Below are 57,671 nucleotides of genomic sequence, written 5' to 3' on the forward strand. Positions count from 1 at the left end.
TCGCCGCCCAGGCGGAGCTCGCCCTCGCCAACCTGCGCACCGCGCTCGCCGGGGTCGGCCTCGGCTTCGAGCACGTGGTCCGGCTCGGCTCGTACATCGTCGACCACGACCCGCAGAAGCTGGCCGTCCTCGGCAAGGCCCTGGCCGGGGCCTGGGGCGACCGGCTGCCCGCGCAGACGCTCAGCGGGGTCGCCTCGCTCGCCCTGCCGGGGATGCTCTTCGAGATCGATGCGGTCGCCGTCCGGCCGACGGCGGGGGCAGCGGGCTGACCCACCCACGCGCAGGGGTCCCACCGGCCGGTGGGACCCCTCGCCGTACCGCCGCCGTCCGAGCCGGCGCGGACCGCTCACACGGCCCGGGCCGCCGCGCACAGCCGTCGTTCCACGGTGTCGGGGCCGCGGCTTGAGGAACAGCACCCGCAGGAACGGGCCCTCGTCGGTGGCGGCCGTGTCGAGGATCCGGAGCAGGGTCGGATGCCGAGCCAACCGCGGTAGCCCACGCGGGTTCGAGTGCGATCTCGTCCAGGAATCTCGGAACCTGCGCGCTTCGGCCCGTACGGACAGCAAGGGATGGCGCGGCGCGTCCGCCAGAGGCCATTAGTCCGTTTGACGTAGCATTCCGTTCGACGGACTATTGGGGTCTGCGCGAGAGGATGCTCATGCCGTTCACCCTGGCCCACCCCGCGGCTGTACTGCCGTTGCTGCGGAGGCCCTTCAGCCGGGCCGCGCTGGTCGCCGGAGCCGTCGCACCGGACCTGCCCTACTTCGTCGTCACCACGGGACTGCCCGTCAGCGCGCAGTCCTGGTACGAACCCTTCGTCAACGCCACGACCTCGCACAGCGCCCCGGGCGCCGTCACCGTCGCCCTGCCGTACGCCCTCGCCCTGTGGGCGCTGCTCCGCGCAGGCCATCGCCCGCTGGCGTCCCTGCTGCCGGTGCCGACGCCCGTCACTTCGTCGCGGCGGCTCCGCACTGCCGGCGCGCCGGCGCGGCGAGCCGGGTGGATCGTGCTGTCCGCCCTGATCGGCATCGCCACGCACCTGGTCTGGGACGCCTTCACCCACTTCGACGGCTTCGTGGTCACCCGTACGCCCTGGCTCAACTCCACGCTGGTGGGCAGCCTCACCTGGGCGCGGGCGTTGCAGCACGCGAGCACGATCGGCGGGCTGGCCACCATCGCGGTGTACGGGTGGCCGAGGCGGGCCCGCCTCCTCGCCGGTGAGGGCCGCACGAAGCCCGGCAGCGCGCTCCGGCGCCCCGTCCTCCTCGCCATGGCCCTGGTCGCGGTCGTCGGAGCCGTCGCCCACGCCTGGCGGTGGCTCGCCGGCCCGGAGGCGGCGACCGACGGGCTCCCGCTGGGCGCCGTGATCGAAGGGGTGCTGTCCGACGCGGCGAAGGGCGTGGGCGCCGGCCTGATCGGCAGCCTGACCCTGTACGTCCTCATGTGGTGGAGTCGGCGCGCCCTCACGGCAACCCGCCTTTGCAGGGTCAGAGTTGACACAGTATGCCTGGGCCCGCAGGGAGAACGCGGGTCCGTTCACCGACAATCGGAACACCAGGCAGAGGCTGATGGCCGGTTCGGCACCCGGCCAACCGGATGAGGGGAACACGTGCGTCCAGATCATGATCAGGATTCGCTGAGCTTCGCGTTGCTCGGCACGCTGCGGGTCCGGCGCGCCGGCACGGACCTGCACCTCGGCGGCCCGCAGCAGCGGTCGGTGCTGGCCGCCCTGCTGCTGCGCCCGAACACGGTCGTGACGGTCGACGAGCTGATCGCCGACCTCTGGGGAGACCAGCCGCCCGGTGCGCCCGACACCACCTTGCGCACCTACGTGTGGCAGCTGCGGAATCTGCTAGAGCCCTTGCGCACGGCGCCCACGGTGCTGATCTCCCGAACGGGCGGCTACCGTCTGGCCGTCGAGCCGGACCGCGTGGATGTGTGGCAGGTCAAGCGCTTGCAGGAGCTGGCCGGAACGTGCGCCGCCGAGCGGCCGCAGGACGCCCGGAACGCACTGGGAGAAGCCCTGACCCAGTGGCGCGGGGAGCCGCTCGCCGGCCTGCCGGGGCCGCTCATGTGCCGCGAGCGGGAAAGGCTTTCGAGGCTGCGCCTCACCCTCTTGGAGGAGCGCCTCGCCCTCGACGTAGCCCTTGACGTAGCCCTCGACGTAGCCCCTGACGTAGCCCTCGACGCGGCGCTCGACGTTCCCTCCGGCTACCTGCCGGAGCTGGAGCAGCTGGCCGGTGACCACCCGCTCCACGAGCGCCTACAGGAACTGCTCATCCGCGCGCTGCACCGGCAAGGCCGCACGTCCGAGGCGCGCGCGGTCTACGACGCGCTCCGATTACGGCTGGTGGAGCAGCTGGGGATCGAACCGGCGCCCGTGCTCACGGAGTTGTGTCACGATCTCGGTGTGGATGCCGCCATGCGATCGAGGACCGGTGCACCCGGTCCGGACTTACGCCCAGACGTACCGTTACCGCCCGAGTCGGCCGACCGCCGGGCCGGCAGCGCGGTCGACCGAGACGCCGACTGTGGCGCCGACAGTGCGGCCGATCGCGAAAACCTGGACCAACTTCCGCCGGTGTTACCACAGTTCATCGGACGTCAGGAGCACGTCGCCCGGATCGGGCAAGCGCTGACCGGGCGAGCACTGACCGGGCGAGCACTGACCGGGCAAGCACCGACCGGACGGACCAGCCCCGCACTGCGACTGGTGACCGTGACCGGGATGGCCGGGGTGGGGAAGACGACCCTCGCGGTGCGAGCCGCCCACACCGTGCGCCCGGACTTCCCGGACGGCCGGCTGTACGCGGATCTGCGCGGCGCCGACCTGGTGCCCGCGAACGCGTCCGACATCCTGGCGGACTTCCTGACAACGCTTGGCGTGCGGGCGGCAGTTGTGCCCAAGGACCTCGAAAGCAGGGCGGCACTGTTCCGGACCGCCAGCGCGGGACGACGGCTGCTCATCCTCCTGGACAACGCACGCGACGAGGCCCAGATCCAGCCGTTGCTGCCCGGCTCGTCGGACTGCGCGGTCATCGTCACCAGCCGCACGGTGCTCACCAGCGTGCCGTCGGTCCTGCACGTCGCGCTGGACGTGTTCAGCGAGCCCGAGGCGATCGGCCTGCTCGACTCGGTCATCGGTGCGGCACGCCGGTCCGAACAGGGCCCCCAGGCCAGGATGCTGGTCGATGCCTGTGGCCGGCTCCCGCTGGCCGTACGGATCGCCGCGGCCCGGCTCGCCGCCACCCCGGACCAGCCGATCGCCGAGCTCGTCCGGAGCCTGGCCGACGACCGCGAGGGCATCGACGCCCTCCGCACGGGCGACCTGGCGATCGAGCAGGTCTTCGAGCTCAGCTACCGGCTGCTCCCACCACCCCTGGCCACGGCGTTCCGGATGCTCTCCTGGGCGGAGCCCGACCTCGGTCTGGCATCGGCAGCCGCAGTCCTGGGCCTGGCGGAGTACCAGGCGGAGCGGCTCGCGGAGTCGCTGGTGGACCAGGCGCTGCTGGAGTCGATGGGCGCCGGGCGCTACCGCTACCACGACCTGGTGCGCGCCTTCGCCCGCCGGGCGTCGCTGCGGACCGGCGACCACGAACGGGCCGGCGCCCAGCAGCGGCTGCTGACCCATCTGCTCGGCTGCGCCCGCACGGCCTTCACCCTCGCCGTACCCGGCGACCCGGTCGCCGACGTCTTCGGCGAGCCGCTCCAGCAGCCGGCCGCCCGTCCTGGCCGCCCCCCGGCCGCCCCGGCTTCCTTGCGCGCTAAGATCGCCCCGGTCTTTCAGGTCTCCCCGGTCTCCCCGGTCTTCGCGGATCTGGCGGACGCCCGCCGGTGGGCCCGGACCGAGACACCCGGCGCCGTGGCGCTCGCGGCCGCCGTCGCGACGGACACCCTGCGCGTCATCGCCGACGGTCGGCCCTCGGCGGGGACCGACCTGCGCGCGGCCGTCAACCTGCTGATCGCCCTCAGCCCGCTCGGCCTCGGCGCCGTGGGCGGCCGGGCGGAAGACGCCACCCGCACGCTGATCGCCGCCGCCGTCGCGGCCGGCGACCGTTGCGCGGAGGGCCGGTCGCGGTTCCTCCTCGGCACGGTCCTGCTGGCCCGGGCCCGGCTCGGCGAGGCCGGCGCACAGGCCCGGCAGGCCGCCGAAGCCTGCCGGGAGGCGGAGGACCCGGCCGTTCTCCGGCAAGCCCTCAACGACCTGGGCCTCATCGCCCAGGCAGAGGGCCGGCACGAGGAGGCGATCGCCGCCTTCGACGAGGCGGTGGTGCTCGCCCGGCAGCTCGGCCACCGGTCCGGCGAGGTGGCGAGCACCGCGAACGCGGCCCTGTCCCGCATCCGCACCGGTCACGCGGCCACGGCGGTGCAGACCTGTCAGCGGATCCTCGCCGAGCCCGGGGGGACCGCCGACGTCGCGATGACCGCGTACGTGCACTACGTCCTCGGCCTCGCCTACCAGGAGCTGGGCCGACTCGACGACGCCGCGGCGCAGTTGCAGTCCTGTATCTGCTGCGCGGGCGTCACCGGCGATCTCAACCGGGAGTCGGCCGCCCGAAGCCGCCTGGCCGACGTCCTGCGCCTGCTCGGACGGCTCGACGAGGCCGTGCAGCAGGCGGAGCGGGCACTGGACCTCGCAGAAGAAGGTGGGCGACAGCGCGAACGCGCCCTCGCCCACCTGGTGTTGGCCCACGCGATGACCGCCCGGGGCGACCACCACGCCGCCCGGCATCAGGAGGCGAAGGCGCGTCTACTGCTCAGCCGCCTCAGCGCCCCGGAGGCCGCCGACGTGACGTCGATGCTGGCCGCCCTGGCGACCGCCGACCGGACTCCTCACCCCCGGTAGCGGATGACGAGACCGGTCCCGTTCCACGTGATGTGCCCCGAGAGGCAGTGCACGTCGGCCGACCCGCCGCAGGCCTGTGCCGACGGCTCGGTCGGCGAGCCCTGCCGCACGGGGGCCCCCGCGCCCACGGCAACAGCGCCCACCACCGGCGCCAGCACGGCCGCACCGGCAACAGCCGTACGGACAACTATCGTTCGAAACACGTTGACGCTCCCTACGTACCTATGGCAAGACGTCCGAACGCTCGCAGGGGTCGGTAGACATCAGATCAACGCAACCGTCACTCCTGTCACTTCCGTCACTCCCGCACACGCACACGCACACGGACACCACACCGCGCCACACCAGCAGGAGGTTGGGAACCATGGCCCAGCAGTTCGGTGACTACCAGAACGAGATCTACTTCGACGGCCTGCGCGGGGTGCTGCCCGCCCTGCCGATGACGTACGCCGGGCTGGAGGCCGGGGCGCAGGCCGCCCTCCCCCCGTCGATCTGGTCGTACGTGGCCGGCGGCGCGGGGGACGAGCACACCCAGCGCGCCAACGTCCGGGCCTTCGAGCGGTGGGGCCTCTACCCCAGGATGATGGTCGGCGCCGCCCGTCGCGACCTGACCGTCGACCTGTTCGGCCACACCCTGCCCTCGCCGCTGTTCCTGGCGCCGGTCGGTGTGATCGGCCTCTGCGCCCAGGACGGCCACGGAGACCTCGCCGCGGCCAGGGCCGCCACCCGCACCGGTGTGCCGATGGTGGCCTCCACCCTCACCGTCGACCCGCTGGAGCAGGTCGCGGCCGAGTTCGGCGACACGCCCGGCTTCTTCCAGCTCTACACCCCGACCGACCGCGACCTCGCCGCCAGCCTGGTGCACCGCGCGGAGGCGGCCGGCTTCCAGGGCATCGTGGTCACCCTGGACACCTGGATCACCGGCTGGCGTCCGCGCGACCTCGCGACGTCCAACTTCCCCCAGCTGCGCGGCCACTGCCTGGCGAACTACTTCACCGACCCGGTCTTCCGGGCCCGCCTGGCCAAGGCCCCCGAGGAGGATCCGGGTGCGGCGATCCTGGAGTGGGCCGGTATCTTCGGCAACCCGCTGACCTGGGACGACCTGCCGTGGCTGCGCTCGCTCACCGACCTGCCGATCATCCTCAAGGGCGTCTGTCACCCCGAGGACGTCCGCCGGGCCCGGGACGGCGGCGTCGACGGCCTCTACTGCTCCAACCACGGCGGCCGCCAGGCCAACGGAGGCCTGCCCGCCCTGGACGCGCTGCCCGCCGTGGTCGAGGCGGCGGGCAGTCTGCCGGTGCTCTTCGACTCCGGGGTGCGCAGCGGCGCCGACGTGGTCAAGGCGCTCGCCCTCGGCGCCACCGCGGTCGGCGTCGGCCGCCCGTACGCGTACGGGCTGGCGCTCGGCGGCGAGGACGGCATCGTGCACGTGCTGCGCTCGCTGCTGGCGGAGGCCGACCTGCTCATGGCGGTCGACGGCTACCCGACCCTGGCCGATCTGACCCGCGAGGCGCTGGTACGCCTCTGAGGCGGACGGCGTCCGAAATTCACGACACGTATTCGGTGGCGATGCGGTCCGTACTTCCCCGAACTACTTGAACCCGGTTGGGGTGAAAGCGGTCCTGGCCGGATCCCTGCGGTCGGCCTTGACCGTCAGGAAGTCATATGGATGACTGATCGTCACTTGACTGTGATCTACGGGTTCGTGGAACAGTCAAGACCTTGAATCAGCCATGTCGCGCACGTAGATCTATCGTTGACTGATCATTGATCAGCGGCCCATAGGTTTTTCTCGTCGGAGGCGATCGGTTCCACCCCGGGCGGACGTCGCCAATGACACGAGAGGTCCCGCGGGGAGTCGTCCCCTGAACCGAAACGGAGTATCCATCTTATGAACACCAACGACTTCGACCAGGTCATAGCCGAGTTGACCCGGATCAAGAAGGAGTACGTCGAGCAGCGTTCGGCCTTCGTCCCCGGAGAGCGCATGGCCGACTTGCTGAAGGGGCTCGGCGCCACCGACGCCGACCTGGCCCAGCTCCAGCGGGTGAGTGACGACCTGCCGGACGATCCCACCCTCCCCTTCCGCCAGTCGAAGAACGGACGCTTCCACTTCGACGTGAAGAACGGGACGGTCGACCGGGGCGAGTTCCAGCCGTTCGCGCTGTCGGCCGACGAGGACTTCGTACGGCATGACTCCGGAAAGAAGCGTGAGTTCGCGGAGGTCGGTGACGACCTCCAGCTGAACCGGGCCTTCCAGGGGCTGCTCCTGTTCAAGGCGTTCATGGTCCAGGACGTGGAGATCGCGCACCGCCCGAAGCTGGACTACGACTACCCCGGCTGGGTGTGCACCCTGTTCAACCTGCGGACCGTCACCACGCCCGAACTCGTCGGCGAGCCCGCCCTCGAAGGGGTGCACAGCGACGGCGTGGACCACACCATGACCACCCTGCTCGGCAGTGAGAACATGACCGCCGACAGCGCGATCACCTTCCTCCACGACATGCGGCAGATCAACGCGGTCCGCTGGGACGAGGTCGAACCGGAGCTCGTCGTGGGCCAGTACCAGCACCGCCACTTCCTCGACACCATGCTGGTCGTCGACCACGAGCGGAAGCACAGCCTCTCCCCGGTGGTCGCCGCCGACCCGCAGCAGACCTCCACCAGGGACATGCTGATCTTCTTCACGCGGAAGCCCGCCATGGAGGGTCACATCTCCCACACGCACGACTCCCTCGCCTGCCATTCCGCCCTGCCGATGTCGGTCGAACTGCTTCCCTCGGTGGCGGTCTGATGGCGGCGGACGAGATCACGATCACCGACTTCCTGAACGTCGACATCCGTGCGGGCCGGATCGTCCGCGCCGAGGCGTTCCCGCGCGCCCGCCGACCCGCGTACAAGCTGTGGATCGACTTCGGTGATCTGGGCGTTCGGAAGTCCAGCGCCCAGATCACCGACCTGTACGCGCTCGACGACCTCGAAGGCCGCCTGGTGATGGCCGTGGTGAACCTCCCGCCCCGGCAGGTCGCGGACTTCATGTCCGAGGTCCTCGTCCTCGGGGTGCCGGGCGAGGGTGGCGGCGACGTGGTCCTGATCGCCCCGGACCGGGAGGTCAAGCCGGGAGCGCGGCTGCTCTGACGCGAATCGGCAGGTGACCGGCCGGACAACCGGGCCGGGGACGCTGCGGAGGATCGGCCTGACGTCACTCTGCGGGAGCCCGGGGGTGAGATTCCCCCGGGCCTCCCGACCGGCTGGCTCGGTCCCGTTCGTGGAGGGTGAAGAACCTCTTCCTGCGCACCTCTGCCGGCCGGGTCCTGCACCGATCGTTCAAAACTCCGTCCGCGCATGCCACGCACGTGTTGCTGACGTGTGTCAGACGGCGGGCTGTTGCTGGGTGACGCAGTGGATGCCGCCGCCGCCGGCGCCGAGGGAGTCGATGTTGAGCTGCTCGACGGTGCGTCCGGGGAAGAGCCGGGCCAGGGTCGCCCGGGCGGCGGCGTCGGCCGTGCTGTCACCGAACTGGGCGGAGATCACGGCGCCGTTGCACGCGTAGTAGTTGGCGTAGGAGGCGACGAAGTTCTGGTTGGTGGAGCGGATCTTGTAGTAGTCCGGGCCCTGGAGTTTGGTCACCGCGGTCGGACCGCCTGCGGCCGTCGTGGCGGCGGACAGGATCTGGTACTGCTCGCGCGCGTCGTTCGCCCACGCGTCGTTGTCGGTCGCCAGCGGCATCTGGACCAGCCCGGCGCCGGGTGCGAGGAAGCGCGAGGTGGCGTCGACGTGGTCGTCGGTGATGTCCTGGTTCCTGATGCCGGTGAACCAGATGACCTTGGACGCACCGTAGGCCTGGCACATCGCGGCCTCGATCTGCGCCTGGCTCATCCCGGGGTTGCGGTTGTCGTTGACGATGCTGCTGCGGGTGGCCATCAGGGTGCCGGCGCCGTCCTGTTCGATGGCGCCGCCTTCGGTGATCAGACCGGCAGCCGTGAACGGCACCCCGACGTAGGCGGCGATGCGCTGGGCGACCAGCGCGTCGTTGGCGTGGGTCTGCCGGTTTCCCCAGCCGTTGAAGTTGAGGCCGACGGCGTCGAGTGCTCCCGGGCCGTTGGTGCGGAAGACCGGGCCGGTGTCGCGCATCCAGCAGTCGTCGACGGGGATCGTGGTGATCACGGTGACCGACGAGCCGCACAGGGAGCGGGCCTTGGCGGCGCTCGCGGGGTTGGCGCACATGACGACCGGCTCGTACTTGGCGATGGTCTTGGCGATCAGCGCGATGTTCGACTGGACGCCGCTGAGCTGGCTGCGCCAGATCGCGGTGCTGTCGGGCCAGGCCATCCAGGTCCGGGTGTGCCGAGCGCCGTCGATCGGGACGGCGAACGCACCCGACAGCGCGGTGCCCTCGCTGCGGGAGTCGCGGGAGTTGCGGAGGCCGGCCGCGGCGGCGGTGGAGCCTGCCGCTGACGTCACGGCCAGGCCGGCTGCGGTGAGGCCGGCCGCGGTGAGGAACTGTCGTCTGTCCAGGCCGGGTCTGCCCAGGCCGGACTCGCTCGGGACGTGATCGTTCATCGGGTCCTCCGGTCAACTGCCCGTCTCAGCAACGGGATTGACTCGAAAGGTAGAACTAACCAAGCGCTCGGTCAATTATTTGCGCAGGATCGGACGAAGATTCCTGGAGCGGGGGCCTGGCCGGAGACGTCCTAGAGTTGCGCCATGGCGACAGGCGAGAAGGAACAGGTGCAGGCGGCCCCCGTGGTACCGCAGGGGCGCACGCGCTCGTCGGCCAAGGGGGAGCAGACCCGGTCACGGCTCGTCTCCGCCGCCCGGACCCTGCTGGCCGGCGAGAGCGCCGGGCGCTTCACCACGCGCAACGTCGCCGCGCTGTCCGGCGTTTCGCACGGGATGTGCCACTACCACTTCCGCGACCGCACCGATCTGATCGTCGCGGTGATCGAGGACATCCGGCCGGAGTGGATCTCCCCGCTGGAGGAAGCGGTGGACGGCCCCGGCGACTTCGCCGAGCGGGCCGAGCGCGTGATCGGCCTGCTGACCCGGGGCGAGAGCCCGGACCTGTCGCACCTGCACGCGGCCCTGCACTGGCACGCCCTCAACGACGAACGCGTCCGGGGGAGTCTGGAGCAGGAGTACCTGCGCTGGCGGTCGTGCTTCGTCCGGCTCTTCCAGGTGCTCGCCGACGAGCGGGGCGGCGGCATCGACCCGCGACCCCTGGGCGAGGCGGTCGCGGCGGCGGTGGACGGCCTCGCGGCCATCCAGTCCCTCGACTCGAACGTGGACGCGGCAACGGTGCTGGGGACGCTGGTGCGCGCGCTCGCCGGAGCACCAGCCGGGACGGCGTAGCACGCCCTGCGCCCCGGCGTCGTCCGCCCGTCGTCCGCCCGTCGTCCGCCCGCGGGCCGAACGACACCGGGGCCCCGTGGAGTCCGCCGACCCCGCGGGACCCCGGCAGTCCGGAGGGTCCGACAGTCCGGAGGGCCCGGCTACAGGGCCCGGCGGGCGTCCGCGATGGACCGCGGGTCCCAGCCCGGCCTGGGCACGGAGTCGAGCAGCAGCCGGGTGTAGGCGTGCCGGGGGCGGGCGAGGACCTCGGCGGTGGGGCCGGACTCGACGATCCGGCCGTGCCGCATCACGACCACCTCGTCCGTGACGCACCGCGCGACGCCCAGGTCGTGGGTGATGAACAGGTAGCCGATGCCGGTCTGTTCGCGGATGTCGGCGAGCAGGTTGAGGATCTGCGCCTGCACCGAGACGTCGAGGGCGGCCACCGCCTCGTCGAGGACGAGGACGGCGGGCTCGACGGCCAGCGCGCGGGCGATGGCGACGCGCTGGCGCTGGCCGCCGGAGAGCTGGCGGGGCAGGGCCTCGGCCTCGCGCTCGCCGAGGCCGACCTGGTCGAGGAGTTCGGCGATCCGGCGGGGGTGGTCCGCGTCGGGGAAGTGCAGCCTGAGCGTTTCGCGCAGCGCGGCGCCGACACTGGTGCGGGGGTCGAGGGACAGGTACGGGTCCTGGAAGACCATCTGGACCTCGCGGGCGCGGGCCAGCCGGTGGGCCCGGCCGCGCCGGTGCTCGGTGCGGTCCCGGCCGTGCACCAGGACCCGCCCGGTGTCCGCCCGTTCGAGCCCGACGACGATCCGGGCGGTGGTGGTCTTGCCCGACCCGGACTCGCCGACGATGCCCAGCGATCCGCCTTCGGCCAGGGTGAAGGAGACGTTGTCGACCGCCTGGACGCTCCCGTAGGCGCGGTGCAGACCGACGGCCTCCAGGACGGTCTTCGGCATCGCTGGTTCTCCTCCGGGGCTCGTCGTGACGGGGCTGGTTGTGGCGGGGCTGGTCGTGGCGGGGCCGGGCGTGCTGGGGCCGGGCGTGGCGGGGCCGTCGGCAGTGCTCCTAGGCATCGGCGGTCACCTCCGCGACGCGGTCGCCGTGGTGGCAGGCGGCCCGTCGGGCCGGCTCGTCGGCGAGCGGCAGCAGGGCCGGCGCCCGCTCGGTGCACACCTCGGTCGCGAGCGGGCAGCGGGCGGCGAAGGGGCAGCCCGTCAGGTCCTCGCGCAGGCTCGGTGGCCTGCCGCCGATGGCGGCCAGCCTGCCCCGGGGGGAGTCCAGGCGGGGGGTGGAGGCGAGCAGCGCGGCCGTGTACGGGTGGCGCGGCCGCTCGAACAGGGCCGCGGCCGGCCCGGTTTCGGCGATCCGCCCCGCGTACATGACGTAGACGCGGTCGCTGATGGCGGCGGCGAGTCCGAGGTCGTGGGTGACGAAGACCAGTGCGGTGCCGAAGCGTTCGCGCAGGTCGCCGAGGAGGGCGACGACCTCGGCCTGGGTGGTGACGTCCAGCGCGGTGGTGGCCTCGTCGGCGAGGATCAGGGCGGGGTCGCCCATCAGCGCGCCCGCGATCATGACGCGTTGCAGCATGCCGCCGGACAGCTGCCCCGGGTACTTGCCGAGCGTGGCCTCCGGGAGCCCGACGGCGGCCAGCATCTCCGCGGCCCGTCCGGCGGCGGCGTCGGCCCCGCCGGGGCCCCGGCGGCTGGTCTCGGTGAGGAAGTCGCCGATGCGCCGGAGCGGGTTGATGGAGGCGCGCGGGTCCTGGAAGACCATGGCCGCGGTGTCGGTGCGCAGGCGGCGCAGCTGTTCCGGGCTCATGGTGAGGACGTCGTCGCCGTTGACGCGCACGACGCCCTCGGTGGTGGCGCCGCGCGGCAGCAGCCCGAGGACGCTGCGGGAGGTGAGGCTCTTGCCGGAGCCGGATTCGCCGACGAGGGCGACGGTCTCGCGGGCGTCGACGGTGAGGTCGACGCCGTCGAGGACGGGCCGGGCGGTGCCGGGCAGGCGCAGCCGCAGGCCCTGGATGTCGAGGACGTTCAACGGTCCCTCCTTGCGACCTGGTCGGCCCAGCGTTCGCCGACGACGTTGAAGGCGACGACGGTCAGCACGATGGCGACGCAGGGCAGGATCGCCGACAGGGGGTAGCCGTGCTGGATGGCGGTCTGGCCGTCGAAGACCATGCGGCCCCAGTCGGGGGTGAGCGCCGGGACGCCGAGTCCGAGGAAGGAGAGGCCGGCGAGGTCGATCAGGGCGTAGCCGAAGTTGATGGTGGACTGGGCGAGGACGACGGGGGCGATGCCGGGGATGATGTGGCGCAGGCAGATCTGGAGCCCGGAATGGCCCTGGACGCGGTAGGCCTCGACGTAGGGGCGGGAGCGTTCGGCGAGGACGAGTGAGCGGCTGAGGCGGCTGACGTAGGGCAGGTAGGCGATGGCGAGGGCGATCACCGGGGCGATCAGCCCCTCGCCGTAGACCGCGACGATCAGGATCGCCAGCAGCATGCCGGGGAAGGCGAAGACCAGTTCGGTGGAGCGGGACAGGACGGAGTCGAGCCAGCCGCCCCGCCAGGCCGCGGTGACGCCGATGGCGACGCCGGCCAGGGTGGAGAAGGCGACCACCCCGAGCGGGCCGAGCAGCGAGGTGCGGGCGCCGAGCATCAGCCGGGACAGGGTGTCGCGGCCGGCGGCGTCGACGCCGAGCAGGTGGTCGCCGGAGGGGCCGGCGAGGGCGTTGCCCAGGTCGACGGCGTTCGGGTCGTACGGGGCGAGCCAGGAGGCGAGCACGGCGACCAGGACGACCACGGCGACGAGGCCGAGGCAGAGGTGGTACAGGGGTGCTCGGGCGGTGCGCAGGCGGGCGAGGCCGGGGCGGCGCAGGACGGTGGTGCTCATGCGGCGGACCTCTTCGGCGCGAGGGTGACCCTGGGGTCGACCAGCGGGTGCAGCAGGTCGACGACGAGGTTGACCGCCATGAACAGCCCCACCATGAGCAGGGAGATGGCCTGCACGGTGGGGAAGTCCTTGGTGGTGGTGGACAGTTCGAGGAGCTGGCCGATGCCGCCGACGCTGAACGCGGACTCGACCAGGACGGTGCACACCAGCAGGGTGGAGACGATCAGGCCTCCTGTGGTCAGGACGGTGCCCAGGGCGTTGCGGAACACGTGCCGGCGGATCACCTCGTGCTCGGCGACGCCCCGGCTGCGGGCCACGGTGACGTGCTCCTGGCCGAGGACCTCCTGCATCGCGGCGCGGGTGACCCGGGCGAGCATGCCGATCAGGTAGAGCGCCAGCGCGACGGCGGGCAGGGCCAGGTGCCAGAGCATCTGGCCGAGTCCGTCGCCGGTGCCGCCGGTCGGGAACCAGCCGAGCTTCACCGCGAACAGGCCCTGCAGCAGGACGGCCGCGACGAAGGACGGGGTGCCGACGGCCACGGTGGTGGCGACCAGGATGGTCGAGTCCACGGCGCCGCCTCGGACGGCCCCGATCCAGCCGAGGAGCACGCCGATGGCGACGACCAGGAGCAGGGCCATGGTGACGAGCAGGAGGGTGGCGGGCAGCCGGTCGGCCAGCAGCCGCGACACGTCGGTGCGGTAGGTGATGGAGCGGCCGAAGTCGCCGTGGACGATCTGGCCGAGCCAGCGCAGGTACTGCAGCAGGAACGGTTCGTCCAGGTGGTACTGGTCGTTGATCGCCTTGAGTGCCTCGGGGGAGGCGGAGCGGCCCGAGAGCAGGAAGCTGGCCGGGTTGCCCGGCGCCAGGTACATCGCGCCGAAGATCACGAAGGAGGCGCCGAGGAGGGTGGCCGCCATCTCGGCCAGCCGTCGTGCGGTGAAGCGCAGGAAACTCACGTGGAAGCCCTCACGTCCGGGGGCGGGGCGGCGGCCGGGAGGACCGGCCGCCGCACGGTGGATCCGGGAGACGTCACTGGGCCGAACCCACGTCGGCCGCCCACGGGTAGTACATGTAGGAGATGGTGGTCGGGGCGCCGGTGATCCTCTTGTTGAGGAACATGGCGGTGGGCCACTCGGCGACCGGGATCCACAGCAGCTGGTCGGACGCGGTCCTCTGGAGCTGCGCTTCGAGGGTGAAGCGCTCCGCCGGGTCGGCGGCGGCGGTCGCCTTGTCGACCAGGTCGTCGTAGGCCTGGTCGCTGTAGCCGGCGAAGTTCTGGTAGGCGCCGGTCTTGAAGTTGGCCAGCAGGTCCAGCGGGTCGGTGATGGAGTCGTAGTACGTCTCCGGGAACATGTCGATGCCCTCGCGCGCCTTCGCGTCCGTGAACAGCGCGGTGAAGGCGTTGGGCGCGATCGTCTTGAGCTGGACGTCGAGACCGATCCTGGCGCCGGCCGACTGGACGGCGGTGGCCAGCAGCGAGACGTCCTGGCCGATGGAGCTGGTCGCGACCGTGACGGTCTTTCCGGTGGCGCCGGCCTCCTTGACCAGGGCCTTGGCCCGGTCGATGTCCGGGGCGGTCGGGGTGAGCCCCTCGAACGCCTCCTTCTTGACGTCCGGCGGCGCCGCGGCCCAGGCCGCGCGGGAGGTGAGGGAGCCGGTGGCGCTGCCGGCGCCGGCGAGCCCGGTGCGCACGAAGCCGGAGCGGTCGAGGGCCAGCGACAGCGCCTTGCGGACGCGGACGTCGCCGAGCACGCCCTTCATGTTGGTGACGTTGACGTTGACCGTGCTGAGGCCCTCGCCGAAGTAGAGGGTGCCCACGCCGCTCTTGCTCAGGCGGTCGTAGCTCTCGGTCGGGATCAGGTAGCCGCCGTCCGCCTCACCGCTGATCATGGCGTTGACGCGTGCCGAGGGGTCGGTCAGGAAGCGGAAGTCGACCTTCGCGGACTTGGCCTTGGTGCCCCAGTAGCCGTCGAAGCGCCGCAGCTGGATGGACTGGCCCTTGTTCCAGGAGCCGAGCTGGTAGGGGCCGGTGCAGTCCAGGCTGCCGGAGGTGCCGTAGTCCTTGCCGGCCGCCTCGATGCCGGCCTTGGAGGCGACGACGCCCGCGGCCGTGGCCATGTACTGGTTGAACTGCGAGTCGGGCTGCTTGAGTTTGACGGTGACCTGGAGCGGGCCGCTCTTGGTGACGGTGCTGACGTTCTGGAACTGCTGGGCCCAGGCCGCCGCGTTGTCGGGGTTCATCTGCCGGCCGAGGCTGTACACCACGTCGTCGGCGGTCAGCACGCCGCCGTCGTGGAAGTGCACGTCGGGCCGCAGGTCGTAGACCCAGGTGGTGGGGTCGGGGCTGGTGGTCTTCGCCGCGAGCCCGGGAGCCAGGGTCAGCTGCGGGGTCCACCGCATCAGGCTCTCGCACACGTTGGACAGGATGGTGTTCTGCGGGTAGTCGAACGCCGAGATGTAGTCGAGGGTCGGCGGCTCGGCGTACAGGGCCCAACTGAACGAGTCGAGCTGGCCCTTGGCGGCGGGGGTGTCGGCGGACAGCTTGTACGCCTGGTCGCCGCTGCCTCCGTCACCGGTCTTCGGCGGCCCGGCGCAGGCGGCGACCAGGGCGAAGGCTGCCAGGGCGGCGGCCGGCAGGGCGTAGCGGCGGTGCGGGGATCTGTGCTCCGGGCGCTGGCTTCGTGGCATCGAGGGTTCTTTCTTCCGGGCTCAACGGGGGTCCGGCGGGCGGGGGCGGGGGCGGCCCTGGCAGCGGGGGTTCGCTGCCCGGGCCGCGGCGACGGGTGGGTGGTTGTGCGTGCGGGCGGCTCAGGCGGTGGGCACCTGCTGGGTGATGCAGTGGACACCGCCGCCGCCGTAGGCGATCACCCGGGAGCGGACCCCGACGACCTTGCGGCCGGGCAGGGCGGCCGCGATGGCGGCGAGGGCCCCCTCGTCCTCCGGGACGTCGGCGACCGGGACGACGACGCCGCCGTTGGCGATGTAGAAGTTGAGGTAGCCGACCTCGACGTCGGTGCCGTTGACCTCGACGAAGGCGCTCTGCGGGACTTCGAGGATCTCCAGCCTGCGGCCCCGGGCGTCGGTGGCGGCCGCCAGGACGGCGTGGTTGGCGCGCATGCGCTCGTAGTCGGGGTGCTCGGGGTCGGCGGGCAGCTGGACGATCACCTTGCCGGGGGCGACGAACGCGCAGACGCCGTCCACGTGGCCGTCGGTCTCGGTGTCCAGCAGCCCGCCGTACGGCAGCCAGATGATCGTGCTGACGCCGAGCTTCGCGATCAGCTCGGCCTCGATCTCCTCCTTGCTCATCCCCGGGTTGCGGTTCGGGTTCAGCAGGCACTGCTCGGTGGTGATCAGCGTGCCCTCGCCGTCGACCGTGATCGCCCCGCCTTCGAGGATCATCCGGGAGTCGATGCGCTCGACGCCCAGGCGCTCCAGCAGCCGCCCGGCGATCAGGTCGTCGGTGTCGTACGGGTGGTGCTTGCCGCCCCAGGCGTTGAAGCGGAAGTCCACACCGGCCCGCCGGCCGTCCTCGCCGAGTACGAAGATCGGCCCGGAGTCGCGGAACCACGAGTCGTCGATGGGGAGTTCCACGACCTCGACGCCCTCCCCGCACAGCTCCTGCGCCTCGGCGCCCCGGTCCGGCAGCGCGACCATCGTGACCGGCTCGAACTCGGAGATCGCCCGGGCGACCTGGGCGTACTCCCGCTTGGCCTCCTCGAAGGTCTCCCCCCAGAGGTCCGACCTGGTCGGCCAGGCCATCAGGCACCCGTCGTGGGGGGTCCACTCGGCCGGCATCTGGAACGTCATGACGGATCCTTCTCTCTTGTTCTAATTTTCAGTCAGGATGGGGTCGAGAGTGGCCGACCGAGGTGGTCGGCGGGGGGCTCGGCCGCGCTCAGCCGCGCTCAGCCGGCGGGCGGTACGGCGGGCTGCGACTGGGTGGAGCAGTGGATGCCGCCGCCGCCGCTCGCGATGTTGTCGATGTCGAGCTGGACGACGGTGCGGTCGGGGTACTTGGCCTGGAGGATCGCGTAGGCGACCCCGTCCGCGTAGCCGTCGCCGAACTGCGGGACGAGGACGGCGCCGTTGGCCGTGTAGTAGTTGGTGTAGCTGGACAGGAAGTCCTTGCCCGTCCCCCGGATGGAGTTGCGGTCGGGGCCGGGCAGCTCCGTGATGGTCAGGCGGCGGCCCTGGGCGTCGGTGGCGCTCTGCAGGGCCTGCCTGGTCTGCTGGTAGACCTCGACCCACCGGGGGTCGGTGCCCGGGCCGGGCTGGTCCAGCATGACCTGGCCGGGGGAGATGAAGCGGGCCAGGCAGTCGATGTGGCAGTCGGTGATGTCCTGGCCGGCCAGGCCCGGGACCCAGATGACCTTGTCCAGGCCGAGCGTCGACCTCAGCGCCTGCTCGACCTGGTCCCGGGTCATGCCCGGGTTGCGGTTGGGGTTCACCAGCGAGCTCTCGGTGGCCAGCAGGGTGCCCTGCCCGTCGGTCTCCAGCGAGCCGCCCTCGCCCACGAACGGGGCCTGGACGCGGGCGATCCCGTACTGGGACAGGAGCGTGCCCGCGGCCGCGGCGTCGTTGGCGTACGGCTGGTAGTAGGAGGTGCCGCGCTTGCCCCAGCCGTTGAAGTTGGTGTCCACCCCGGCGATGGTGCCGGGTGCGACGACGAAGGTCGGGCCGAAGTCCCGGATCCACAGGTCGTCGTTCGGGATCTCCAGGACCTCGATGCCGTAGTACGCGCCGGAGCCGCAGTAGTACCGGGCGTCGGCGGCCTGCCCGGGGCGGGCCAGCACCGCGACCGGCTCGTAGCGCGAGAGCTCGTACGCGACGTTCGCGATGTCCCGGCGGACGCCCGACAGCTGGCTGCGCCAGACCGAGGACAGGGCGGGCCAGGCCATGAAGGTGCGGGTGTGCCGGTCGGTCTCCGCGGGCATCCGCAGCGTGGCGCCGGACGGCGTCGTGGCTGTGTCTGCGGCCGCGTCCGTGGCTGTGGCTGTGGCTGTGTCCGTGGCTGTTTCTGCGGCCGCGGCGACCGAGGTGCCGAGGCCGGTGGCGAACGCGGCGCCGAGGGCCGCTGCGGGCAGGGCGGCAGCGCCGAATCTGAGCAGGCTGCGGCGGGTGGGAACGGGCGTGTCCAAGAGGACTCCCTCGGGGGCGGGGAGGTGTGGGGTGACGCACATCTTGGCTGCAACTAAAAATTCAGTCAATACCCGATACGTACGGTATCGCGGTTTTCCTTGTCGCACCGGCCTGGCCCGAGCCTGCCGTGAACCTGCCGTGAGCCCCGATCCGAGGTCGCCCGCCTGGTCGCAGGGTCATTGAGCCCTGAAACTTTGATCAGGAATTCCTCCACGAGAGGCCCCGGCCGGGTAGGGTGATCGCTTGTGTCGGATCGTCGAACAGAGATACTCATCGCCGCCACCCGCGTCATCGCGCGGCGTGGCGTGCGCGGGCTGCGCGTGGGTGAACTGGCCGCCGAGGCGGGGGTGTCCACCTCGCTGCTGTACTACCACTTCACCGACCGGGCCGGGCTGCTCCGCAAGACCCTGGAGTTCATCAGCGACCGGGCGGACCGCTACACCGCCGAGGGGGACTCGGCCGGGTACTCGGACGATCCCCGACGCGACCTCGAACAGGTCCTGCTCCTGGAACTCCAGGACACCCCGGACGTGCGCGAGAACAGCACCGCCTGGGGGGAGTTGAGGGCCAGCGCGGTCTTCGAGCCCGATCTCCGGGAGGAGCTGGCACGGGCCACCCACGCCTGGGTGCACGACGTCGCGGACCTGCTCGGCCGCGCCCGCCCCGAGGCCACGGCGCCGGCCCACACGGCCTCCGCCGAACGCCTCACCGTCCTGATCGAGGGCCTCAGCGCCCGCTGGCTGACCGGCTCGATGCCGCTGGAGCACGCACGACGCCTGCTCCGGGAGGCGATCGAGGTCGAGCTGGAGGCGCTGCCGGCCGTCGTACGGTGCCGCTGCTGACCGACCTTCCACCTGCCCGGGGTTCGGTGCGGGCCGCCGCGGCCCAGTTCTTCACCCGACACCTGAGGTGAGGCCGGGCCGTCGGACCGGCGGCAGACGGTAGCCGATGTCGGCCGGCCTGCCACTGGTCGACGGCAGGTCCCGGCCGTCTACAGGTCTCTGCACCGTGGGCCCCTGCCGAACTCTCGGCAGGGGCCCGTGCTGCCCGAAGTCAGAACTGTTCGATTTCTGCAGAGCTTCGAGGAGGCCGCACGCCCCGGCGGGTGTCAGTCGAACCGCGCGTTCACCCGACGGCCGGGATGTCGTGGGTGGCGCAGTGGATGCCGCCACCTCCGGCGGCGATGTTGTCGATCTTGACGGGGACGATCTCGCGGTCGGGGAAGTGCTGCTTGAGGATCTGCTGGGCGCGGTCGTCGGCGCGGTCGTCGCCGAACTTCGGGAGGTAGACGCCCTTGGAGCCGACGTAGAAGTTCATGTAGGAGGAGACGAAGGCGTCGCCGCGGCCGGTGATCTTGTCGGGGTCGGGCTGCTGGAGTTCGATGACGTCGAGCTTCTTGCCGCGGGCGTCGACGGCGTCCTTGAAGACGCCGCGGGCCTGGTCGGCGGAGCGGGACCAGACGTCGGCGGGCGAACCGGGGAAGGCCTGGTCGAGCAGGACGACGCCGGGGGCGGCGAAGCGGGTGAGGCAGTCGACGTGGGCGTCGGTGATGTCCTTGCCCTTGACGCCGGCCAGCCAGATCACGGTGGTGACGCCGAGGGCCTTCTTGAGCTCGGCCTCGACCTGGTCGCGGGACATGCCGGGGTTGCGGTTGCCGTTGACGACGGAGCTCTCGGTGACCAGCAGGGTGCCCTGGCCGTCGGTCTCGAAGGAGCCGCCTTCGGCGACCAGCTTCGTCTCGATGCGTTCGACGCCGTACTTGGCCAGGACGGTGCGGGCGATCTTGCCGTCGTTGGCGTGCTGCTGCTTGTTGCCCCAGCCGTTGAAGTTGAAGTCGACGCCCTTGACCTTGCCGCCCTCCTCGACGAACACCGGCAGGGTGTCGCGGGCCCACAGGTCGTCGACGGCGATGGGGACGACCTCGACGGCGGAGCCGCACGCGCTCTGCGCGGCGTCCCTCTGCTCGGGGCGGGCCATCAGGACGACCGGTTCGCGGGCGGCGATGGCCCGCGCCAGGCCGGCGATGTCCTTCCGGACGTCGGGGAGCTGGTCGCCCCAGACGTTCTCCGAGGCGGGCCAGGACATCACGGTGCGGACGTGCTTCTCCCATTCGGCGCCGAAGCGGCGTCCGCCGGGCGCCGCCGGGGCCCCGGACGGCTGCGGCGCCCCGGACGGCTGCGGGGCCTGCGTGGCGTCCTCGACGGGTTCGTCGAGGTCCGAACAGGCGGTCAGGCCGAGGGCGAGGACGCCCGCGCCGCCGAGGGAGCGCAGGATGGTGCGGCGGGACAGATCAGGGTGGGGCACGGGATTCTCCGGTCATGGGGTAGCGCTGGTTGTCGCGGCTGCCGGCGTCGAGGCGGCGGTCGCCGAACGAGGCGTTGCCGAACGAAGCGGTTGCCGAGCGGGACGGTGCCGAACGAAGCGGCGACGACGGCGCCGTTGGCGACGTGGATGCCGAGGCGGGAGCCGGTGAACTTCGAGCTCGCCGTCAACACTTTCATTGACTGAAAAATCGGTCAAGCCTGTGAGCCGGCCCGTCCGCTGATGAAGGGCGCGGGGACGTGCGACGGCCGCCCCATCGGACCCGTACTCCAGCTGGACCCTGCTCGCACTCGTGGCCCCTCGTCGCCAGGGCCTCATCGGCGGTGTGCGGCGCCCGGCCTCGACGCCGTGTGCGCCGCAGCTCACCGCTCTCTCTGGATTTGACTGAATTTTCAGTCTAGTAAAAGATGCGGGGGCACCCCCGGTCCCAGGACCAGCCCGCCGCAGCGCGGGCTCCGTGCCCCCTGGCGGCCCGTCCACCCCCCACGGAGGCGGGCCGCCAGGGCCTCCGCCGCGCACGCGTCGGCCGCCGCCCCGACTCCACAGCTTCAGGAAGGACGACCGTGCAGGTCACCACCGATGACACCAGCGCGACCAGCCCGGTTGCGCGCCGCGCTCCTCGCCACCGCTGGCGGTTCGCCGTCGTCCTGGCGATGGTCGTCGCCCTGTGCGGGAGCGGGATCGGGCTGTACCTCAACGAGCGCAACACCCGGGAGCAGACCCGCGAACTGGCGATCCCCTCGGCCCAGGACTGGATCGAACTCGACGTCACCGCCCAGGACGTGGACCCGGCGGCCCAGCAGCTGACGCTCTACATCACACCCGTACCGCACGGCAGGCTCGCCGCCGGCGCCGACGGCCAGGCCTTCAGCCGACCCGTCGAGATCACCGTCACCGGCACACCCAGGACGACCATCCGGGCAGCCGAGGGCGAGAGCGCGGCGCCCCAGCTCGTCCACATCGGGATGTACGACGGCACCATCACCGACTACCCCTTCGACCGCTACCGCATGGAGGCCGGCTTCACGGCCACCAGCGGCGCCACCCCCGTGCCGGTCGGCCTGGTCCTCACCGACACCGACCCGTTCTTCGTCGTGCGCCCGCAGGCCACGGCCGGGGCCACCGGCGCCGTGGCCCTGGACGCGAAGATCACCCGCTCCCGCAGCACCTTCATCCTCGCCTGGTTCATGATCGCGGCGATGTGGGCCATCGCCCTGGCCGTCCTCGGCGCCGCCGAGGTGCTCTACCGCAAGCGCGAGGGCCTGGTCTGGCCCTCCCTGGGCTGGATGGCGGCCAGCCTGTTCGCCCTGATCGGCATGCGCAACGCCGCCCCCGGCTCACCGCCGATCGGATCGCTGATCGACTACCTCGCGTTCTTCTGGGCCGAAGGAATCATCGCCGCCAGCCTGGCCTGCACCGCCTGGTGCGGCATCCGCACCGAGCACCGGCAGCGCCGCGAACGCGAGGCCGCCGCCGACCAGCCGTGAGGCCCGGCGGCGGCACCCCGTGGGCGGGCGCGGCCGGAGAATGGCCGGAAAGTGCTGCAACTACCTTGTGCAGCAGGATTGTTGGGTGTCCCTGACGCGCCCATGCTGAATTCGCCCGGCCTGTGCCGGGCCGCCGGGTGGCCGGATGGCTCAGGTACCCCACGCCCCGACGCTCGCGCGCCCCACCCTCACCCCCCCACTTCAGGCTTCGCGGGAGAACCCTCATGGGAATGACCTCTGCTCTGCGACGTGCCTCGGTCGTGCTCGCCGGCGGCGTGGCCGCGGTCGGGCTGTTCGCGCCGACCGCCGCGGCCGCGGACACCCCGGTCGTCCTGGCCTGCCAGGCGACTCCGCCGATCGGGTCGGCACAGACCTTCAACCTCAACGCCGGTGTCAACGCCGCCGCGCCCGCCACCGTCGCGGCCGGCAGCCAGTTCACCGTCACCCTGGCCCCCGACGCGCTCACCGTGCCCACCACGGTGGGCGGTTACAGCATCCAGTCGATCAGCAACATCGTGCTCACCGTGCCGGTCCCCGCGAACGCCACGCTGACCGGCGAGTCGCTGACCGGCGGCTCCGGCTACTCGGGCAGCGCGAGCGTCGCGGTGAACAACGGCAACGTCGTGCTCACCGTGAACGGGTCGGTCGACGGCGGCGGCACCTTCACGCTCCCCGCGCTGACCCTGAACCTGGCCGCCGGGGCCTCCGGCAGCGTCATCAGCACCTCGGTGGCCGGTACGAGCTACGCGAACCCGGGGCTCACCTTCACGGCGACCGTGCCCGTCTCGTTCTTCACCGTCGACGTGCCCACCGCCTGCTACCCCGCCACCGCGCAGGCGCTCAGCACCACGACGGTGAGCTGACCGGGGAGAACAGCACTGGGGCCGACGCACAGTGTGCGTCGGCCCCAGTGGCAGAAGTAGCGGGGACAGGATTTGAACCTGCGACCTCTGGGTTATGAGCCCAGCGAGCTACCGAGCTGCTCCACCCCGCGTCGGTAGTACCGACCTTACGGCACCGGCCGGCGATCACCTAATCGGTTACCCGGCGGCCGGGTGCGTGCGGCCGCCCGAGATGCGGGTTGCCGTCCCCAGCCGAAAGTCAGGCGTAGACGGTGGCCCGGACCCGGTCCAGGTCCGTGAGCAGGGTGTCCAGCTGCGAAGGGTCGTTGGCGTAGGCGAGCACGGCTCGGTAGAACGCGCTCTGCATCGCGTCCGGCATCAGGTCGGAGGCGTCGAACCGTACCGCCCGGGCGTCGACCAGCAGTTGGCCCAGGCGCCGGGACAGGGCGTCCGGGTAGACGGTGGTGGGCACCTGGCGGTTGGGGCTCAGTGCACCGCCGCGGGCCACCCAGATCTGCTGCGCCTCGGGCGTCGTGAGGTAGGCGACGAGCTGCTGGGCGGCCGGGGTGGCGTGGAACATGCCGAGCAGGTCGCCCGCCACCTCCTCGGTGCCCTTGAACCCTTCGTCGATGGTCGGGAACCGGGCGAAGTCGTAGTCCTCGCCGGCCTTGAGCTGCGGGTCGCCCTGCTGGTAGTAGTCCGTGATGAAGGACGCCGCGTGCTCGAAGTAGCAGCCCGGCTGCCGGCCGAACAGCGAGTTGCCCGAGCCGGCGAAGTCGGTGAGCAGCATGCCGCGGGAGTCACCGCGGACCAGGCCCTTGGCGGCGACCACGTCTCCCCAGGTCTGCCAGGCCCGTTTGATCGCAGGAGAGTTCCAGGCGAGCACGCCGCTCGCCCACTGGTCGTAGACGTCCGGCCCGGACTGGGCGAGGACGATGTCCTCCAGCCAGTCGGTGCCCGGCCAGCCGGAGGCGGAGCTGGACTCCAGCCCGACACACCACGGGGGGACACCCGCCCCGGCGATCTGCCGGTCCAGGGTGTTCAGCTGGTCCCAGCTGCCGGGTGGCGTCCAGCCGTGTGCGGCAAGGGCCTTGGGGGAGTACCAGATGAGGCTCTTCACCGAGGCCTTGACGAACACGGCGTACTGCTTGCCGTCCACGGCGCCCAACCGCACCCAGCTCGCTCCGTACTGCGCGGCCATGCCCGGCAGGTCGAGCGCACCGTCGAGCGGGGCCAACCGGCCGGCCCGGGCGTACTGCACCAGCTTTCCGGGGCTGGAGAGGACGGCGAGATCGGGCGGCGTCCCGTTGTCGACCCGGTCGGCCAGCACGGTGTCGGAGTCCCGGGAGCCCTGGTAGTCCACCCTGATCCCGGTCCGCTGCTCGAACGGCGCGACCATGGCCAGGAACGAGTCCCGCTCGCTGCCGGTCCAGGTGCCGAGCACATGGACCACAGGTCCCGACCCGCCGCTGCTGCAGGCCGTGGGGCCGAAGAGGGCGACCAGCAGCAGGGCGAGACAGGCCCGGGCCCAGCGGTCCGCCCTGCTCATCGCGCGGCCCGGTACTCGTCGATCCGTGGCCAGAGGCCGCCCAGGCAGAGCACCGCGATGGCGGCGCACAGCACCGGGAGCGCGCGGCCCAGGCCCAGGTCGGAGCGGGCCGCCGATTCGGCATCGGCCAGCCGTTGCCGGTCCAGCTCCGTGAGGCGGGCCAGGTCGGCGTCGAACGCCGCGCCGGCGCCGCCCAGTTGGGCGGCGCCGGGGCCGACAGCCGTGGCCGCCACGGTGGGGTCGGCCGCGGCTGCCGTGGCGGGGCCGCGCGTGGCGGCCTGCCGGCGCAGCTCGGCATCGGCCGCGGTGAACTGCTGGAAGTCCCGGAGGGTGTGCAAGGCGGCGTCCCGTTTCGCTGGGGAGGAGTCGGGGCGGAGGTCGGCATCGAACAGGTCGGCGAGGATGCCGTGGAACGCGGGCTGCTGGTTCTCGGCCGCCGCGACCGCTCCCGGCGTGACCGGACGGTCCGCCAGTGGGCCGGTGTAGGTGGCGAAGTCGTCGGAAAGGTCCTGTCCGGGGACGATCTGGACCACCGCCAGCGCATCACCGCCTGCCGCTTCGGCGGCGAGCGCGCGAGCCTGCCAGGTGGCGGTCAGCCGGGGCAGCACCTCGTCGGTGGCGGTGCCGAAGGCTCGGTCGGTGTGCAGGGTCGCCACCACCGTCCAGCCGGCCAGCGCGAGCAGCAGGACGGACGCGGTGAGCAGGTACGGGTTGAGCCGCCGGTTGAAGTGGCGGCTCAGAAAGCGCTGCGTACCGACCAGCAGGACCAGGGCGAGCACCGCGGGGGCGAGCACGCCGAGCAGCACGACCGGGGCGAGCCATCCGCTCTGCTGTTGCCGGCCCAGTTCCTGCTGCTCGGCGGCCCGCAGTTGCTGGACCTGGGCGAGGACTCCGTCACCGGGTTTGTGCATCAGGCTTGAGGCGTAGCTCAAGTAGGCGGCGCCGAGGGCACCCTGGCTCTCGGTGGCATGCGCCTGTTCGACCAGGCTGGTGTACTCGACGAGCAGTCCCTCGACGGCCTGCAGTCGCCCGCTCCCGGCCGGCCCGGTCGCGTCGTGCTCGGCGGCCCGGGCCAACGCCTGGTGGGCCGACTTCAGATCGTCCTGGTAGCGCTGCCCCGGTCCGCTCAGGCGCACCGTCCCCGAGGCGAAGCTCCCGGCCGCGACCCGGTCCGCGTCGGCGAGCAGGTAGGACAGCTGCGCGATGTCGACAAGGGCCGGGTCGGCGTGGGCTTCGGCGGCGGACACCGCCGTGTGCGCGCCGGCGAGCGCCGCTTCCAACGTCCCCCACAGCGCCGCCGTGCACAGGACCAGCGCGACCACAACCCGGCGCAGCCGGCCCGGAGTGGTGGGTGGCGCGGCGGGCCTGCGGCCGAAGCGGTGCGACCGTGACCCCACGCCGGCAATGGCCGCCATCCGCATCCCGCCCCCCGGCTCGGCCCGTCAGGAGCCCGACGGATCGTCGCCCACCCTAGCCACGCGACTATGGAGTGGCTACCGGGAAGCGGAATATGACGGAGTATCAGTTTCGACTCCGGCGGCCCGGGTGGCGCACTCTGACGCATCGTCAGCTGGGCGGTCACCCTACGCGGCCCCGGTAGGTGTTCTCCAGGCCCGGGTCGGCGGGGTTTCCGGTGAGGTTGGCGGAGAGCAGCTCGAAGGTCCCGTCGGGCGCGGTCATGGCCGGGTCGACCTGGGGGATCTGCGAGTAGTCCCGCTGAAGGGGCGCGGCGTCCTTGGGTGTGGGCATGGTGACCTTGAGGCGGCTCAGCCGCTTCGCCCCGTCGCCGATCTGCTGCCGGTCCGCGGCGGTCAGCGCCCGGCCGTCGGTCCGCGCGACCAGGACGGTCACCGGATTGGCGTCGGGCTTCGTCCCGAAGCGGTCCTGGGCGATCTTCATGGCGGCGGCCGAGTCGTAGCTCTTCGGCAGGAAGTCGGCCGTCTGCGTCTGGGTCACCCGGTAGATCAATGTCTGGCTCAGGACGGTCAGGAGCATTCCCAGGACCGCCCATACGGCGATCACCTTCCACGGATTCCTGGTGGAGAATCCGGTCAGGGCGCGGATCGCGATGTCCTCCGGCGGTGGTGCTGTCGCCGGGGATTTCCGGCACGTCTCCAGACCATCACGGCGTACCGGGCGTTCTCGTCCGAGCGCGGGAGGAGAACGCCGTCAGGACCTGGGCCCGCCACCAGGCCCGGACCAGGACCAGGGGCCTGGTCCGGGATCGGTCCCGGGTGCCGGCCCGGGGCCGGGAGCCACAGGGAGAATGGACCGCGGACGCCCCCCCCGAGGGCCTCCGCGGGAACGGCGTACGGCTCACAGCGCACAGCACACGGCTCACGGCTCACGGACGACGGCACACGGCCGGCCGGCCACGGAAAGGACCATCACCAGCATGTCGACGCACCACCGGCCCCTGCCGCTGCCGCTGCCGCTGCCGCAGCTGCAGTCGCCGCAGTCGCCGCCGAGAGCCGACGGCCTGCCCTGGACGGCCAGTGACGCGCTGGTGGCCGTCGGGTCGGCCGCCCTGGACCTCCTCGGCTACTCGATCGGCGGCCCGGACGGAAGCCAGCCGATCGCCCTCACGGCGCTGGTCCTGCTCGTACTGGCGGCCATGCCGCTGCTCACCAGGCGCCGCTACCCGCTGGCGTCACTGGCGGGTGTGCTGGTCCTCGGCCTGGCACTGAACCTGAGCGGGCCGGTGCCGCACCACTTCAACTGCACGCTCTGCGTCGCGCTGTTCGCCGTGGCCCGCTCCCGTGGCATCGCGGTGGCGGCGCCGGCCGCCCTCGTGGCGGCCGTCGTACCGCTGCTGGGCCGGGGGCATCCGCTGCCGCCCCCGCTCTCGCGAGCGGCGTCCAACGTGCTCGCCGCGGTGCTGGTCATCGCCGCGGCCGAGGCGCTGAAGCGCTGGCAGCACGCGGTGGAGGTCAGGCGCAGGCTGCTGGCCGACCGCGCGGTGGCGCAGGAACGGCGCCGCATCGCACGGGAGTTGCACGACATCGTCGCCCACCACATCACCACCATGCAGCTGATGGCCGGCGGTGCCAGAGCGAACCTCGGGGGTGACACCGAGGTGGTGCGCGACGCCCTGGTCACGCTGGAGGGCTCCGGGCGGATGGCGCTGCGCGAGATGCGTCAACTGCTCGACGTGCTCCGGGCCGGCGACGAGCCGGAGGAGTCGCCGTCCGAGCCGCAGCCCGGTGTCGGGCACCTCGGACGGCTCGTCGAGGAGTCCCGCAGGGCCGGTCTTCCCACCGAGTTCGCCGTCCTGGGGGAGGAGCGCCCGCTGCCGCCGAGCACCGGCCTGGCGGTGTTCCGGATCGTCCAGGAGTCCCTCACCAACACCCGCAAGCACGCCGGCCGGGCCCGGGCGCGGGTCCGGCTGACGTACCACCCGGACCGGATCACCGTCGAGGTGTCCGACAACGGCACCGCCGCGCCGGCCGACACCCTGGTGGGCGCCCTGGCGGGAGCGGGCGGTGCGGCCGGACCGAGGGCGGGCCGCACCGGATACGGTCTGATCGGCATGCGCGAACGCGTCGCGCTGCAGGGCGGCAGCATGGTGGCCGGCGCCGTGGACGGTGGTGGCTTCCGGGTGATGGCCAGCCTGCCGGTGGCGCCGGCCGACGGAGAGGAACGGCTCGGATGACGGGAACCCCGGAGCGGATCAGGGTGCTGATCGCCGACGACCAGCCGCTGGTACGGCGGGGCCTGGCCCTGATCCTGGCACCCGACCCGGCGTTCGAGGTGGTGGCCGAGGCGGACAACGGCCAGCAGGCGGTCGACCTCGCGCACCGGCACCGGCCCCACGTCGTGGTGATGGACATCCGGATGCCGGTTCTCGACGGCGTCCAGGCCACCGAGCGGCTCACACGGGAACTACCGGCCTGCCGGGTCCTGGCGCTGAGCACCTTCGACATGGACGAGTACGTCGTCGCCGCCCTGCGCGCCGGCGCCTCCGGGTTCCTGCCCAAGGACGTCTCCCCGGAGGAGCTCTCGGCGGCCGTGCGCACCGTGCACACCGGGGAGGCGGCGGTGGCACCGCGCCTGCTCACCCGGCTGATCTCCACGTACGTCACCGCGCCCCGCCTGCCGCCGGCACCGGTGCCGTTGCCGGCCTCCAGCCTGGGTGAACTGACGCCCCGCGAGATCGAGGTGTGGCACCTGCTGGCCACCGGCCTGGACAACGCCGAGATCGCGTCGGCGATGGGCATCAGCGTCTCCACGGTCAAGAACTACATCACCAGCATCTTCGCCAAGCTGAGCGTCCGCGACCGCGCCCAGGCGGTGATCGCGGCCTACGAGTCCGGCCTGGTCGAAGCCCGCCCCGCGAACCCGCCGGGCTGAGCCGGGCGGAGCGGGGCCAGTTGCTCCGAGTCGCCCCGAGCCGGACGGCCTCGCGGCTCCCGTCCACGGGAGCCGCGAGGCCGTCCGGTGTCCGGCCCCCGCGCGCGGGAGCCGGACCGAGGGGTGGAGCGGTCAGAGGCAGAGGGCCGCGTCCAGTGCGTCCGCCATGTGCTGCGCGCCGGCCCCGCCCGGGACGGTGGTGACGGTGATGGTGGCGGCGCGGCCGTCGTCGGTGACGCCGCCGCGGGAGCGGTAGCCGGGGGAGGTGCCGCCATGGCCCCAGGACAGGCCGCCGCAGGAGAGCGGCCTGCTCTGCAGGCCCAGCCCGTAGCGGACCCCCGGGCCCAGGAGTTCGGCGGGGACGGTGGTCCGCATCTCGGCGAGCTGCGCCGCGGGCAGGAGCCGGCCGCCGAGGAGCGCGGTGAAGAACGCGTTGAGGTCGGTGTTGGTGGAGACGATCGCCCCGGCCGCCCAGGCCATCGAGGCGTCCATCTCGGTGTAGTCGATCGGGGGCGCGTCCGGCGAGCTGCGGAAGTAGCCCTGGGGGTGGGCCTCGTGGATGCTGGTGTCCCCGGGGGTGGGGAAGTAGGTGTGGCGCAGGCCGATGCGGTCGATGACGCGCTTGGTGATCTCCTCGCCGACGGGCCGTCCGGTGACCTTCTGGACGAGGAGTCCGGCGACGATGTAGTTGGTGTTGCTGTACTCCCAACTGGTGCCCGCGGGGAAGCGGGCCTGCTGGGCGAGGGCGCCGTCGAGGAGGTCGCGGGGTTCGAAGTAGCGGTACTGCACGGTGGTGAAGTCCGCGAGGGCGGGGGCGTCCATGTAGTCGGGCAGGCCGCTGGTGTGCTGGAGCAACTGCCGGACGGTGATGTGGCGTCCGTCGATGCCGTCGCCGCGCAGCAGGCCGGGAAGGTAGGTGTCGACGGGCGCGTCGAGGCCGATCTTGCCTTCGGCGACGAGTTGGAGGACGACGACGGCGGTGAAGGTCTTGGTGTTGCTGCCGGCGCGTATCTGCCCGTCGACGGGGGGCTTAGCCCCGGTGGCGATGTCGCCGACGCCGGCGGTGTAGGTGCGGGTGCGGCCGTCACGGCCCTTCACGGAGGCCAGCGCGGCGGGCAGGCCGTCGTCCTTGACCAGCGCGTTCAGGCTCTGTTGGACGCTGTCCGGCTTGGCGCCGGCGAACGCCGCGGTCGGTGCCAGCACTCCGGCCGCCACGACGCCGGCGGCCACGGCTGCCGCCACCATGTGCCTGCCGCGGCGGCTCCGGTGGGCCCGGGGGGACCGGGGGGACCGGCTGTGCGGGACGTGCTCGTTCACGGAAGAACTCCTCTACGGGAAGGGGGAATTGGCGGGGTGCGCGGGTGCGCGGGTTCCGCGCGCGCCGAGGCGCGCAGAACCCGCGGGTCGTACCGGTGCGGACGCTCAGGCCGGATCGGGGAGGGTCAGCGGCACAGGGCCGCGTCCACCGTGGCCTCAACGTGCTGTCCGGCGGCGCCACTTGGGATCATGGTCACCGCGATGCTGGTGGCGCGGCCGTCATCGGTGGCGCCCCCGGCGGTGTCGTAGCCCGGAATGGTCCCGCCGTGGCCCCAGTAGAGGCCGCCGCACGACAGCGGCCGGCTCACCAGGCCCAACCCGTAGCGGGCGCCGGGGCCCACCTCGTCGGCGGGGACGGTGGTGCGCATCTGGGCGAGCTGCGCCGCGGGCAGGAGCCGGCCGCCGAGGAGCGCGGTGTAGAAGCGGGTGATGTCGCTGTTGGTGGAGACGACGGCGCCTGCCGCCCAGCCCCAGGAGGGGTCCAGTTCGGTGTAGTCGCGGAGCGAGCCGTCGGCGTCCCGGTTGTAGCCCTTGGGGTGGGCCTCGCGGATGCCCGTGTCCCCGGGGGCGGGGAAGTAGGTGTGGCGCAGGCCGATGCGGTCGACGATGCGCCGGTTGATCTCCTCGCCGAGCGGCCGCCCGGTGACCTTCTGGATGATCAGGCCGGCCAGCAGGTAGTTGGTGTTGTTGTACTCCCAGCTCGTGCCCGGGGCGAAGTGGGCCTTCTGGGCCAGGGCCGCGTCGAGGAGTTCGCGCGGTTCGTAGTAGCGCGTCGGGCTGGTGAGGATCGAGTCCTTGTCCACGTACTCGGGCAGGCCGCTGGTGTGCTGGAGCAGTTGGCGGACGGTGATGCGGTGTCCGTCGATGCCGTCGCCGCGCAGCAGGCCGGGCAGGTAGGTCTCGACGGGGGAGTCCAGGCCGACCTTTCCCTCGGCGACGAGCTGGAGCACGACGACGGCGGTGAAGGTCTTGGTGTTGCTGCCGATCCGCACCTGCCCGTCCGTGGGCACCTTGGCTCCGGTGGCGATGTCGCCGACGCCGGCGGTGTAGGTGCGGGTGCGGCCGTCGCGGCCCTTGACGGCGGCCAGCGCGGCGGGCAGACCGTCGTCCTTGACCAGCGCGTTCAGGCTCGACTGGACGTTGTCCGGCTTGCCGCCCGCGAACGCCGCGGTCGGTGCCAGCGCTCCGACCGTCATCACGCCGGCGGCCACGGCGGTCACGACCGCCACCGCCCGGTGCCGGCCGCCCCGGCGGGAGCGCGGGAGACGGCTGTGCGGTGCATGCTCGTTCACGAAGGGACCCCTCTGATGAATGGCGCCGGTGATTCCCGGCCTTGATCAAGAGGACCATTCAGGGGTAGGGGAGTTCGTCCGTATCCAGGACGAACCGCACCCGGGAGCTGGCTCCGGGAGCCGCCCCCAGCCAGGACCGTGCTCCCGGCGGTGCTCTTGTCGACCTTCCGGTGGAGCGGCTCTTCGAACGGGGGCGTGTTGTACTGCTGCGGGGAGCGCGGGAGGGCACCTACCGGGTGCTCGGGTCGGGAGGCCGGTGGGGCAGCATGGGTGACGGACCACCGCCGGGATCCGTGGCACCTCCGCGCCTGCGCGGGCGCGCAGACCCGGCCGAACGGAAGACATCTTCGTGACCGATACCGCCGCCGCCGTACCCACCGAGCAGATCCGGGCCCGTCTCGCCGGGTACGAGCGCCGGTTCAGCGCGCTGTCCGAGCAGTACTTCCAGGACCTGGCCGCCGCCTTCGACGTTCCGTCGTTCAGCCGGTTCACCCCGGACTGCCTGGCCCTGCTGCGGGACCTGTCGCTGCGCGGCGGCAAGCGGATGCGGGTGGCCCTGCTCTTCGAAGCCGCCCGGCTGGTGACTGCCGAGCCCGTGGAGGGGCTGGACGACGCCGCGCTGAGCATCGAACTCCTCCAGACCCACGGGCTGGTCCACGACGACATCATCGACGACAGCCCCACCCGCCGGGGCGGGCCCTCCACCTACTACGCCTACCGGGGGCGGTTCCCCGACCAGCCACAGACCGCGCTCGGGCTCGCCGTCCTCGCCGGCGACCTCGCACTCGCGCTGTCGCTCCAGGTCCTTCTTGATTCCCGGGCCCCGCTCCCGGTCCGGCAGGCCATGGTCGAGGTGCAGACGCGGGCGGCAACGGCCACGTTCGTCGGCCAGATCATCGACCTGGAGCGGGACTTCACCGCGGACCCGGACGAGGAGGTGCTGCACGACGTGGCCGACTACAAGACCGCGCGCTACTCGGTCCTCGCCCCGCTCCAGCTGGGACTGCTCGCCGCCGGCGTCCAGCCCGCCCGCCACGACGAGGAACTGCGCCGCTACGCCCGGCTGGTGGGGATCTGCGGGCAGCTGCGCGACGACTACCTGGACCTCTTCGGCGACGCGGGGACGATGGGCAAGCCCACCGGAACGGACATTCGGGAGGGGCGGCGCAACTACACCGTCCGTGCCGTCCTGGCGGCGGCCACCGACTCCGAGCGGGCCATGGTGGAGTCCGCGCTCGGCGACGGAGCCTGCACCGAGGAGACCATCGCCGCCATCCGCGACCTCGCCCACCGCCACGGCGTCCCGGAGCGGATGCGGGCGGACATGCGGCGCTTCGCCCACGCGGCCGCCACGGAGGCCGCGGCCTGGCGCCCCAGGTGGCGGGAGGAGGCCGTCGCGTTCTTCGAGTACCTGCCGAGGTGGAGCGTCGAGCGAGTCCGGTGAGGCGAGGTGAGGCGGGGTGGGATGAGGTGAGGTGGGCGAGCCGGGAATCCCACCCGTCCCTGACCGGCGGTCAGTTGGCTCCGGGCCCGACCTTGGTGGTGAGGACGAGCTTGCCGCGGGTGCGGCCCGCCTCGCCGCGGGCGTGAGCGGCCCCGGCCTGCTCCAGCGGGAAGGTCCGCTCCACCTCGACGGCGACCTCGCCGGCGTCGATCAGCGCGGCGATCGTCGTCAGCGCGGCGCCGTCCGGTTCGACCAGGAACGGGGTGACCTGCACGCCGGCCGCCTCGGTGGCCGCCGCCAGCTCGGGGGAGACGCCGGCCGGGATGGCGACCAGCAGGCCGCCGGGACGCAGGACCTTCAGGGCGCGGGTGCTGGTCAGGTCGTGGGCGTCGCCCACCAGGTCGATGACCACGTCGATGCCGGCGGTGGCGTCCTCGAAGCGGGTGCTGGTGTAGTCGATCACCTCGTCGGCGCCGAGCTCCTTGAGCCAAGGGTGGCGGGCGGCGCTGGCGGTGGCGATCACGTGGGCGCCCAGGTGGCGGGCGAACTGGACCGCGAAGTGGCCCACCCCGCCGGCTGCTGCGGTGATCAGCACCCGCTGGTCGGCCCGCACCCGGGCGGTGTCGACGACGGCCTGCCAGGCGGTCAGTGCCGCCAGCGGCACGGCGGCGGCGTGAACGTGGTCGAGCGTGGCCGGCTTGCGGGCGAACTGCCGGGCCGGGGCGGTCACGTACTCGGCGTAGGCGTTCGCGGCGCGCGGGAACCACGGCATGCCGTACACCTCGTCACCGGCCTTCAGCGTGGTCACGCCGAAGCCGACCTCCTCGACCACGCCGGACACGTCCCAGCCGAGCGTGAACGGCGGCTCACCCAGCAGGCCGGCCATGCCGGAGCCGCCGCGGGTCTTCCAGTCCACCGGGTTGATCCCGGCCGCGTGCACCCGCACCAGCACCTCCGTCGGCAGCGGCACCGGGCGCGTCACCTCGGCGACCCGCAGCACCTCCGGCCCGCCGAACGTGTCCTGGACCACCGCGCGCATCGTGTCTGCGGACATGCGTCATCTCCCGAAGCATCAGAGTGTGGAAGGCCGTTCAGCGGCCGTTCCTTGATGCCGGCGACGCTATCCCCGCAGGTATGGTTACCTTCAAGGGCTAGTACTTCCCATCGGGAAGTGTCCTGGTGAGGAGAGTGAGCATGACGACCACCTGCCCCAGCGGCGAGCACTCGCAGCACGACGTCTACGCCGCCCAGTGCCCCTGTCGCATCCTGCTCGACCTGCTCGCCAACAAGTGGGCCGCTCTCGCCATCGGCGCCCTCGAAGACGGTCCCCAGCGGTTCGGCGAACTCCAGCGCCGCCTCCAGGGCGTCAGCCCCAAGGTGCTGACCCAGACCCTGCGCCGCCTGGAGGACTTCGGCATCCTCGACCGCACCGTGTACCCCGTCGTCCCCCTGCACGTCGAGTACTCCCTCACCCGCCTCGGCCAGAGTGCCGCGGTGCCGTTGAACGCGCTTCGCTCCTGGGTCGAGGAGAACATCGACCAGGCCTTCCGCCCGGAGCCGGTCGCGGGGTAGCCCGGCATCGGCGACGACCGGCTCGCGCCGCGGAGGGGCCGGCCGGCACGCCGCTGACGGCGGGCTCGCGGTGGGGGCCTGAACTCAGGGCCGGCGCAGGCGGCGGCCCCGCTGGGCCTCCATCGCGCCGCGGGCGACGGCGCGGGCGTGGTCCTCGGCCTCCGGGTCGATGCCGAGCAGCCGGTTGTGGTGCAGGTGCACCAGGCCGGGCAGCTCCGACCCCCGGGGGGTGGCCGCGCGCAGCGCCTCGCCGTAGCGGGCGAGTGCACCGGCCCGGCGCTGCCAGCCGGCCAGCAGCTCGCCGCCGCCGGGCAGGGCGCGCAGGGCCGCCCGGTCGTCGGCGGGGTCGCTCAGCCGCACGGCCGCCGTCCGCAGGTCGCGCAGCTGGGTGTGGACGGCGGATCTGGGATAGGTGGTCAGCAGCCACTCCTCCGCCCGCGCGGCGCCCTCGGCGGTGTCCCCGTGGACGTGCCGGGCCAGGTCGAGCATGTTGAGGGCGCCCAGCAGCCTCGGGTCCAGGTCGAGCCGGCCCGCCTCCAGTGCGTCGAGCTGGGCGAGCACGGCCGCGCTGTCCGCGCCGAAAGCGTCCTCGGCGGCGGTGGTCGCGGCCGGGCCCCCGTAGCGCTCCCACTCGGGCTCGTAGGTGTCGAGCACCAGTCGCCAGGCCAGTCCGGAGCGGCGCAGTTCGGCGAACCAGTCGTGGCAGTTCGGCAGCAGTTGCCGGTTCAGCGCTGCCGGGTCGCCGTGGAAGCGCAGCCTTAGGTGCGGTTCGGGGTCGCGGTAGCGCAGGAAGAACCAGCGGTCCACCTCGGCGGGCAGTGCGGCGAGCAGGCGGGGCAACGCTCCGACGAGCAGTTCGTTCTGACGCCGCGTCGAGCAGTAGACCTTGGCGTAGAGCCACTCGCCGCCGGGCGGCTGGACGCGGAGCGCGGGCGTCGGGCGCACAGCGGGTCGGGGACGGGGACGGGGGCGCGGGATCGGCGCGTCGGCGAGCAGCGGGAAGACCACCTCCGCGGTGTGCGCGCCCGCCGGGCCCGACAGCCAGCCGTACGCGTCCTCGCCCGTCGGTGCCTCGCGCAGGACGGCGTCCGGCCACCGCGCGACGTCCTGGCGCAGCAGTCGGAGGTGCAGCCCGGTGGAGAGGTCGAGTTCCAGGCCGCGATCGGCGACGCAGAGCAGCACGTGGTCCGGTACGCTCCAGCGCTCCCGCCAGCGGTCGAACTCCAGCCGCCACTCCCGCTCCGGCATGGAGGTGTCGGCGAAGAACGGCGCGGACGGCCGCCAGCGGGCCGGGGCGAGCACGGTGCGTCCGTAGCGCACGCGCGGGGTGTACGGCGCCTGCTCCAGCGGGCCCCAGTCCCAGGTGAAGCCGGGCCGGACACCCGACAGGCGCAGCTCGCGCAGGAAGCGCCCCACGTTGCCGACCTGGGCCTGTGGGTTGAGCATGTTCCAGGCCAGCGGGACGATCCGGCGGCCGCTGCTCAGCCGCACCAGCTGGAGGCCGGTGAGGTCGGCTCCCACGGCGAGGTCGTCCAGCGGCACCGTGCCGGGGGCCGTGCGGTCGGCGAAGGCGCCGACGACGATCTGCCGGTCCAGCAGACGGCGGACCTGGTTGAGGTTGGCCGACCGCGACCGGGAGGCCCGCAGGACGAGTTGGGCGGTCTCGATGCTGTCGTCGCCAGTGCCGTCGTCAGTGCCGTCGTCAGTCGCGCTCTCGGCTTCCGCGCAGGCTGCCGCGATCCGCTGCGCGGCGTCCGGCAGCAGGTGGGAGAACCTGCCGATGGTCGCACCGGCGTGGTCCGCGCCGGTCTCCGGGGTCAGCCAGAGTCGGAACCGGCCGCGCGCCAACGCCTCGGCGGAGCCGGCCAGTACCCGGGCGTAGAGCTCCAGCGAGGCGGGCGGGGGCAGGTCGGTGTCGGGGCTGAGGCGCGCGAGCAGGCCGTCGTCGAGGACCACCTCGGATGCACCGGCCATGGCGGCGGCCTGGGCCAGCTCGATCCGCAGCGCGTCCGCGGGCGAGGGCTCGGGCCTGGCGGGCTGCTCGCGCTCGCTGGGCGGCATCAGGTAGCCGCCGGGCGCGCCGAGACCGCGGTCGGGGTCGAGCAGTTCGGTGAGGGGGACCAGCCGGTCGGTGCCGTAGCGTTCGACGAACTCGCCGTGGTACTGGGCCAGGTGGGGCGGCGCGCTGCGGGCGCGGGAGACCCGCCACAGTGCCTCGGCGGCGCGTTCGGCCTCGGCCGCCACCTCGGCGGGCAGCGTCACGTCGGCGTCCAGGGCCAGATCCACCTGGAGCCGGCGGTCGGTCTCGTGCAGGCGTCGCATCCGGCGCAGGACGGACGAGTAGTCGGTGCCGGGCCGGGCCGCGCCCAGTTCCCGGTGGACGGCGGCGAGTTCCGCCCGCTCGGGGCCGGCGGGCAGGCGGTCCAGGACGTGCGCCAGCGGGTCGGTGGCAGTGGTCGGCGGGCGCAGGTCGGTGAGCAGGAACTCGCGCTCGACCAGCTGCCCCAGCAGGCCGTTCACACGTTGTTCCGGGGTGCCGGGGAACCGCTCGCACAGCCGACGGCCCAGCTCGGCGAACTGGACGGGCTCCGCCGTCAGTTCCAGTACGGCGCGCACGGCGGGGGTGTGGCGGATGGAGACCTCGATGACGGTCCGGCCGGCCGTGGGCTCCGCGGCGTGGCGTTCGGGCACGTAGGGCAGGACGAGACGGTCGCCGCGGACGAAGGTGAGCTCGTTGGCGACGACCCGCAGCGCCGCCAGGGTGTCGGGCCTGGTCTCCAGGCCGGCGAGCAGCGCGCTCAGCCAGCCCATGTCGGGCCGGGCGACGGGACGGTGGGCGGTGCCGAGCCGTGCGCTCGCGTCACCGGGCTCGGGTGCGGGTGCGGCGGCCGTGGGTGCGGAGGCCGCCACCCGGACGGCGGCGACGCCGGCGAAGAGCCCGAAGGGTGTGGGCCGCGCGGCCATCCGGAGCTGGTAGCGGCTCAGCGAGAGCACGGCCTTGCGCAGGCGCTTCGGCTCGACGGCGCCTCCCTACCGCACCTTGTCCACGAGACGTGCCAGCGACGGGCTGGCCAGGGCGACGGCGGCCCGCAGCTCGGGGTCGGCACCGAGCCGGGCGAGCTGCCGGGACAGCTGTTCCGGCTCGTCGGCCGCCTCGGCGGGAAAATCCGCGAAGGTTTCCTCGATGCGGTTCCGAGGAAAGACCGGAGCCCGCAACAATGCGGTGTCCGCGCAGCGGAACAATGGAGTTCCAGCCCCTCGGAAAGGTGCGGTTGCGGGCATGCGAGAGCTCCTTGTTCAAACCCCTGGAAAACCTGGGGAATTTCCCGTCCTGAATACCGCCCCGGGCGGGCCGAAAGCCCGCCCGGGGCGCTCTGCGGCGACGGCTCAGCAGTGGAAGCCGTGGCTGCAGAAGCAGGTGCCCAGCGACGGGTGCTGCACGGCAGCGGCCTCGTCGCCCTGGCTGACGGTCTCCTTCAGGTCCAGGTCGAAGGCGTCGAACTGAAGCTCGGCGTCGGCGAAAACAATGTTCTGCATTATTTTCTCCCTTTCGGAATCAGCCGGTCCGTCCGGCTCGTGAATGACGCTACGAGGCTTTTCGATTTCCGTCAACCGAAGCCCCGTGGGGAATCTTTCGAGATTTGTGGCAAGGTGTCTTCGGGCATGCCGAAACCACGATCCGAAAGAAGGACATGGCATGGAGAATTCCATGATGGAAAACCGGGGGAAAGGCGCCGTCGAGCGGACGGCGGAGGAGGCGGTGGAGTCGGTCGCGCGGCTGCTGCGCGATCCCGACCGGGCGCCCGGAGTCATGGCGGCCCCGGGGAACGCCGATCCGTACCTCGGGGTGAGCCCGTGGTCAGCGGCGTCGCTCGGCGACGGCTACCCGGGCATCGCGCTGCTGTTCGCCCGGCTGGCACGGCAGGACCGGTCCTGGCGTCCGGTGACGCACGCCCAGCTGTCTTCGGCGGTTTCCCTGCTGGGTGGGGGGAGCGCGGCGGACAGCCTCTACCAGGGCGCGCCCGCGCTGGCCTTCGCGGTCCGTACGGCGGTCGCCGGCCCGGGGGACTACGCCGGGCTGCTCGCGGCCCTGGACCGCCGGGTGGCGGAGCGGGTCCATGTGCTGCTGACGCTGGAGCGGGCCCGGCTGGCCGCGGGGGAGCGGGGGCCGGCCATGGCCGCGTACGATGTCATCGGCGGTCTGACCGGGCTCGGCCGCTATCTGCTGGCCTGCGGTGACGGCCAACGGCCGCTGTTGGTCGCGGTGTTGGAGTATCTGGTCGAGCTGAGCCGGCCGCTGCGGATCGGTGGCCGCACGGTGCCCGGCTGGTGCGTGCCGGGGCCGCCCTCGCCCGGAGCGGATGCGCGGTTCCCCGACGGTCACCTCAACCTGGGCTTGGCGCACGGCGTTCCGGGGCCGCTGGCCCTGCTGGCGCTCGCCCGCCGCGAGGGAGTCGTGGTGCCGGGGATGGCCGAGGCCGCGCACCGGATGGCCCAGTGGCTGCTGGCACACCGCCGCCACGACGACGAGGGCGCTGGCGGCCCCGACTGGCCGGCCTCCCTCACCTCCGGGCACGAGCACCGGCCCGGTGGGGACCGGCCCGGCGGAGTCGACGCCCCCCGGGCCAGGGCCGCCTGGTGCTACGGAACGCCGGGCGTCGCCCGCTCCCTGCAACTGGCCGGGCAGGCGTTCGACGAGCCCGACTGGGAGGCCGGGGCGGTCCGTGCGTTCCACGCCGTGCTGGACCGGCCGCGCGAGCGGCGGGGCCTGCACGACGCCATGCTCTGCCACGGCGCCGCGGGTCTGCTCCAAGTCACCGCCCGGGTGGCCCGGGACAGCGGTGACGCGCGACTGCTGGCCCGGCTCGGACCGCTGGCCGAGGAGGTCATCGCCCACTACGACCCCGAGGCCGCGTTCGCCTTCCCCTGCCTGCCCCCGCCCGGCGCGGTCACACCCGGCGGGGAGCGGCCGACCTGGGCGCGCGACCGGGCAGGGTTCCTGGAAGGAGCGGCCGGCGTCGCGCTCGCCCTGGTCGACCACCTGGCGGGCGGCGCGGAGGAGGCCGGCGCCCTGCCGTGGGACGCCGCGCTGCTGCTCGCGTAGCGGCCGCCCCGGTGCGGGCGGGTCGGTGCGGTCTGCCGTCGGCGGGCCGCCCGGCCCGCCCGTTCGGAGCGGGTGTCGGGGCGCCTGCCCGAGCTGCGTGCAGGCGGAACCGGTCAGGATCATCGGAGGGTGTCTCGTTCTTCGGGGCACGTGAGATGCCGCCGCCGGTGCGCCGGTCAACCGGCGCGGGCGGTACGGGCGGTGCGGGCGAGTGGCGAACCACCCCGACCCCGGGCAGCACGGACTGCCGCCCGGATCAGGGCAGTTGGCGCACGTCGGGCCGGAGTCTCAGACGTGCACGATGGTGAGGGGAGTGCGGCGGTGACACGTACTATGACCGGGTTTCATCGCCCACCTCCCTCGGTTGCGCGCGGACAGGGCAGCGCCGGGCCCTCGTCGGACCCCTGCTGCCGGGTGGCGACACCCCTCACGTAAGAGCTTCGGCACTGCACGGCGTATCCCCACCCGAGCGGGCGGGAAGCCACTTCGGGTCACCCCTTAAGCCGAGGAGACCTGTCCTGACCCTGGGCGTCTCTCGACGTCGTCGGATCAGTGGCCTGTATCCGTGCAGACGCCTCACCGAACGAGGAGTCGCGTCGACAAGTAGACGCGCCCCCCGACCAGGGTGTCAAGCCGCTCCGACCCCCCGTCAGAACCGCCCGGACCGCCCGTCATCAGCACGTTTCCTCCGCGGCACAAACTGTTCGCCTGCGGCGCGGGCCCCGGTGGCCACTGACCGACAGAGGCCCTGCCGGAGGTGTCTCCGGCAGGGCCTCTGGCCTTCGGCGCGGGTCAGCTCCTGTGGCGGGGGAGCCGGTGGGACTCGACCGGTCGTCCGTCGGCGAGGTGCTCGGTGACGATGCGGCCGGCGACGGCCGGGTCGATCCTCCCGTACCAGACGTCGTCCGGCTGCACGCTGACGACGGGGGCCTGGTTGCAGGGGAACTGGCACCCCGTCTGGGTGACGAGCACGTCGTCGTCGCCGAGGCCGTGCTCGGTCAGCTTCTGTACCAGGGCGCGTAGCCCCTCCTCCGCGCCCTGGGCCGCGCAACGCGGGCCGCGGCACACCAGGACCTGGTGCCGGTGGCCGGGGACGTCCTCCCAGGCCGCGGACGTGAGGCCGGGCTCCTCGCCGGTGATGGCCTTCGTCACCGCGGCCACCGCGGGGACCGCGTCCGGTGAGTCGGCGAGGCGGGTCGCGACGAGGAGTTCGGGACGGTGGCCCGCGCGCTCGCGCCACCAGTGCGCCGCGATCCGCCGTAGCCAGGACTGGCCCGGGCCGGAAGCCGCGAGGCGGACGCCGATCACGACCACGGTCTCGGTGCCCGCGTCGGCCAGCCTGGTCAGCTCGGCCGACAGGGAGGGGTCCGCCTGCTGCAGGAAAGCGATCGAGGCCCGGTGCGACGCCGCGGTCCGGAGGAGTTCGTCACGACGGACGGCTTCCCCGATCGACATGCCGACCAGGAGCGTGGCACTGCGGCGGGCGGGTGCGCCTGGGGCGGGGAGGGTCATGGTGATGTCCCTTCGGGGAGCAGTCCGTTCCACCGGATGTGCGGCCTGTCGTGCCGGGGGTGTCGTTCCACGGTCACGTCGACGCCGTAGACGTGCGCGATCGTGGGCGAGGTGAGCACGTCGGAGCTGGGCCCGTGGGCGACCAGCCGGCCGTCGAGCAGGACGGCGACCTCGTCGCAGTAGGCGGCGGCGAGTTCGAGGTCGTGCAGCGCGGCCACCGTGGTGACGCCCAGCCCGCGCACGGCGCCGAGGAAGCCGAGTTGGTGGCGCAGGTCGAGGTGGTTGGTGGGCTCGTCGAGCAGGAGCACGCCGGGCTCCTGCACCAGCGCCCGCGCGAGCTGGACCCGTTGCCGTTCGCCGCCCGACAGCGTCGGCCAGGCCCGGTCGAGCAGGTGTCCGACGTCGGCCGCGGCAACGGCATCGGCGAACACGGACCGCTCGTGGGCGTCGGCGGCGGAGTCCATCGGCACGGGCCAGCGGCTGCGGTACGGCGTGCGTCCGAGCTCGATGACCTGACGGACCGGCAGTGACAACCGGGTGTCCGCCTGCTGCTCCATGAAGGCCACCCGTCGTGCTCGTCGGCGGGCCGTGAGGGCGTGGAGGTCCTCTCCGTCCAGGAGGACGCGCCCCGCGCTCGGCCGGGTCAGTCCGGCGACCGCGCGCAGCAGGGTGGTCTTCCCGGCGCCGTTGGGCCCGAGCAGGCCCGTGATCCGGCCGGGGGCGAACGCGAGCGAGACCGCGTCCAGCAGCGTGGCTCCGCCGATGCGCACGCGGAGCTCCTCCGCGCGCAGCTCGGCGGGCGGCGTCACGGTCACTGCGGTCCCCCCTCGGCCCGCCCCTGGCGCCACAGCAGCCAGGCGAAGAAGGGCGCTCCGAGTCCGGCCGTGATGACGCCGACGGGGATCTCCCGGTCGGGCAGGACCGAGCGCGCCACGATGTCGCTGCCCACCAGGAGGGACGCACCCACCAGTGCCGACACGGGCAGCAGGAGGGCGTGGCGCGGGCCGCAGACCAGCCGGACCACGTGCGGTACGACCAGGCCGAGGAACCCGATGACGCCGGTGTTGGCGACCAGGCACGCGGTCACCAGCGCGGCGGTGGCGACGAGGAGCCAGCGGGTGCGCTCGACGTGGACGCCGAGGGAGCGGGCGGCGGTCTCGCCGAAGGCGAAGGCGTCCAGGTCGCGGGCCGAGGAGGCCAGGACCGTGACGCCGACCAGCGCGACCGCGGTCAGGAAGACGGCGGTGGGCCAGCGCACGCCGGCGACCGAGCCGAGCGTCCACTCCATGACACCGCGCGCCGCGTTGCGGTCCCCGAGGACCAGCACGACGAACGAGGTGTAGGCCCCGCACATCTGCCCCACCGCGATGCCGGCGAGCACGGTCCGGGTGGTCGGTAGGGACCGGGTGCGGGCGCCGGCCAGTGCCAGGACGACGGCGGCGGCGAGCAGGGCACCGGCGAAGGCCGCCGTCGCCACCGCGCCGGTGCCCACGGCGCCGGTCACGCCGACGCCGAGGACGATCACGGTGACCGCGCCTGCGGCGGCTCCGTCGGAGATCCCGAGCAGGAAGGGATCGGCCAGGTCGTTCCCGGTCAGCGTCTGCAGCACCGCGCCGCAGACCGCGAGGCCTGCGCCGGTGGCAGCCGCTCCCAGAACCCGGGGCAGCCGCAACTGCCAGACGATCTGGTCGTCCAGCAGCGTGACGTGCTGGCCGCCCAGCCCGAGACGGCGCGCCACGACATCGATCACCGTCCGGACCGGCTCGGGTTGCGAGCCCACGGCCAGGCCGAGGAGCACGGTGGTCAGCAGCAGGGCCGCGCCGATGGCCAGGGCCGCCGTCGCGCGGCCCGGACCGGAGGGCCGCACGACGGGGCGGGGTTCGGTGGTCATGAACCCGGGTGCAGCTGGCCCAGCCCTGCGGACACCCGGGCGGCACCGTCGGCGAGCCGCACGCCGGGAGTCGACTCCGAGAACGGCACCACCACGAAAGCCTTGCGCTGCACGGCGGTGAGCTTGCTCAGCACCGGGTCGTTCTCCAAGTAGTCGATCTTGGACTGGGCGGTGTCCCAGCCGGCGTCCGCGACCACGATGGCGTCCGGGTCCGCCGCGACGACCTTCTCCCAGCTCACGTTCTGCCAGCCACCGGGCAGGTCCCCGAAGACGTTGCGGGCGCCCACGGCATCGAGCACGAGCTGAGGTCCGCCGTGGCCGGCACCGACGAACGGCGACTTGGTGTCCGAGTCGTACCACAGGACCTTCAGACTCTTGCCCGCGGCCGTCGCCGTGAACTGGGCGAGCTGCTGCTCCTGCTGCTGCTGGATCGCGGCGGCCCGCTCCGTGACACCGAAGACCTTGGCGACGTCGTTCAGTTCACCCCACACCGCCTGCCAGGTCGTCGGCGGCACCTGGCTCTTGTCCGAGCAGCCGAACGGGGACAGGTACGACGGGATGCCCTGGCCGCGCAGCTCGTCCCGGCTGCCCGCGACCTTGTCGGTGAACGCGCTGGAGTAGGAGGCGTACAGGAAGTCGGGACGGGCCGCGAGGAGCTTCTCCTTCGTCGGGTAGTCCTTGGAGAGCACCGGGACGGAGTCGTAGGCCGCCTTCCACTTCTCCGGGACGGAATCGTCGAGGTAGGCGGTACCGGCCATGCGGGACTGCAGGCCGAGGGACAGGGCCACCTCGGTGGCACCCTCGTTGAGCGTCACCAGCCGGGCGGGCGGCGCGCCGACCGTCACGGTCGTCCCGCAGTTGTCCACGCTCACCGGCGCGGCACTTCCGGCCGCCCCGCCGGACGTGGCGGGCGCGGGGGCGCCGGTGCAAGCCCCGAGCGCGCCGGTGAACAGGACGGCCGCGACCACCCGGCCGACACGTATCGGACCTGTGGGACGAACGGAACATATCGATCGAAACGGATACAGCAGACCGCTGGGCACGTGTTCTCCAAAACCCTCGTGGAACATGTCGCGCCGTGGCCGGTCTCCTGGCTTCCGCATCAACACGCCGCAGCCGACCTTCCCGGACGGCTCTTCCAGCCCGCCCAGTGGCCCTGACCGCTGGAAAAGCCGGTCAGCGAGGGCCGCGGAACTCCGCGGCAACAGTGGCGAGGGCCGCACCGGACTCAGACCGGTTTCCCGTACACCACGGCGATGGCAAGGTATCAGGCGTGGTCAGGTCGGTGCTGACCGGCTCAAGGACGCCCACCGGCCACGCGAAGCGCCGGCAGCGGCAGCGCCTTGACGGAGGTGTGTGTTCGGCCTGCCGGCTTTCCAGCGCGCTGTCACGCAGTGGCGGTGGCAGCTTCGGTGGCTCCGCCAGTTGAGGGTGACTGGAGGGAGCAGGCCGAGATCCGGACCGCGAGCTCCTCGTAGTCGACGGGTTCGCCACACAGCCGGCGTACGGAAGCAAGGCCCAGGCTGGCCTGTCCGGTGGCCTCCACGAGAGCACGGGAAGCAACGTAGAAGCGCCACTGGCCGATGTCGAGCGGGTCGTAGTCGGCGTGGGTGAGCGCGGTATGGAGGGCGAAGACGTAGACATCCGCGTTGTAGGACTGCTCTGCGGCGTCACCGTCCTCGGGAGTCCAGGTGCGTCCGCGCAGCCGGGAGAAGCGAATCTCCGACAGCTGACGCTGCCCCCAGGCTTGGAGGTAGGCGCTGGTCTTGACCTCGATCCTGAGCCCGTCAGGCGTCAGGACATCGAAGCTGTCCCATTCCATGTTGCGTGCCACAGCGCCGACGGCGCGGTGGACCAGGAATTCCGCGAGCAGGCCCCGGGTGGTGTTGGTTCGCAAGTCGGGCATCGCGTAGCGCCAGAAGTCCAGCACCGTCCCGGCATCGGTGCCGCGGAAGGCCTCGTTGCCGTCGAGCGGCGCCAGTTCGGCCGGGGTGTGCCAGGCGTTGGGGGCGGCGGAGTCGGAGAGCATTCCCCCAGCCTGACACGGGCGCCGGACGGGGAGGGCGGTATCGGGGGCAGCGCTCAAAGTCCACGGCGCTGTGCCCTCGCGCCCTCCCGGGCTGGAGAGCTGCTGTTTCCGCAGGTCAGAGGCCTGATTGCTGCCTCGAAGTGCCGCGGTTCCTCGGCGGCCGCAAGCGCAGCTGCGGCGAGTCCGCAGGACTCGGTCTGTGCCCGTGTGTTACTGGGTACGGAGGGGATCGACGGGGGAGTGGGTCGCGAGTGGCGAGAGGTCGGAGCCGGGGCGTGAGTGGTGAACTGCGGTATGACGATCTGGTGCGGCCGCTGCCGGAGTTGCTGAGGAGGCACACCGAACGGTCGGGGGACCGGGTCGCGTTCCACGACTTCTCGCGCGGTGTCAGCTACGCCGAGTTGGAGCGGCGGACCGGGCGGCTGGCCGGGTCGCTCGTGCGGGCGGGGGTCCGGCGCGGGGATCGGGTGGCGCTCTGCCTGGGCAACTGCGTGGAGCTGGTGGAGGGTTGCCTCGCCGTGCTGCGGGCGGGGGCGGTCGGTGTCCTGCTCAATCCCCGCTCCTCCGACGACGAACTCGACTACTACCTGCGGGACAGCGGCGCCTCGGCCATCATCACCGACCCCGCGCACCTCGCGCAGCTGCACCGCCTCGGCGCCGCGTACCGCGGCCTGCACACCGTGCTCACCGGGGCGGGCCCGATCCCCTCGAACGCCCCCGACGGCACCGTCCTCTTCGAGGCCGAAGCCGAGGCCGCGACCGGGAGCGGGAGCGACGGGCCCGCGGCCCCCGACGACCTGGGGCTCGACGATCCGGCCTGGCTGCTCTACACCTCCGGGACCACCCACCGCCCCAAGGGCGTGCTCTCCACACAGCGCAGCGCACTGTGGTCGGTGGCGGCCTGCTACGCGCCGCTCTTCGGGCTCTCCTCCGAGGACCGGCTGCTGTGGCCGCTGCCGCTGTTCCACAGCTTCGGGCACTCCCTCGCGATCCTGGGCACCACGGCCGTCGGCGCGAGCACCGCGATCGCCGGCGAACTGCCCACGCCCGGTGAGGCCTTGACGCCCGGCGACCTGTGGCGCACGCTGCGCACTCCGAGCGCCGCCCTCGGCGGGCCGTTCACCGTCCTGGCGGGCGTCCCCACGACGTACCACCGGTTGATGGCCTCGGCGAAGGACACCCCGCTCCCCGCACCGCGGCCCGGGCTGAGGCTCTGCGTCACGGCGGGCGCGCCGTGCCCGCCCGAGCTGCGCGGGGCGGTGGAGGAGACGCTCGGCGCGCCGCTGCTCGACGTCTACGGCAGTACCGAGACGTGCGGCGCGATCGCGGTGGCCCGCCCGAACGGCCCCCGGGTCGACGGGTCCTGTGGACTACCGGTACCCGGGGTCGAGGTTCGCGTGGTCGATCCGGACAGCGGCGTCGACGTCCTCGCGGGCGGCGAGGGCGAGATCTGGGTCAGCGGTCCGAATCTCATGACGGGCTACCACGACCAGCCGGAAGCGACGGCCGCCGCGCTGCGCGAGGGCTGGTACCGGACCGGGGACCTCGGCCGTCGCGCCGAACACGGCCACCTCGTCCTCACCGGCCGGGTCAGCGAACTGATCATCCGGGGTGGCGAGAACATCCACCCCACGGAGGTCGAGCACGTCCTGCGGGGCTGTCCCGGGGTGCGGGACGCCGTGGTCCTCGGCCTGCCGCACGGCGTCCTCGGCGAGGTCCCGGTCGCCTTCGTGGTGCCCGGCCCGGAAGGCCTGGACCCGCGGCTGGTGCTCGACGTCTGCCGCTCGCAGCTCGCGGAGCACAAGGTCCCCGTCGAGGTCCGCGAGATCGCGGCCGTCCCGCGCACGCCGTCGGGCAAGATCGTCCGCCATGCGGTGCTCAGCGACCCGGCTGCGGCGCCGGCCCCGGCCGGGGGTTCCCTGGGCCGCGGGCTGCTGCCGCTGCCCCGGGAGGAGCAGGAACGCGCGCTGTGCGAGAGGGTGTGCGCCGAGACGGCCCGGGTCTGCGGACGGGCGCCGGAGAGCGGGCCCGGGGCGGGCGGCTCCTTCGCGGACCGCTCGTTCGCGGACCTCGGGCTGACCTCGCTCGGCGCCATCGAGCTGATCGACCGGCTCGCGGCGTCGACCGGGCTGAGCCTGCCGACGACGCTGGTCTTCGACCACCCCACCCCGGCCGCCGTCGCCCGCCACCTGCACACCGAACTGTTCGCCGCCGCACCCGCCGCACCCGCCGCACCCGTACCCGTCGTACCTGCTGCACCCGCGCCCGCGCGCGCCACCGCACCGCGGACCGCCGAGCCGGAGGAGCCGTACGACCGGGACCCGGTGGTGATCGTCGCCATGGCCTGCCGCTACCCCGGTGGCGTGGAATCCCCCGAAGGGCTCTGGGAGTTGGTGTCGCAGGGCACGGACGCGATCTCGGACCTGCCGACCGACCGGGGCTGGGACCTCGCCGCCCTCTACGACCCCGACCCGGACCGGATCGGCACCTGCTACACGCGCAGCGGCGGATTCCTGCACAGCGCCGCGGAGTTCGACGCGGGCCTGTTCGGCATCTCGCCGCGCGAGGCGTTCGCCATGGACCCGCAGCAGCGGCTGCTGCTGGAGGTCACCTGGGAGGCGTGGGAGCGGGCCGGGATCGACCCGGCGTCCGTCCGGGACAGCGACACGGGCGTCTTCCTCGGCGTGATGTACGGCGACTACGCCTCCCGCTTCACCGAGCACGAACTGGAGGCCCACCTCGCTCTGGGCTCGGCCGGCAGCGTGGCCTCCGGCCGGCTCTCCTACGTGTTCGGCCTGCGCGGGCCCGCGATCACCGTCGACACGGCGTGCTCGTCCTCGCTGGTCGCCGTGCACCAGGCGGCCCAGGCGCTGCGCTCGGGCGCGTGCTCGCTGGCGCTGGCCGGCGGCGTCACGGTGATGGCGACGCCCAACCCGCTGGTCGCGTTCAGCCGCCAGCGCGCCCTCGCACCCGACGGCCGGTGCAAGTCCTTCTCGGCCACGGCGGACGGCACCGCCTGGGCCGAGGGCGCCGGGGTGCTGCTGCTGGAGAGGCTTTCCGACGCGCGCCGCAACGGACACCCGGTGCTGGCCGTGGTGCGCGGCAGCGCCGTCAACTCCGACGGCGCGTCCAACGGCCTGACCGCGCCCAACGGCCGCGCCCAGCAGCGCCTGATCCAGCTGGCGCTGGCCGACGCCGGGCTGCGCGCGCACGAGGTGGACGCCGTGGAGGCGCACGGGACGGGCACCGCGCTCGGTGATCCCGTCGAGGCGCGGGCGCTGCTCGCCGGCTACGGCCGGGGCCGGGGGCCGGAGGAGCCCCCGCTGTGGCTGGGCAGCGTCAAGTCCAACCTCGGACACACCCAGGCCGCCGCCGGAGTCGCCGGGATCATCAAGATGGCCCAGGCCATGCGGCACGGCGAGTTGCCCAGGACCCTGCACGTGGCAGCCCCCACCCCGCACGTCGACTGGTCCGCGGGCCGGGTCGAGCTGCTGACCGCCGCCCGGCCGTGGCCCGCGCCCGCCGGCCGGCCGCGCCGGGCCGGCGTGTCGGCCTTCGGGATCGGCGGCACCAACGCGCACGTGATCATCGAGGAGCCGGCCGCCGCCGACCGCGCCCCGCTGCAGGAACCCGCGCGGCCCCAGGGGCTGGCGGTGCCGTGGCTGGTCGGCGGTGCCGACGAGGCGGCCCTGCGGGCCCAGGCGCGACGGCTGGCCGACCACGTCGCCGCCCGGCCGGGCCTCTCGTCGGCGGACGTGGGCTTCTCGCTGGCGGTGTCGCGGTCGGCGCTCACGCACCGGGCGATGGTGCCGGCCGCGGACCGCGAGCGCATGCTGGCCGGACTCCGGGCGATCGCCGACGGCACGCCCGCCGACGGCACGCCCGGCGCCGGGGCGTTGACGCGCCTGGCCGACCCGCGCACCCGCACCGCCTTCCTGTTCACCGGGCAGGGCGCGCAGCGCACGCGGATGGGCGAGGAGCTACGGGAGGCGTTCCCCGCGTTCGCCGAGGCCTTCGACGAGGTCTGCCACGCGCTGGACGGCGAACTCGACCGGCCGCTGCGCACGGTGATCCGTGCCGAGCCGGGCTCGCCGGACGCCCTGCTCGACCGCACGGACTTCACCCAGGCCGCCCTGTTCGCCTACGAGGTGGCGCTCTTCCGGCTGGTGGAGTCCTGGGGCGTGCGGGCCGACTTCCTGGCGGGGCACTCCGTGGGCGAGTTGGCGGCCGCGCACGTCGCCGGGGTGCTGGACCTCTCCGACGCCGTACGCCTGGTCGCGGCGCGCGGGCGGCTGATGCGGGCGCTGCCGGACGGCGGGGCGATGGTGGCCCTCGACGCGGCGGAGCACGAGGTCCTGCCCGAACTCGTGGACGTGGCCGACCGCGTGGCGATCGCCGCGGTCAACGGACCGCGCGCGGTGGTGGTCTCCGGCGCGCGGGACGCGGTGCTCGCCGTCGCGGCGCGGTTCGAGGCCCGCGGCCGCCGCAGCACGCGGCTCAAGGTCGGCCACGGCTTCCACTCGCCGCTGGTGGACCCGGTGCTCGACGAGTTCCGCCGCGTCGCCGAGACGCTGGAGTTCCGGCCGCCGCGGATCCCGGTGGTCTCCACCGTGACGGGATCTCGGGCGGCGCCCGAGGAACTGGGCTCCGCGGACTACTGGGTGCGGCACGCGCGGCTTCCCGTCCGGTTCGCCGAGGCCGTGGAGTGGCTGGGCGCCAACGGCGTCGGGGGCTTCCTGGAACTCGGCCCGCAGCCCGTGCTCACCGCGTACGCGCAGGAGTGCCCGACCCCGCAGGACGGCGGCCCGGTGTTCCAGGACGGCAGCGGCCCGGTGTTCGCCTTCGCGGCCCGCGACGGCGAGCGGGAGCCGGACACGCTGCTGGCGGCCGTGGCCCGGCTCCATGTGCGCGGCGCCGGCGTCGACTGGCCCGCGGTGTTCGCGGAGCGCGGGCTGCGGCGCGTGGAGCTGCCGACCTACGCCTTCCAGCGCCGGCGGTACTGGCTGGACCCCCTGCGCCCGGCCGGGGCCGGGGCCGGGGCCCACCCGGGCCCCGGCGAGCATCCGCTGCTCGGCCCGCCGTTCGAGGTGCCGGGCACCGGGCGCACGGTGCTCTCCGGCCTGCTGTCGGCGAGTGCCCAGCCGTGGCTCGCCGACCACGTCGTCGGCGGGGCGCCGCTCGTGCCGGGGACGGCGTTCGTCGAGATGGCTGTGCGCGCGGGCGACGCGGCCGGCTGCGGCACGCTGGAGGAGCTCGTGATCCTGCGGCCGCTCGCGCTGCCCGCTGCGGGGGTACGGGTCCAGGTCGTGGTGGGGGCGGTGGACGACTCCGGTCGGCGGTCCGTCGAGATCCACGCGCGACCGGTGGAGGCCGCCGAGGCCGCCGATCCCGCCTGGACGCCGCACGCCACCGGCCTGCTCACCCGCACGCCCGAGCCGGGCACGGCACCGGAGGGGCACGGCCTGACGCAGTGGCCGCCGCCCGGCGCCGCGGAGATCGATCCCGCCGGCGCCTACGAAGCCGCGGCGGAGCGCGGTCTGGCCTACGGGCCCGCGTTCCGCGGCGTGCGCGCGCTGTGGCGGCGGGGTGCGGAGGCGTTCGCGGAGGTCCGGCTGCCCGAGCCGTGGACGGCCGAGGCGGACCGGTACGGCATCCACCCCGCGCTCCTGGACGCCGCCGCGCACGCCTCGATGCTCGCCGCGCACGCCCCGGGAACCGACCCGGGCGGGGGCGCGGACGCGGACGGGGGCGCGGGCGGCGCCCGGGTGCCGTTCCAGTGGAGCGGCGTGTGCCTGCACGCCGCCGCGGCGTCGACGGTGCGGGTGCGGATCGCGCCGGTCGGCGAGGCAGGCCCCGCCTCGGAAGGCGGCGCGCTCTCGATCACGCTCGCCGACCCGGCGGGCCGCCTGGTGGCCCGCGTCAACTCCCTCTCCACCAGGGAGCTTCCGGCCGGACACCGCGACCCCGGACAGGACATCGCCCAGCGCGCCCTGCTGCGCCCCGACTGGGTCCCCGTCGCACTGCCCGGCGGGGCACCGCAGTCAGCGGGCTGGACGGTCCTCGGGCCGGACCAACTGAACCTCGGCGCCTTCGTCCCCTTCGCCGGCCCGTCCTCGCCCGCGGCCGGCGCGGACGCCACCGCCCCGCCCCGCCACCTGGCGCTCACCGCCGTCGGCTCGGAATCGGAAACGGACCGCGGCCCGCTGGCCGACGTCCACCTGCTGACCACCCGGGTGCTCAAGGCCCTACAGGACTGGCAGGACGATCCGGTCACCGCGGGCTCGCAGCTCGTGGTGGTGACGCGGAACGCCACCGCACCCACGCCGGACCTGGCGGGAGCCGCGGTCTGGGGGCTGGTGCGTACGGCGCAGTCGGAGTTGCCGGGGTGCGTGGTCCTGATCGACGTGGACGAGGACCCCGCCTCCCTGCGCCTGTTGCCCGCGGCGGCCGCCAGCGCCGAGCCCCAACTCTCCCTGCGCGCCGGGCGGGCGACGGTGCCGCGGCTGGTCGGCGTCCCGGCGACGGTCCACCTGCCCGAGCCCTGGCCGGCCGAGAGTGCCCAGCCCCGCCGCTCCGGTGCCTTCGACCCGGACGGCACGGTGCTGATCACCGGCGGCACCGGAGCACTGGGCGCGGACCTGGCCGGGCACCTGGTCGACGCGTACGGGGTCCGCCACCTGCTGCTGACCGGGCGGCGCGGCCCGCACGCACCGGGCGCCGACGCCCTGCGCGCGAGTCTGGCGGAGCGGGGCGCGCAGGTCAGGATCGTCGCGTGCGACGTGGCCGACCGGGCCCGGCTCGCCGAGCTGATCGAGCAGTGCGACCCCCCGCTGACCGCCGTCGTGCACGCCGCCGGGGTCCTCGACGACGGAGCGCTGGCCGCGTTGTCCCCCGAGCGGCTGGCGGCGGTCCTGCGGCCGAAGGCGGACGCGGCCTGGCACCTGCACGAGTTGACCCGCGACCGGGGCCTGTCGGCCTTTGTCCTGTTCTCCTCGATCTCGGGCGTGCTGGGCCGGGCGGGCCAGGGCAACTACGCCGCGGCGAACGCGTTCCTGGACGCGCTCGCCCAGCACCGGGCCGCCGCCGGTCTGCCCGCCGTCTCGCTGGCGTGGGGCATGTGGGGTCACGACGCGGGCATGGCAGCCCAGTTGACCGAGGGCGCGGGGCACCCGAGGCCCGACGACGTGGTCCGGGCGTTCACCCCCGCCCAAGGGTTGGCCCTGTTCGACGCGGCACTGCGGACGGGAGCCCCCGTACTCGCGCCGGTCCTGCTCGACCGGGCCGCGCTGCGCGCCGCCGCAGGGCAACTACCGCCGCCGCTGCGCGACCTGGCGCGCCACGGTCGGCCCGCCGCCGAAGTGCAGAGCGGTGAGACCGAACCGCCGCCGGGCGGCCGGGAGGGCTCGGAGCCCGGGGCGTGGCGCACGCTGCTGGCCGGGCTGCCCGCCGAGGAGCGCGGGGCCGCGCTCACGGAACTGCTGCGCGGCGACGTGGCCGCGGTGCTCGGCTACTCCGGCGCGCAGGACCTGCCCGCCGGCAGGACCCTGGCCGAGCTCGGCTTCGACTCCCTGACGGCCGTCCAGTTCCGCAGCCGACTGAGTACGGCCCTGCGCCTGCGGCTGCCCGCGGCCGTCGTGTTCGAGCACCCGGCGATCGAGGACCTCGCCAGTCACGTACTCGACCTGCTCGACGATCTGTCCAACGACCTGCCCGACGGCACACCGCGTGAGCAGCCCGGCCGACGGCCCGCACCGCTCACCGGCCGTCCCGCGCAGACGCTCGCGGCGCTGTACCGCGCGCTCTGCGAGCAGGGCCGGCCGGCGGCCGCGATGCACCTGGTGGTCGCGGCTTCCTCGGCCGCCGCGACGTTCGGCGCCGACGACGCCGCGGAGCACGCCGTGCCGCCGCTGCGCCGGGCCCGGGGCCGCGCCGGCTCCCCGGTCGTGGTCTTCTTCCCCGACCACCGTCCGCTCCCCGCATTCCCGGGAGGCGGGTTCGCGGCCCTGCACGCCTGCTTCGATGGCGAGTTGGAGGTCCTGGAGTTCCCACACCCGGGCATCGGCGCGGGGTACGCCGTTCCGGCCGACCGGGAGACGCTCGCCCGCCTCCACACCGAGACGGTGCTGCGGCACGTCGGCAACCGGCCCGTCGTCCTGGTCGGTGCTTCCGCCGGGGGCGCCGTCGCGCACGCCGTGACCCGACGCCTCGAACTCAGGGGATCCGCTCCCCTGGGGCAAGTACTGATCGACACGTATCTCGTCCACCAGGGCAACCACTCCACGGACTGGCTGACCGCCCTGGCCGCCCCACCGGCCCCGTACCTCGCCGCGGACGTGAGCGCGGACGGGTCCACCGGAGACGAGGACGCCGCCGTCGCGGCCATGGGCGCCTACACCGGGCTCTTCCTGGACTGGCGCCCGGAGCCCGTGAACACCCCGACCCTCCTCATCGGCGCCGCGCGCCCGACCCCGCTGATGGCGGCGCGCGCGGACGGCGACTCCTGGCGCACGTCCTGGCCGCTGCCACACGAGCGCGTCGAGGTGCCCGGCAACCACCTCTCCCTGGCACGGGAGGACGCCGCCACCACGGCAGCCGCGATCCGCACCTGGATCGACTCCCTCACCCACCCCGGTTAAGTCCTGCCTTTCGGATCAGTGTGTGCAGCCGGGGGAACGGGAAGTCGGCCCGTCCGACTTCCCGCTCCCCCGGAACCGGTCGCCGGGTGCGCGGGCGAACCCCGTTCGGGTGAAGCGCCGGACGGCCCGGTGGAGGCAGTGCCGGGGCGGGGTAACGGGTGATCGGGAGTCATGGGAAGCCGCGCGACGCGGGGTTCCCGGGCTCCCGTCGATGCCCCCTGACGAACCCAGCACGGGAGTCCCCTCATGCACCTGCGCTTCAGCCCGCGCGCGGCGGTCGTGGTCACCGCCGGCGTCCTCGCCCTGTCCCTGGTCAGCCCCTCCACGGCCTCGGCGGCCCCCGGCGTCGTGATCATGGATCGCGGGGGCGAACGGGAGGAGGTCACGGACCCGGTGCCCGGCGAGTGCCACCGCGGCCTCGGCAACGACACCACGATCGTGAACTTCACCAGCGGCCCCATCCGGCTGTTCACCGACCGCAACTGCCGGTCGAGGATCTCTTCCCTGCTGGACCCGGACGGGGCCCGGGAGAACGTGAACGTCGGCAGCTTCATGGCCATCACCTGACCACCGCCCCACCCGTTCACCTGCCGCCGGACCGGCTGCAAGGCGGTCCGGCGGCCGTACCCGAGTCCCCCGCGCCGCCGGCCCCCACGGTGCCGTGCAGATGCGGCAACAGGGCCTCCTGGAAAGCTTGTTGGCGTAGATACCCTTCGCGAGCTACCAAGAGGCCCTGTTTTCATGCGCGGTTGCCGCCACAGGCACCCGATCGAGACTCCGGTTCGACGATGCCGCCCGTGTACAGCGCTCAGCTCTGCGGACTCAGTCCCACCACGGCGAGCCGAAGCAGCCGGTCCGCCCAGGCGGCGGAGCTGGGCTGGTGTTCAGTGGCGAGGACGATGCCGACGGCCGGCGTGATCAGGTCCGTGACGGTGACGCCCGTCGGCCAACAGATCATCAGTGATCCATCAGTGATCCATCAGGGAACTGTCAGGAACCCGGGGCGCGGCGTTCGGGCCGACCTAGCATCCGAGCATCGTCTCTTCCCCACGGACGATCTTCACCACTCTCAGTGATCGAGGTACTTCGGCATGCGCGGTCTCTCCCGCCGGTCCCACACGCTCGCCCAACGTGCCGTCGCGGGCGTCCTGCTGTCGGGTCTGGCCGTTGCCGGCCTGATGGTCTCGCCGCAGCGGGCCGCCGCAGCCGACTGCGACGGCCAGAGCAGCGTGGGCGGCGGCAACTGCACCACGGCCCTGATCAACTCCATCGGTGCGATGATCGGCGGCTTCCGCAGTGCGGCCCTCCAGGCGCAGGCCGACAACGCCGCGTTCACCCAGGGCATGGCCAGCCAACTGAGTGCCGCGGCTCCCGGCTACAACGTCATGGTGTTCAAGTACGACGGCACCGACCTCTACGACACCATCTGGTTCCGCAACGTGTACGAGGCGAACATGAACGGGGTGCTGGTCGACACCACCGTCAAGCTGCAGCACCACGACTCGCAGGGCGGGCCGGCCGGCTACGACGACTTCCGCATCTGGGTCTTCGCGGGTGACTCGACCTTCACCAACAAGGGCGACGGCGGGTACGGGAACTGGGCGTTCGTCGGCTCCGACTCCGACCGGACCGTGAGCACCACCAGGTCGTGTGTGCTGATCCGCTGCGTCGACAGCAAGCGGATCATCCACTTCCCCGCCCGCGACATCACGGTCCCGGGCGTCCCCAAGAGTGGTGGCACCCCGATCACCGACACCCCGGGCACCCCCGGCATCCCCGCGCACGATGACGGCGATGACGGTGATGACGACGGCAACGGCAACGACGACGGCGGCGACGACGGCGGCGACACCAGCACCACCCCGGCCGTCCCCGCGCACCAGGGCGGCGGCAAGGGTGGAGGCGGCAAGGGTGGCAGCGGTGGTGGTGCCGCCATCGCCGGGCTGCACCACCCCAAGGTGAAGAACGGTCGGGGTCCGGTGGTCACGGGGTCCTCGATCCTGGCCGCCGCCAGCGGCGCCAAGAACTCCGCCTGGCAGTTCACCGCCCTGGGCAACGGCCGGTACAAGATCACCAGTGCCGTCTCCGGGCTCGCGCTGACCGAGAACACCAAGACCTTCTTCGCCGAGGCCAAGCCCTGGACCGGCGCCGATGCGCAGAAGTGGCAGCTCGTCAGCGCAGGCGGCGGCCAGTACCAGATCCGGATCACCGACCAGGACTGCCTGACCTACGACGAGGACGCCAAGGCGCTCGGCGTCTGGACCTGCAACAACGCCTGGAACCAGCAGTGGAAGCTCCAGTAGCGGTCACCCGCGCACGCTGACCCGACGCACCCCGACCCGGCACCCGCCCGGGTCGGGGTGAGGCCGTATTCGAACAGTGCCTGGTGGCCGCCGATTCCAGCCTCCGATCACGCGGTGGTGTGGCCGGTGATCAGTTCCAGCAGGCGGTACACGGCCTCGTCCACTCCCGGGCGGTGTACGGCGACCACGGCGGTCTCCAGGTGGGGCGACTCTCCCCGCAGCGGGACATAGGCGACTCCGCGCTCGTGACGGACTGGGCGATACGCGGACACCCCTACGGCTGCCGGGCGCTCGTCGTCCTGCTGGTGTTCGGCATGGTCTTCGGTCTGACGGTCGTCGTCGCCGAATCCGTGATCAAGATTGGAGCAGCAGGTCGTTGACCGGTACCTCGACCTGCTCCGCGACCGGTAGGGGCCCCGATTCTGCGGGCGGCTGCGCGCGAAGGCGCCGGGCTGGCAGGATCGCCCGCATGAGGATTCTCGTGCTGGGCGGTGGCTGGTTCCTGGGCCGGGCGGTCGTGAGTGGCGCGCTGGAACGAGGTTGGGAGGTGACCACGTTCACGCGCGGCCTGTCCGGTGTCCCGGTGCCCGGAGCGGTCGCGGTGCACGGCGACCGGGAGCGGCCGGAGGACATGACGCGATTGGCCGAGCACGGACCGTGGGACGCCGTGATCGACACCTCCGCCTCCGAGCTGTCGCCCCGCGCCGTGCTGGGTGGCACCCGGGCCCTGGAGCCGGTCGTCAGCCGGTACGTCTACGTCTCCACGGTGTCCGTCTACGAAGGCTGGCCCATCGAGCCTCTGACCGTGGACTCGCCCGTGCTGGATGCCCCGGCCGACGCCGGACCGGAGTACGGACAGCTCCCAGAGGGGTGGACAGGCCCAGACACGTACTACGGACGGCAGAAGGCCGGCGCCGAGCGGGCAGTGACCGAAGCATTCGGCCTCACCCGTACGAGTCTGCTCAGGCCGGGCGTCATCCTCGGGCCCGGCGAGTACGTCGGCAGGCTGCCGTGGTGGCTGCGCAGGGCTGAGCGAGGAGGCCGCATCCTCGCGCCGGGCGATCCGGCGAAGTCGATCCAGCCAGTCGATGTGCGGGACGTGGCGGCCTTTGCGCTCGATCAGGCCCAGCGTGTCGGGCACCAGGTTCACAACGTCACCGCGCCGGTGGGCTGCGAGACGATGGGCGGTTTCCTCCAAGCGTGCATGGACGTGACCGGCAGCTCCGGCGAGTTGGCGTGGGTCACCGATGAGGTACTGCTCCGCAGCGGCCTGCGCCAGTGGACAGAGATCCCGCTCTGGCGGACACACCCAGGCGTGTGGGCCGTCGACTCGTCGTCGGCGATCGCGGCCGGCTTCCCCCGTCGGCCGCTGGCGGAAACCGTCGCAGACACGTGGTCCTGGCTCCTCCAGGGCAACATGCCCGTTCCGCATCAGCGGTGGGACGAACACGGGATTGCCCCGGACAAGGAGCGCGCCGTTCTGGAGGGTGCCCGCTAGCCGATCCCCCCGTCGATGGCGAGCCGCACCGCGCCGGGTCCGAGGGTGCGCGGTGCGGCAACCAGCGTAAAGTCGTCGATCTGCTCTGCGAGGTCCCGCGCGACCAGGGCGTCGCGGAAGCTCGGCGAGGCCAGCTCCGCCCGGACCGCGTTCACCCGGCCTACGAGGCCGGCCCCGCGCCACTCCCTCGGCAGACTCAGTACGGGACGCATGGCCTCAGCGGCACCGTCCAGGTCACGCCGCATCAACAGGGCCGTCGCCAGGTCCGCGCCGGCTTGCGGGGCAACCGCGAGCGGTGTGGAGGCCGAGGACT

Annotated in this window: 45 protein-coding genes, 1 tRNA gene, 1 pseudogene and 2 riboswitches (1 of these 49 running past the window's edge); of the genes and pseudogenes, 20 read left to right on the forward strand and 27 right to left on the reverse strand. The window is 73.0% G+C overall.

Annotation, left to right across the window (positions count from 1 at the left end; translation table 11 throughout):
• The 6 genes from ACFWPT_RS30845 to ACFWPT_RS30870 all read left to right on the forward strand — a co-directional run.
• Window positions 1–269, forward strand: a 269-nt coding sequence (locus tag ACFWPT_RS30845) for a RidA family protein (protein ID WP_380485778.1), incomplete at its 5' end; no start/stop codon positions are given.
• Between the two features lie 389 nt (window positions 270–658).
• A complete protein-coding gene (locus tag ACFWPT_RS30850; RefSeq protein ID WP_380485780.1) occupies window positions 659–1,600 on the forward strand; it encodes a DUF4184 family protein in 942 nt (313 codons plus the stop codon).
• Between the two features lie 9 nt (window positions 1,601–1,609).
• The gene (locus tag ACFWPT_RS30855) at window positions 1,610–4,846 is read left to right on the forward strand and encodes a BTAD domain-containing putative transcriptional regulator (RefSeq protein ID WP_380485782.1); all 3,237 of its coding nucleotides are present in this window, start codon (window positions 1,610–1,612) and stop codon (window positions 4,844–4,846) included.
• A gap of 364 nt (window positions 4,847–5,210) precedes the next feature.
• Window positions 5,211–6,374 (forward strand): alpha-hydroxy-acid oxidizing protein, encoded by a 1,164-nt coding sequence (locus ACFWPT_RS30860; protein ID WP_380485784.1) that lies wholly within the window; start codon window positions 5,211–5,213, stop codon window positions 6,372–6,374.
• A gap of 363 nt (window positions 6,375–6,737) precedes the next feature.
• Complete coding sequence (locus ACFWPT_RS30865; RefSeq protein ID WP_380485786.1) at window positions 6,738–7,640, forward strand: 2OG-Fe dioxygenase family protein; 903 nt, start codon at window positions 6,738–6,740, stop codon at window positions 7,638–7,640.
• On the forward strand, window positions 7,640–7,984 hold the full coding sequence (locus tag ACFWPT_RS30870; protein WP_063352396.1) for a tRNA-binding protein: 345 nt from the start codon (window positions 7,640–7,642) through the stop codon (window positions 7,982–7,984). Before ACFWPT_RS30865 ends, ACFWPT_RS30870 begins: the two co-directional genes overlap by 1 nt.
• 234 nt (window positions 7,985–8,218) lie before the next feature.
• Here the strand turns inward: ACFWPT_RS30870 and ACFWPT_RS30875 are convergent, their stop codons facing one another.
• Window positions 8,219–9,409: an agmatine/peptidylarginine deiminase gene (locus ACFWPT_RS30875; RefSeq protein WP_380379048.1), complete on the reverse strand. Its 1,191-nt coding sequence runs from the start codon at window positions 9,407–9,409 to the stop codon at window positions 8,219–8,221.
• Between the two features lie 144 nt (window positions 9,410–9,553).
• Here ACFWPT_RS30875 and ACFWPT_RS30880 point away from each other — a divergent pair, with 144 nt between their 5' ends.
• On the forward strand, window positions 9,554–10,198 hold the full coding sequence (locus ACFWPT_RS30880) for a TetR/AcrR family transcriptional regulator (RefSeq protein WP_380379047.1): 645 nt from the start codon (window positions 9,554–9,556) through the stop codon (window positions 10,196–10,198).
• A 140-nt stretch (window positions 10,199–10,338) separates the two neighbouring features.
• Here ACFWPT_RS30880 and ACFWPT_RS30885 read toward each other — a convergent pair whose 3' ends face one another.
• The 7 genes from ACFWPT_RS30885 to ACFWPT_RS30915 form a co-directional block, all read right to left on the reverse strand.
• Window positions 10,339–11,136 carry an ABC transporter ATP-binding protein gene (locus ACFWPT_RS30885; RefSeq protein WP_380485788.1) on the reverse strand — a complete coding sequence of 266 codons (798 nt, stop codon included), beginning with the start codon at window positions 11,134–11,136 and terminating at the stop codon, window positions 10,339–10,341.
• Window positions 11,137–11,245: 109 nt separating this feature from the next.
• Window positions 11,246–12,220, reverse strand: coding sequence for an ABC transporter ATP-binding protein (locus ACFWPT_RS30890; RefSeq protein ID WP_380485790.1), 975 nt, complete (start codon window positions 12,218–12,220; stop codon window positions 11,246–11,248).
• Window positions 12,217–13,071, reverse strand: coding sequence for an ABC transporter permease (locus tag ACFWPT_RS30895; RefSeq protein ID WP_063352389.1), 855 nt, complete (start codon window positions 13,069–13,071; stop codon window positions 12,217–12,219). Before ACFWPT_RS30895 ends, ACFWPT_RS30890 begins: the two co-directional genes overlap by 4 nt.
• On the reverse strand, window positions 13,068–14,027 hold the full coding sequence (locus ACFWPT_RS30900) for an ABC transporter permease (protein WP_079136532.1): 960 nt from the start codon (window positions 14,025–14,027) through the stop codon (window positions 13,068–13,070). The genes ACFWPT_RS30895 and ACFWPT_RS30900 overlap by 4 nt, the downstream gene beginning before the upstream one ends.
• A gap of 73 nt (window positions 14,028–14,100) precedes the next feature.
• Entirely contained in the window at window positions 14,101–15,759 is a 1,659-nt protein-coding gene (locus tag ACFWPT_RS30905) for an ABC transporter substrate-binding protein (protein ID WP_380485793.1), read from the reverse strand.
• Window positions 15,760–15,879: 120 nt separating this feature from the next.
• Entirely contained in the window at window positions 15,880–16,878 is a 999-nt protein-coding gene (locus ACFWPT_RS30910; protein ID WP_380379040.1) for an agmatine/peptidylarginine deiminase, read from the reverse strand.
• 98 nt (window positions 16,879–16,976) lie between these two features.
• Entirely contained in the window at window positions 16,977–18,209 is a 1,233-nt protein-coding gene (locus tag ACFWPT_RS30915; RefSeq protein ID WP_380485795.1) for an agmatine/peptidylarginine deiminase, read from the reverse strand.
• Between the two features lie 246 nt (window positions 18,210–18,455).
• On the opposite strand from ACFWPT_RS30915, the gene ACFWPT_RS30920 reads away from it, so the two are divergent.
• A complete protein-coding gene (locus ACFWPT_RS30920; protein ID WP_063352386.1) occupies window positions 18,456–19,052 on the forward strand; it encodes a TetR/AcrR family transcriptional regulator in 597 nt (198 codons plus the stop codon).
• Window positions 19,053–19,335: 283 nt separating this feature from the next.
• Here ACFWPT_RS30920 and ACFWPT_RS30925 read toward each other — a convergent pair whose 3' ends face one another.
• Entirely contained in the window at window positions 19,336–20,514 is a 1,179-nt protein-coding gene (locus ACFWPT_RS30925) for an agmatine/peptidylarginine deiminase (RefSeq protein ID WP_380485797.1), read from the reverse strand.
• Window positions 20,515–21,095: 581 nt separating this feature from the next.
• Between ACFWPT_RS30925 and ACFWPT_RS30930 the strand changes: the two genes are divergently transcribed.
• Both ACFWPT_RS30930 and ACFWPT_RS30935 read left to right on the forward strand, forming a co-directional pair.
• On the forward strand, window positions 21,096–22,019 hold the full coding sequence (locus ACFWPT_RS30930) for a DUF4436 family protein (RefSeq protein WP_380380736.1): 924 nt from the start codon (window positions 21,096–21,098) through the stop codon (window positions 22,017–22,019).
• 230 nt (window positions 22,020–22,249) lie between these two features.
• Complete coding sequence (locus ACFWPT_RS30935) at window positions 22,250–22,882, forward strand: cyclase (RefSeq protein ID WP_380485799.1); 633 nt, start codon at window positions 22,250–22,252, stop codon at window positions 22,880–22,882.
• A gap of 57 nt (window positions 22,883–22,939) precedes the next feature.
• Here ACFWPT_RS30935 and ACFWPT_RS30940 read toward each other — a convergent pair.
• The 4 genes from ACFWPT_RS30940 to ACFWPT_RS30955 form a co-directional block, all read right to left on the reverse strand.
• Window positions 22,940–23,013, reverse strand: a tRNA-Met gene (locus ACFWPT_RS30940).
• A gap of 107 nt (window positions 23,014–23,120) precedes the next feature.
• Window positions 23,121–24,410 (reverse strand): ABC transporter substrate-binding protein, encoded by a 1,290-nt coding sequence (locus ACFWPT_RS30945; protein ID WP_380380732.1) that lies wholly within the window; start codon window positions 24,408–24,410, stop codon window positions 23,121–23,123.
• The gene (locus ACFWPT_RS30950; RefSeq protein WP_380485801.1) at window positions 24,407–25,825 is read right to left on the reverse strand and encodes a hypothetical protein; all 1,419 of its coding nucleotides are present in this window, start codon (window positions 25,823–25,825) and stop codon (window positions 24,407–24,409) included. The genes ACFWPT_RS30945 and ACFWPT_RS30950 overlap by 4 nt, the downstream gene beginning before the upstream one ends.
• 163 nt (window positions 25,826–25,988) lie before the next feature.
• The gene (locus ACFWPT_RS30955; protein WP_380485803.1) at window positions 25,989–26,432 is read right to left on the reverse strand and encodes an MMPL family transporter; all 444 of its coding nucleotides are present in this window, start codon (window positions 26,430–26,432) and stop codon (window positions 25,989–25,991) included.
• Window positions 26,433–26,805: 373 nt separating this feature from the next.
• On the opposite strand from ACFWPT_RS30955, the gene ACFWPT_RS30960 reads away from it, so the two are divergent.
• Window positions 26,806–28,062, forward strand: a complete 1,257-nt coding sequence (locus tag ACFWPT_RS30960) for a sensor histidine kinase (protein ID WP_380485805.1) — start codon at window positions 26,806–26,808, stop codon at window positions 28,060–28,062.
• Window positions 28,059–28,760 carry a response regulator gene (locus ACFWPT_RS30965; RefSeq protein WP_380485807.1) on the forward strand — a complete coding sequence of 234 codons (702 nt, stop codon included), beginning with the start codon at window positions 28,059–28,061 and terminating at the stop codon, window positions 28,758–28,760. Before ACFWPT_RS30960 ends, ACFWPT_RS30965 begins: the two co-directional genes overlap by 4 nt.
• A gap of 132 nt (window positions 28,761–28,892) precedes the next feature.
• Here ACFWPT_RS30965 and ACFWPT_RS30970 read toward each other — a convergent pair whose 3' ends face one another.
• On the reverse strand, window positions 28,893–30,077 hold the full coding sequence (locus ACFWPT_RS30970; RefSeq protein WP_380485809.1) for a serine hydrolase domain-containing protein: 1,185 nt from the start codon (window positions 30,075–30,077) through the stop codon (window positions 28,893–28,895).
• Between the two features lie 125 nt (window positions 30,078–30,202).
• Entirely contained in the window at window positions 30,203–31,369 is a 1,167-nt protein-coding gene (locus ACFWPT_RS30975; protein WP_380485811.1) for a serine hydrolase domain-containing protein, read from the reverse strand.
• A 349-nt stretch (window positions 31,370–31,718) separates the two neighbouring features.
• On the opposite strand from ACFWPT_RS30975, the gene ACFWPT_RS30980 reads away from it, so the two are divergent.
• Entirely contained in the window at window positions 31,719–32,813 is a 1,095-nt protein-coding gene (locus ACFWPT_RS30980) for a polyprenyl synthetase family protein (RefSeq protein ID WP_380485813.1), read from the forward strand.
• A 70-nt stretch (window positions 32,814–32,883) separates the two neighbouring features.
• On the opposite strand, the gene ACFWPT_RS30985 is transcribed toward ACFWPT_RS30980, so the two are convergent.
• Window positions 32,884–33,867: an NADP-dependent oxidoreductase gene (locus ACFWPT_RS30985; RefSeq protein WP_380485815.1), complete on the reverse strand. Its 984-nt coding sequence runs from the start codon at window positions 33,865–33,867 to the stop codon at window positions 32,884–32,886.
• A gap of 140 nt (window positions 33,868–34,007) precedes the next feature.
• On the opposite strand from ACFWPT_RS30985, the gene ACFWPT_RS30990 reads away from it, so the two are divergent.
• Window positions 34,008–34,385 carry a helix-turn-helix domain-containing protein gene (locus tag ACFWPT_RS30990; RefSeq protein WP_363378072.1) on the forward strand — a complete coding sequence of 126 codons (378 nt, stop codon included), beginning with the start codon at window positions 34,008–34,010 and terminating at the stop codon, window positions 34,383–34,385.
• Window positions 34,386–34,469: 84 nt separating this feature from the next.
• Here ACFWPT_RS30990 and ACFWPT_RS30995 read toward each other — a convergent pair whose 3' ends face one another.
• The 4 genes and pseudogenes from ACFWPT_RS30995 to ACFWPT_RS31010 form a co-directional block, all read right to left on the reverse strand.
• Window positions 34,470–35,393: a thiopeptide-type bacteriocin biosynthesis protein gene (locus tag ACFWPT_RS30995; protein WP_380485835.1), complete on the reverse strand. Its 924-nt coding sequence runs from the start codon at window positions 35,391–35,393 to the stop codon at window positions 34,470–34,472.
• Between the two features lie 117 nt (window positions 35,394–35,510).
• A pseudogene (locus tag ACFWPT_RS31000) lies at window positions 35,511–37,394 on the reverse strand (lantibiotic dehydratase family protein); the annotation flags it as partial.
• A gap of 21 nt (window positions 37,395–37,415) precedes the next feature.
• Window positions 37,416–37,667 (reverse strand): hypothetical protein, encoded by a 252-nt coding sequence (locus tag ACFWPT_RS31005; RefSeq protein WP_380485818.1) that lies wholly within the window; start codon window positions 37,665–37,667, stop codon window positions 37,416–37,418.
• 105 nt (window positions 37,668–37,772) lie between these two features.
• Entirely contained in the window at window positions 37,773–37,922 is a 150-nt protein-coding gene (locus ACFWPT_RS31010; protein WP_380380475.1) for a hypothetical protein, read from the reverse strand.
• A gap of 160 nt (window positions 37,923–38,082) precedes the next feature.
• Between ACFWPT_RS31010 and ACFWPT_RS31015 the strand changes: the two genes are divergently transcribed.
• Window positions 38,083–39,489: a lanthionine synthetase C family protein gene (locus tag ACFWPT_RS31015; RefSeq protein WP_380485820.1), complete on the forward strand. Its 1,407-nt coding sequence runs from the start codon at window positions 38,083–38,085 to the stop codon at window positions 39,487–39,489.
• 417 nt (window positions 39,490–39,906) lie between these two features.
• Window positions 39,907–40,084, reverse strand: a riboswitch (M-box (ykoK) riboswitch).
• 197 nt (window positions 40,085–40,281) lie between these two features.
• Here ACFWPT_RS31015 and ACFWPT_RS31020 read toward each other — a convergent pair.
• From ACFWPT_RS31020 to ACFWPT_RS31040, 5 genes are all read right to left on the reverse strand, one after another.
• Window positions 40,282–41,001, reverse strand: a complete 720-nt coding sequence (locus tag ACFWPT_RS31020; protein WP_079136529.1) for a ferredoxin — start codon at window positions 40,999–41,001, stop codon at window positions 40,282–40,284.
• Complete coding sequence (locus ACFWPT_RS31025) at window positions 40,998–41,816, reverse strand: ABC transporter ATP-binding protein (RefSeq protein WP_079136528.1); 819 nt, start codon at window positions 41,814–41,816, stop codon at window positions 40,998–41,000. The genes ACFWPT_RS31020 and ACFWPT_RS31025 overlap by 4 nt, the downstream gene beginning before the upstream one ends.
• The gene (locus ACFWPT_RS31030) at window positions 41,813–42,892 is read right to left on the reverse strand and encodes an iron ABC transporter permease (protein ID WP_063352369.1); all 1,080 of its coding nucleotides are present in this window, start codon (window positions 42,890–42,892) and stop codon (window positions 41,813–41,815) included. The genes ACFWPT_RS31025 and ACFWPT_RS31030 overlap by 4 nt, the downstream gene beginning before the upstream one ends.
• Entirely contained in the window at window positions 42,889–43,860 is a 972-nt protein-coding gene (locus ACFWPT_RS31035) for an ABC transporter substrate-binding protein (RefSeq protein ID WP_380485823.1), read from the reverse strand. Before ACFWPT_RS31035 ends, ACFWPT_RS31030 begins: the two co-directional genes overlap by 4 nt.
• Before the next feature lie 94 nt (window positions 43,861–43,954).
• Window positions 43,955–44,160, reverse strand: a riboswitch (cobalamin riboswitch).
• A gap of 119 nt (window positions 44,161–44,279) precedes the next feature.
• Complete coding sequence (locus ACFWPT_RS31040; RefSeq protein WP_063352368.1) at window positions 44,280–44,921, reverse strand: hypothetical protein; 642 nt, start codon at window positions 44,919–44,921, stop codon at window positions 44,280–44,282.
• Between the two features lie 275 nt (window positions 44,922–45,196).
• On the opposite strand from ACFWPT_RS31040, the gene ACFWPT_RS31045 reads away from it, so the two are divergent.
• The gene (locus ACFWPT_RS31045) at window positions 45,197–53,557 is read left to right on the forward strand and encodes a type I polyketide synthase (RefSeq protein ID WP_380485825.1); all 8,361 of its coding nucleotides are present in this window, start codon (window positions 45,197–45,199) and stop codon (window positions 53,555–53,557) included.
• Window positions 53,558–53,803: 246 nt separating this feature from the next.
• Window positions 53,804–54,124, forward strand: a complete 321-nt coding sequence (locus ACFWPT_RS31050) for a hypothetical protein (RefSeq protein WP_380380689.1) — start codon at window positions 53,804–53,806, stop codon at window positions 54,122–54,124.
• Window positions 54,125–54,365: 241 nt separating this feature from the next.
• Here ACFWPT_RS31050 and ACFWPT_RS31055 read toward each other — a convergent pair whose 3' ends face one another.
• Window positions 54,366–54,515, reverse strand: a complete 150-nt coding sequence (locus ACFWPT_RS31055; RefSeq protein WP_380380691.1) for a hypothetical protein — start codon at window positions 54,513–54,515, stop codon at window positions 54,366–54,368.
• Window positions 54,516–54,648: 133 nt separating this feature from the next.
• Here ACFWPT_RS31055 and ACFWPT_RS31060 point away from each other — a divergent pair, with 133 nt between their 5' ends.
• The 3 genes from ACFWPT_RS31060 to ACFWPT_RS31070 all read left to right on the forward strand — a co-directional run bounded on the left by ACFWPT_RS31060 (window position 54,649) and on the right by ACFWPT_RS31070 (window position 57,358).
• Complete coding sequence (locus ACFWPT_RS31060) at window positions 54,649–55,860, forward strand: RICIN domain-containing protein (RefSeq protein ID WP_380485827.1); 1,212 nt, start codon at window positions 54,649–54,651, stop codon at window positions 55,858–55,860.
• Between the two features lie 119 nt (window positions 55,861–55,979).
• Window positions 55,980–56,240, forward strand: coding sequence for a hypothetical protein (locus tag ACFWPT_RS31065; protein ID WP_380380695.1), 261 nt, complete (start codon window positions 55,980–55,982; stop codon window positions 56,238–56,240).
• Between the two features lie 89 nt (window positions 56,241–56,329).
• Entirely contained in the window at window positions 56,330–57,358 is a 1,029-nt protein-coding gene (locus ACFWPT_RS31070) for an NAD-dependent epimerase/dehydratase family protein (protein WP_380380697.1), read from the forward strand.
• Here ACFWPT_RS31070 and ACFWPT_RS31075 read toward each other — a convergent pair.
• Window positions 57,355–57,671: the final stretch of a tetratricopeptide repeat protein gene (locus ACFWPT_RS31075; RefSeq protein WP_380485829.1), read on the reverse strand. 1,027 nt of this gene lie beyond the right edge of the window; only the last 317 of its 1,344 coding nucleotides appear in the window; the start codon falls outside the window, past its right edge; it ends in the stop codon at window positions 57,355–57,357. The two genes, ACFWPT_RS31070 and ACFWPT_RS31075, sit on opposite strands and share 4 nt — an antisense overlap.

Origin of the sequence: Kitasatospora sp. NPDC058478, assembly GCF_042720345.1 — a bacterium.
Lineage (GTDB): Bacteria > Actinomycetota > Actinomycetes > Streptomycetales > Streptomycetaceae > Kitasatospora.

Excerpts from the sequence above, each read along its gene's own strand:
- ACFWPT_RS30850 (WP_380485780.1), top strand. The coding sequence starts at position 659 with ATGCCGTTCACCCTGGCCCACCCCGCGGCTGTACTGCCGTTGCTGCGG.
- ACFWPT_RS30860 (WP_380485784.1), top strand. The coding sequence starts at position 5,211 with ATGGCCCAGCAGTTCGGTGACTACCAGAACGAGATCTACTTCGACGGC.
- ACFWPT_RS30865 (WP_380485786.1), top strand. The coding sequence starts at position 6,738 with ATGAACACCAACGACTTCGACCAGGTCATAGCCGAGTTGACCCGGATC.
- ACFWPT_RS30870 (WP_063352396.1), top strand. The coding sequence starts at position 7,640 with ATGGCGGCGGACGAGATCACGATCACCGACTTCCTGAACGTCGACATC.
- ACFWPT_RS30875 (WP_380379048.1), bottom strand. The coding sequence starts at position 9,409 with ATGAACGATCACGTCCCGAGCGAGTCCGGCCTGGGCAGACCCGGCCTG.
- ACFWPT_RS30880 (WP_380379047.1), top strand. The coding sequence starts at position 9,554 with ATGGCGACAGGCGAGAAGGAACAGGTGCAGGCGGCCCCCGTGGTACCG.
- ACFWPT_RS30885 (WP_380485788.1), bottom strand. The coding sequence starts at position 11,136 with ATGCCGAAGACCGTCCTGGAGGCCGTCGGTCTGCACCGCGCCTACGGG.
- ACFWPT_RS30895 (WP_063352389.1), bottom strand. The coding sequence starts at position 13,071 with ATGAGCACCACCGTCCTGCGCCGCCCCGGCCTCGCCCGCCTGCGCACC.
- ACFWPT_RS30905 (WP_380485793.1), bottom strand. The coding sequence starts at position 15,759 with ATGCCACGAAGCCAGCGCCCGGAGCACAGATCCCCGCACCGCCGCTAC.
- ACFWPT_RS30910 (WP_380379040.1), bottom strand. The coding sequence starts at position 16,878 with ATGACGTTCCAGATGCCGGCCGAGTGGACCCCCCACGACGGGTGCCTG.
- ACFWPT_RS30935 (WP_380485799.1), top strand. The coding sequence starts at position 22,250 with ATGACCTCTGCTCTGCGACGTGCCTCGGTCGTGCTCGCCGGCGGCGTG.
- ACFWPT_RS30945 (WP_380380732.1), bottom strand. The coding sequence starts at position 24,410 with ATGAGCAGGGCGGACCGCTGGGCCCGGGCCTGTCTCGCCCTGCTGCTG.
- ACFWPT_RS30950 (WP_380485801.1), bottom strand. The coding sequence starts at position 25,825 with ATGGCGGCCATTGCCGGCGTGGGGTCACGGTCGCACCGCTTCGGCCGC.
- ACFWPT_RS30960 (WP_380485805.1), top strand. The coding sequence starts at position 26,806 with ATGTCGACGCACCACCGGCCCCTGCCGCTGCCGCTGCCGCTGCCGCAG.
- ACFWPT_RS30965 (WP_380485807.1), top strand. The coding sequence starts at position 28,059 with ATGACGGGAACCCCGGAGCGGATCAGGGTGCTGATCGCCGACGACCAG.
- ACFWPT_RS30985 (WP_380485815.1), bottom strand. The coding sequence starts at position 33,867 with ATGTCCGCAGACACGATGCGCGCGGTGGTCCAGGACACGTTCGGCGGG.
- ACFWPT_RS30990 (WP_363378072.1), top strand. The coding sequence starts at position 34,008 with ATGACGACCACCTGCCCCAGCGGCGAGCACTCGCAGCACGACGTCTAC.
- ACFWPT_RS31005 (WP_380485818.1), bottom strand. The coding sequence starts at position 37,667 with ATGCCCGCAACCGCACCTTTCCGAGGGGCTGGAACTCCATTGTTCCGC.
- ACFWPT_RS31010 (WP_380380475.1), bottom strand. The coding sequence starts at position 37,922 with ATGCAGAACATTGTTTTCGCCGACGCCGAGCTTCAGTTCGACGCCTTC.
- ACFWPT_RS31015 (WP_380485820.1), top strand. The coding sequence starts at position 38,083 with ATGGAGAATTCCATGATGGAAAACCGGGGGAAAGGCGCCGTCGAGCGG.
- ACFWPT_RS31020 (WP_079136529.1), bottom strand. The coding sequence starts at position 41,001 with ATGACCCTCCCCGCCCCAGGCGCACCCGCCCGCCGCAGTGCCACGCTC.
- ACFWPT_RS31030 (WP_063352369.1), bottom strand. The coding sequence starts at position 42,892 with ATGACCACCGAACCCCGCCCCGTCGTGCGGCCCTCCGGTCCGGGCCGC.
- ACFWPT_RS31040 (WP_063352368.1), bottom strand. The coding sequence starts at position 44,921 with ATGCTCTCCGACTCCGCCGCCCCCAACGCCTGGCACACCCCGGCCGAA.
- ACFWPT_RS31050 (WP_380380689.1), top strand. The coding sequence starts at position 53,804 with ATGCACCTGCGCTTCAGCCCGCGCGCGGCGGTCGTGGTCACCGCCGGC.
- ACFWPT_RS31055 (WP_380380691.1), bottom strand. The coding sequence starts at position 54,515 with ATGATCTGTTGGCCGACGGGCGTCACCGTCACGGACCTGATCACGCCG.
- ACFWPT_RS31060 (WP_380485827.1), top strand. The coding sequence starts at position 54,649 with ATGCGCGGTCTCTCCCGCCGGTCCCACACGCTCGCCCAACGTGCCGTC.
- ACFWPT_RS31070 (WP_380380697.1), top strand. The coding sequence starts at position 56,330 with ATGAGGATTCTCGTGCTGGGCGGTGGCTGGTTCCTGGGCCGGGCGGTC.